The sequence below is a fragment of the Fictibacillus sp. S7 genome, assembly GCF_004127935.1.
GTDB classification, from domain to species: domain Bacteria; phylum Bacillota; class Bacilli; order Bacillales; family Fictibacillaceae; genus Fictibacillus_C; species Fictibacillus_C enclensis.
Genome location: NZ_QJKL01000001.1, coordinates 2,153,158 through 2,209,790, shown reverse-complemented (window position 1 = coordinate 2,209,790; position 56,633 = coordinate 2,153,158). Strand labels below are relative to the sequence as shown.

The following is a 56,633-nucleotide window of genomic DNA, read 5'->3' as shown; positions in this document are numbered from 1 at the left end:
TTTGGGGACGGCGCCACATCTGAGGGGGATTTTCATGAAGGGTTGAATTTCGCCAGTGTGTTTAACATTCCAGTAGTCTTTTTTAACCAAAATAACGGATTTGCCATATCGGTTCCGGTCGAAAAACAAATGAAATCCAAAACGATCGCCCAAAAGGCAGTCGGATATGATATCGAAGGCATCAGGCTGGATGGAAATGATGTGTTTGCGGTTTATTTCCATACGAAAGCTGCGGTGGAGAAGGCCCGCGCCGGCGGTGGTCCGACGCTGATTGAAGCTGTGACCTGGAGATATGGAGCTCATACAACAGCAGACGATCCGTCCAAATACAGAGACCAGAATGAGAGTAGTATCCGCCGTGAAACTACGGATCCTCTTGCTCGTCTTGAGAAGTTTATGCAGCAGGAAGGCATCTGGGAGTCTTCATGGCAAAAGGAGCTGGAACAAGACATCACTCTGGAAATTGAAGCTGCGGTAAATGAAATGGAGAACGAACAGCCGCCGCATCTAAATGATATGTTTGACCACGTTTTTGCCGAAAATCCATGGCCTATTGAGGATCAAAAAGAAGCATATGCACATGTGAGGGGGGAATAGCATGGCGACAGCAGCAGTTGGCACAAAGAAACTGACGCTTGTTCAGGCAGTTACCGATGGACTGAGAACGATGATGAGAGAAAGTGAAAACGTAATTGTTCTCGGTGAGGATGTCGGGCGAAATGGAGGAGTATTCCGGGCAACCGACGGATTGATGGAAGAGTTTGGGGATCAGCGCATTATCGATACGCCACTCGCTGAGTCTGGTATTATCGGAACCTCGATCGGCCTTGCCATGAACGGATTCCGACCGGTTGCCGAAATGCAGTTTCTTGGATTCATCTATCCGGCATTTAACCAAATTATGACGCATGCCTCGAGGATACGTTCCAGAACGCTCGGAGCATTTACCGTTCCCATGGTCATCCGTGCGCCATTTGGTGCCGGCGTACGAGCTCCGGAAATCCATTCGGATTCCGTTGAAGCCCTGTTTACGCACATGCCGGGCATCAAGGTTGTGGTGCCGTCCAATCCATACGACGCGAAGGGGCTTCTCATTGCGAGCATCGAGGACCCTGACCCGGTTCTTTTTCTGGAGCCGATGAGATGCTACAGAAGCTCAAAGATGGACGTTCCGGACAGCAAATATACCGTTGAAATTGGAAAAGGCCGTGTGATGAAGGAAGGGGAACAGGTAACCATTTTAACTTATGGGGCCATGGTTGACGCTTCTTTAAAAGCGGCGAATGAAGCTGAAAGCAAAGGGATCAGCGTGGAGGTTATCGATCTGCGTACATTGTATCCGCTGGATAAAGAATTGATTACCCAGAGTGTTCAGAAGACGGGGAGAACGGTCATTGTCCATGAAGCTCCCTCCACCGGCGGTCTGGGGGACACTCTCATTTCGCTCATCAATGACACGTCTTTCTTATATATGAAGGCGCCTATTGTGAGGGTTACCGGGTTCGACACACCTGTGCCGATGTTTGCACTGGAAGATCATTACCTTCCCAATGCACCAAGAATTACATCTGCAATTCATAAAGTGATCAACTTTTAGGAGGGCTTGTTTATGGTGGAAGTAAAGCTGCACGATATAGGTGAAGGTATGCATGAGGGTGAAATTCTGCACTTTTTTGTCAAAACGGGAGACGTGGTTTCCATTGACCAGCCTCTGGTTGAAGTCCAGACCGACAAGGTAACCGCAGAGCTCCCTTCCCCTGTGGCCGGAAAAGTAACCGACATTCTTGTAAAGGAAGGAGAAACCGTTACCGTTGGAACCGTCCTGCTCTGTCTTGAAAGTGAAGGAGCATCCGCTGTTCCCCAAACGCCGAAATCACAGGAACCTTTAATGGAAGCAGGAGCGGACAGCAGTTCTTCCAGTGGGCAAGCATCTCTGGCCATGCTCAACAAACGGGTGCTTGCCGCTCCCTATACCCGAAAAGTGGCAAGGGACCACGGTGTGGACATTGAGCAGATTACCGGAACAGGACCAGCAGGGCGGATCACGGAGGAAGATGTTCTTCGTTTCGTCAATGGAACCAAGACTTCCATAAGAAAAGAACAGCCGGATGCCCCAACGATAAACAAAGAATTACCTGCAGGTGAGACGGAAGAGATTCCGTTCAGGGGACGCAGGAAGCAAATCGCCAAAAAGATGACGCAATCCCTGTTTACGATCCCGCATGTGACACACTTTGAAGAAGTGGATATGACAAATGTACTGGAGCTGAAAAAGCAGCTTAAAATGCTGGATCCTGACAAAAGCAAAGGCTTTGCTATTTCTGTTGCCTCTTTTTTCATAAAAGCGATCCAGCTGGCTCTTGCCGATTTCCCGGTCTTTAACAGCAAATTGGATGAAGAAAAGGAAGTTATCAGGCTCGAAAAGCAGGTGAACATCGGAATTGCGACGGATGCAGAAGATGGACTGATTGTCCCTGTTATTAAAAATGTCGAACGCCGTTCCATAAAGGACATCAACCGTGACATGAAAAAGAAAATCACAAAAGCAAAAGAAGGAACGCTAACGAGGGAAGACCTTACAGGCGGGACGTTTACCATTTCCAACGTAGGACCGCTTGGCAGCATGGGGGCAACACCGATCATTAACGCTCCTGAGGTCGCTTTGATGGCGTTTCATAAAACAAAGAAAATGCCGGTCGTTATTCATGATGACATCCAAATCCGTTCGGTCATGAATGTGTCCATGTCCTTTGACCATCGTGTGGCCGACGGAGCAACGGCAGTACAATTTACAAACCGGTTCAAGGAACTGATTGAAAATCCTTCGGTTATGGTATTGGAGCTGATATAAGATGGTAGTAGGTGAATTTGTCCAAAACAGGCAGCTGATCATCGTGGGCGGAGGGCCCGGTGGCTACAACGCCGCCATCCGAGCTGCCCAGTTGGGGCTGGAAGTGACCCTTATTGAAAAAGAAGACTTGGGCGGTGTCTGCCTCAATACAGGATGCATCCCTTCCAAAGCTCTGACTCATGCCGCCGCGCAATATGCCTCCATGCCCCATCTAAAAGAAATGGGAATTCAGACAGAGGCAACGCGTTTTGAATGGTCGTCGTTTATCGAATATCAAAAGAAAATCGTTACCGGTTTGCAAAAAGGAGTTGAAGCTCTTTTTAAGGCGAACAAAATCGAAGTGATCAAAGGCACCGCAACGTTTATGTCCGAGAATCGAATTGGGGTGGATTCCGGCCATCACTATGAGATGTATCAGTATGAAAATGCTCTTGTGGCAACAGGGGCCAGGCCGGTAATGCCTTCCGGGATCAGCCGGGCTGAAGAGAAAATCATATACGCGGAGGAACTGAGAAACCTGAACGGGGTACCAGGACATCTCGTGGTATGCGGTTCGGATTATATCGCTATAGAGACGGCCATGGCTTTCCGTAATTTGGGGGCAGATGTATCCCTGATCTGCAGTGATGATACGTTTGGTCTTGATGAATCTATTGCCAGGGAGCTTCAGAGGGTATACAAAAAAGCGAAAATTAAACTTTTTAAAAATGCTGAGCTGCTCGAGGCAGAGGCAGGCGGGGAAGCGGTCACCATCACGCTTCAAAGCGTGAAGGAAAAGATAACCTTGGATGCCGATGTAATGGTTTTTACCGATAATTATCACCCGAACACAAATGAACTGGGTCTTGAATTTATCAAGGTTCATTTGGATGACGAGGGATATATCGTGGTCAATGAATATGGAGAAACCAGTGTCCCTGGAGTTTATGCTGCAGGAGATTGCACCATCGGTATGAGGCTTGCCAGCAAGGCGATTAAACAGGGTAAAGTGGCTGCCGAGCATATTGGCGGGTTGAGCTCTGCATACAGCCTGGCCCTTGTTCCTCAAGTCATTCACAGCACACCTCCCATAGCAACCGTTGGATGGACGGAAAAGGAAGCGAAAGAGCAGGGATTTGAGGTTAAGACCGGCCAGTTCGCCATGGGTGGCAATGGGTTTGCCAGCCTTAGCGGGCAAAGGGAGGGGCTGGCTAAAATGGTTATAGACGCCAAAACAGACCTGTTGCTTGGAGTTCACATGATGGGAGCTGGAGCTGCTGAAATGATCAGCACGGGAACGCTGGCATTGGAAATGGCAGCCCGAGATGAAGATCTTTCGTATCCTGTTTATGCCCATCCATCATTGAGCGAAACCTGGCTTGAAGCTGTTGAACAAGCAACCGGAAAAGCCATCCATCTGCCTCCGGCACGCAGAAAAGAAACGGCAACATCTTAAAATTTTGAACGGCACCCCGAATGTTTAGCTTTGCTAAATTCCAGGGTGCCGTTTCTTTTTAGAATGTTTCCGTTGAATGGAGCTTAGGGTCTGTACCATTATGCCCTGGGATACGGATAATAGATCATCATGATCAATTTGGCAGGGCTGTCACCATGGTTTTGATAACAGTGCGTAAAGTCGGCGGCGAAATGCAGATTTTCCCCCGTTGATAATGTGTAGGTATTTTCGTGAACAGTCAGAGCAAAGCTGCCTTCTTCGACTAACAGGTATTCTTCCACACCATCGGGGTGAGCTTCAGAACAATAATTGCAGCCGGGAAGAAGCTCCAATGAGTAGATTTCAAACGATTTCCCCGGTTCAACCGGGAACAGAGGACGGACGAGAAAGGTGCCACTGGCATCGGCAATCGGATTGATTTCGTTCGTGATGACCTTTTTTATGGAAGGCTGATCTTCTTCAACAAAGGAGCTGAATGATACCCCAAACCCATTCGCAATTTTCCACAACGTGCTTACTGTCGGGTTGGATTCTCCCCGCTCGATCTGGCTTAGCATCGGTTTGGATACGCCGGTTGCATGGGCGGCCTGGTCCAGGCTCCAGCTTCGCTGGCCTCGCAGGGCTTTTAATCTCTTACCTATAATTTCGGTTAAATTCATAGGAAAAAATGCTCCTTGTGAAATTGTTTTATATAACATACAATATGTACAATATAACATATAATTCTGAATAAGGTGAACAAAAGGAGTGTTCTTCATCATGATCCCGATTCCTGCTATTTCTGCTGCAAATCATGATTTCAAGAGAGGAATCCAGGCGGGACTGTCCATTGCCATCGGTTATTTGCCTATTGCTTTTACATATGGTCTGCTGGCAAAGTCGAGTGGATTGTCACTGCTTGAAACAGTTGGAATGAGCATCATTGTTTTTGCAGGAGCATCTCAATACATTGCTCTTTCCATGATTGCAGCGGGTACAGGTGCTTTTGAAATCATCATCACTGCCTTTATCATGAACATCCGCCACCTGCTGATGAGTGCTTCGTTAAACGAAAAAATGGAAGAGGATACGAAGTGGAGAAAAGCCGTGTACGGCTTCCTCATTACAGATGAGACCTTTTCTGTCGCAGCAACACGGACTGAAAGGAAACTTGCTTCTTCTTTTATGCTGGGACTTGGTTTAACGGCCTACGGAAGCTGGGTGATCAATTCGGGCATCGGATACTTGATCGGAGCAGGACTGCCGGAAACCATTCAGGCCGGAATGGCTGTTGCATTATATGCCATGTTTATCGGCCTTCTTGTTCCATCTGCCAAAAAATCCAGCAAGGTCATACTCCTGGCAGGTACAGCTGCTCTGTTGAATTCGCTGTTTTCATTGTATGAGCCACTGTCAGGAGGATGGGGCATTATTCTATCCACCATTATTTCAGCAGCCGGCATTGAATTTTTGATGAAGGAGGAAGCCCATGGAAACTAATTTGCTCTGGATGATTGCCGGTATGGGGGTGGTCACCTATCTTCCGCGTGTGCTGCCGCTTATTGCCCTGGATACGGCCATTATCCCCCAGAAATGGCAAAGCATCCTGAAGAATGTTCCATTTGCCATTCTTGGGGCCTTGATTTTTCCCGGAATTCTGCACATCAATGAAGGCAGCATGTGGTATGGCATTGTGGGAGCCGGTATAGCTTTGCTTTCTTCATGGCTGAACTGGAACATCATTCTCGTGGTCCTAAGTTCGGTGTTGGCCGTAAGCCTTTTCTCTTTTTGGGGATTATAACATAAAGATGATTAAGGTTTTCTTTCTTCAATCATTATGATAGTATGAATACCCAAACGATTGGAGGGGAATCGAATGTATCTTCATATGATTCGTTTTGCTTTAATCGGTTTGTTTTCAATGACGGCGGCTTCCCTCATGTTGTTTCAGTCTCTGGAAGTTTTTCATGCCTTCCTGGACATTTTTTCAGGTTTTTTTCATAGAGATTAAAGGGTAAAGAGCTATACTTAGCTCTTTTTTTTATGAAAAAGGGCACACTGAAAAAGGAAAGACGGAGATAAAGGATGATTGTTAAATGAAACTTATCGCAATAGACATGGATGGAACACTTGTCAGCAAACAACTGAAGGTTACCAAAGCAAACAAGGAAGCCATTCAAAGGGCTCGTGAAAAAGGGCATATGGTGGTTATTGCGACGGGAAGATCCTTTGATGAAGCACGCTATACACTTGGTGAAGCAGAGCTGCATCTTCCGTTGATTTGTGTGAACGGAGCAGAAATCCGTAATGAGAAATGGGAGAAAGTCACCAGTATCCCAATTCCGTTCAAGCAATATTTTAATGTGGAAAAGGCGCTGCGCGCAAACAACATTTATTATGAAGTCTATACCAGTGAGGGGACCTATACCGATAACCGTGAGAAGGCCTTCAAGGTAATGAAGGATATTGTACTGACCTCCAATCCGGATGCGACAGAAGATGATGTGCATAAAGCCGCATTGCGCCGTTTTAAGCTTGGCACGGTCAAGTATATCGATGATTACGACCTCCTGATGGAAAGAGAAGGCCTTGAAATTTATAAAGTGCTGGCATTTTCCAGCGAACCGGAAAAAGTGGCCAATTCGGTTGAACGATTGAAACAGATTGAACATCTGGCGGTCAGTTCTTCCGCCAACAACAACCTTGAAATTACTAATGCAGATGCACAAAAGGGATTTGCACTCGAAAAATTTGCGAAGCTGAATAACATCAGTCTTGAGGACACGATGGCAATAGGTGATAATTACAATGATGTTTCCATGCTTGAAAAGGCGGGCATCAGCGTTGCCATGGGCAATGCCTATGATGAAATCAAAACTATCGCCAAATTCGTGACCAAGACAAATGACGAAAGCGGCGTCGCCTATGCCATTGAAAATTATCTCGAAGAACGGAAAACAAGCCTGGCTTAACACGCCGGGTTTTTTTATGTAAGTAAATAATTAATATATATATTTACATGAAATTTACCAGGTTGTCAAAAGGGCTTAATACTCTCTTGGTACGCTTTTCTCAGATGGAAAAGAGGAAGGGGAGAGAAAATTGAATAAAAAAATGAAAACATTGCTGGGTGCTGCTGTTCTTGGGGCGAGCTTATTTGCAGGTACAACGACGGAAGCCGCAAAAAATCCGCATCATGACGTGCTTGATATCGCCCACAGGGGAGCGTCAGGATATGCGCCGGAGCATACGCTCACTTCTTATAAAATGGGTGACCGTATGCATGGGGATTACATAGAAATCGACCTTCAAATGACGAAAGACGGCAAGCTGATTGCCATGCATGATGAGACGGTAGACCGTACGACAGATGGAACAGGGAAAGTTAAAGATTTTACGCTGGAGCAGATTAAACAGCTGGATGCGGGCTCTTGGTTTAACGAAAAATACCCGCAGTATGCCAATCCGCGCTATGAAGGGTTACAGGTTCCAACGCTTGAGGAAATCTTTAAGACGTTTAAAAAAAATAAAAAATATTACATTGAAACCAAATCACCTGATGTTTACCCTGGCATGGAAGAGGAGCTTTTGCGTCTGGTAAGAAAGTATCACATCAACAAAGACACACTTCTTGTTCAATCTTTCAGTAAAGAAAGCCTGTTGAAAGTGCATGAGCTTGATCCATCCGTGAGACTGATCCAGTTGTTATCCTACAAGAAGCATGCTGTTCTGACGGATCAGGAAGCAGCAGACATGAAGAAATATGCAGTCGGGATCGGGCCGAACTTCAATTACCTGGACCAACCCTATGTGCAAACCGCGCGTCAAGCCGGCCTGGATGTGCATCCTTATACAGTAAATGAGGCAACGGATATGCAAAGGCTGATTGATTGGGGAGTTACCGGAATGTTTACGAACTTTCCGGATAAGCTTCACCGGCTTATAAAAGAAAACCGTCATCCTCATCATAAAGCAGAAGCTAAATAAAACGTGAAGCCGCTCAGACAATGAGCGGCTTTGTATTGTCTTTGGGAGCAATATACAGTGTTCCATCTTCCTGAAGCTGTGCGAGAAACACCGATTTGCTGGAGGAAATGCCGGCTTTATGAAGCTTGCTCTGTACCCATTTATCACTTAGTCCGTATTCCTTCAAATTCCCTCTCATCAGTTTCCCATCCACAATGAGTTCGGAAGGAAGAAAATAAGTGCCTGCCGGAGCGGAATCCGCTGTTTTTTTTATTACGCTGAGCTGGCCGTTAGGCTCAAAAATGGCATAGTCCACCCCTGTCATGGTAAATATTTCCTTATTTCTAAGCATCATGCACAAATCATCAATGCCCAGATTCAGCTGGTTTAATGTGTCTTGCATGATCAGTCCTTTTTTTATCACAATCGCAGGCTCGCTTTCCAATGCCAGTTTAGCCTTGGGTGAGCGCTTAACTAAAAATTCAATGCCCAGGATCAAGAGCACCCAAATGACCACAGCAACAATTCCGTTGGAAATGGAAACATCCTTATAATGAATGATCATCTCTCCGACGATGTTTCCAAAGGCGATGCTTGTTGCGTAATTGAAGTATGTAAGTTCACCCAACTGCTTTTTGCCGAGGACTTTTGTGAACAATAATAAGAAAGCCAGTCCCAATAGGGTTCTGTATGCCGTTTCTACCATTCCGTCCATGCGCTCACCTCTTTTTCACTAGTCTTATTTTGGCCGGAAAACAGCGATCACAAACACTGGAAAAGGATCAGTCCTGTTTTACTTCACTGCTTATTGCGAATACAATAGATGGGGAAAGGAGTGGAGAAGAGTTGAGAGATCTGATAGAAAATAGTGAGCTTTTAATCTTTGATCTGGACGGAACCTTATACGAGGACACGGACCATTTTGACTATTACTGTCGTTTGCTCCAGCAACGGGCAGACCGTGGGATTCAGGAGGAATTTTACGGGGCATACGAGAAAATGAAGAAGGGGCTTCATCCGGTGGCCGTTGGAAAAGTGTATGACCTGAAATTGGACATGGCACTTACAGTTGATCCTCTAACCCTGCAGGTAACCGCTGCTCATCACTGGGATGGCTCCCCCATGGAAGAAGAAACCTTGAAAAGGGAATATCCTGGTGAGTTACTCTATGATTTCGAACGGTTTATCGCCATTGGTGACGGATGGTGGCTGCCTTATGTCACTGCCATGCATTACGGCCTTACGCAGCAGGATACATGGGACGCCTATAACGCGACAAAACTCTATATGGTCAGTGATGAATTTTCATTATCTAAAACACCTGGTTTAAAAGAAAGCCTGGAACGCCTGAAAAAGGACAAGTACCTTGTCTTAATGACAAACAGTGAAGAAGATGATGTGCTAAGACTTCTCAAGGAGCTGGGTCTGGACGGACTTTTCCATGTCATTTATCCATCCACCCAAAAGCCGGTCAAAACAAAAGAAGTATTGTCGGAGATCCTGGCGAAATGGAAGATTATTCCGGAGAAAGCGGTTTCCATCGGTGATAACTTTATCAATGAGATTGCTCCTGCCCTGCTAATGGGCTTAAACGCAGTATACATACAGCCCAACGGCTACCAATTACAGCATGATAATTTAACGGTGGTTCCCACGCTGACGGATGCTTTTTAAAGAATGGACCACCTTAGCTCTTTTTTGTTCTATTTCGGACAAAGTTACCTAAACTAGGTAATAGGATGTCCGTAAGGAGGAGAGCGTGTGAAAAAGGCACTTTTGTTTGCCACAGGCTTTATTTTATATGGTGTGCTGATGTGGTATTACTTGTTGCATGGAGCTCATACTGAGCTGCCCATTCAGTACCGGGGATCGGCAGCTGATCCGACCATGTTTATGAACGGCCGTCAGTTGAAACTGAGCTATGATTTCTCCCGGCTTAAAGACTGGATTTACTTCGTATCCGTTCCATTGGAATGGTTGATTTACCTGCTTGTATTGGGATTTGGCCTTTCGAAAAAGATGCGAAGCGCCGTGAAGGGCATCACCCGGTTTTCACTCGTTCATACCGGGCTTTATGTTCTGTTGCTTTCTTTTGGAAGCTGGCTTTTGACGTTCCCGCTGCGATATTACAGCTATACTGTTTCCAGGGATTATCACATTTCAGTTCAGCTGTTCAAAGGCTGGATGAAGGACAGTCTCATCGATTTTTGGGTGGGATGGTTATTTACCTTTCTCACCGTTGTTGTCATCTATTTCTTTATCAGGAAAGCCAAAAAGAAATGGTGGCTGTATGCTTGGCTGATTTCCATTCCATTTACCATTTTCATGTACTTTATCCAGCCAGTTGTGATTGATCCGCTGTACAACAAATTCTATCCATTGAAGGACCAGGCGTTAAAAGAAAAGATCTTGACGCTTGCCGACCGGGCGGAGATACCCGCTTCAAATGTTTATGAAGTGAATATGTCAGAAAAGACAAACTCCCTGAACGCTTATGTGAATGGAATCGGCTCGAATTTGCGGATTGTGCTGTGGGATACCACACTTGATCGTTTGAATGATAAACAGGTTTTATTCGTCATGGCACATGAAATGGGACATTATGTGATGAACCACTTGTACCAGAATTTGATCGGAGCGATTATTCTTACGCTTTTCGGGTTATTTCTGGGAAGCAAGGTCTATACGTGGGCCCTGGCAAAATGGGGGAAACGATGGGGAATTAAAGGACCAGGGGATATTGCCGGACTCCCTGTTCTGCTTTTGATATTCAGTCTTCTCTCTTTTCTGGCCGGACCAGTGGAAAATGCCGTTTCCCGTAAAGCCGAAAAAGATGCAGACCGGTACGCCATTGAAATGACTAAAGATCCAGAAGCGGCTGTAGGAGCTTTTCAGAAGCTGACGATTTCCGGACTCAGCGAGGTGAATCCGCCAAAGCTGGTGAAATTCTTTTTATACGGGCATCCCACCATGCTCGAGAGAATCACCTTCCTTGATTCCTACAAGGACAAATATCAGCCAAAAGAACTTCAAAATGCAAAGCAGCAAAAGCAGCAGTAAAAAAGGCGGGGCACATAGCCCCGCCTTTTATTTGTCTTTTTCAAGGCTGTAGTTTGGAAGGACGAGAACCTCAACCCGCCGGTTTTTCGCTCTGCCTTCAGCTGTTTTGTTGCTCGCTCTCGGACGATATTCGCCATATCCGCTGGCACTGAGCGTTTTAGGGGAAAGATTGGGGTTGGTGCGCAAAATCTGCATAAAATTAATGGCACGCATCGCGCTCAGTTCCCAATTGGACGTATACTGCGCATTCTTGATTGGAACGTTATCGGTATGCCCTGCGATAATAATGTTTCGCGGCGGATTCGTCACAAGCAGTTTGGATAAATCTTTCCCAATGCCTACTGATTCCGGTTTGACTTCCGCGCTTCCCGAATCAAACAGCGCATTATCTAAAATGGTAATTAACAGCCCGTTTTCCGTCAGTTTGGTCTGCAGGCTTTTTGACAGGTCCTTGTCTTCGATAAAATTGTCAATGTGTTTTTTTACCTCTTGAAGGGATTCCAGTTCCTTCTTCGCTTTTTCCATGCGTTCTTTTTCCTGAAGGGACAGTTGAACCAGCTTCTCTTTGTCCGGCAATGGATCTGTTTCCGGAGATGAAATGGGCGCTTGTTCATCCATCATGCCGGTTCCTCCTGTAAATTCGTCATTGAATGCACTTGCCATCTGCTTGAATTTGGAGGCATCGACCTCACTCATGGCGAACAGAACGATGAACAGTGCCAGAAGAAGGGTCAGCATGTCTGAATAGGGAACCAGCCAGGATTCATCCACATGATCATCGTGCTTCTTCCTCTTCCTTCTAGCCATTATTTACACCTTCCTTAACCTTCTCTCGTTCACTGGATGGCACATACGTTAATAATTTTTCTTCCAGGATTTTTGGAGAGGTTCCATCTTGTATGGAAAGGATGCCTTCAATCATGATTTCCTTGAGGAAGATCTCGTGCTGTGATTTTCGCTTCAGTTTATTTGCAAAAGGATGCCATAAAACATATCCCGTAAAAATACCAAACAGGGTGGCAATGAACGCGGCGGATATAGCATGGCCAAGCGCTTCAATATCGTCCATGTGGCTCAGGGCGGCGACAAGACCCACCACAGCTCCCAGCACTCCCAGTGTCGGCGCGTACGTTCCTGCCTGTGTAAAAATGGCTGCGTTGCTTAAATGCCGGTCCTCCATGGTCTCGAGATCTTTCAATAAAACATCTTTTATAAATTCAGGAGATTGTCCATCCACAATCATTTTAACTCCCTGCTTTAAGAAAGAATCATCAATTTCTTCCGACATCGGCTCTAGAGCAAGCAGACCTTCTTTTCTTGCAATCGTCGCCCACTGGATAAAGAGACGGATCAATTCTTCTATGGGAACGACCTTTTGGTCTGTAAACAATAATTTAAAAAGGCCGGGAAGCTTTTTTACTTCATGTACCGGAAAGGCAATCAATATGGCTGCTGCCGTCCCTGCAAAAATAATCAGTAATGCCGCAGGATTGAACAGGGAAGAAAGTGCAACCCCTTTTAGAACCATCCCGGCTCCTATGGCAATAATGCCCGTGATGATGCCGATAACTGATGTTTTGTCCATTTCTGTTTCATCCTCGTTTTTTGCTATTTTCGTATATTATGTATATCGGCTGATTCAAACGGATATTTATAGGTCAATAGTGGGAGACAGGTGAAAGAATTTACGAAAAAAGTCATCCAAATGTCAATTTCGTACGTTAGCTTTATAACTACTTTCCGATGGGATAAGACAAAGAGAAACTCAATCGGTATAATAGCAGTAAAACCAACCTAAGGAGAATAGTATGTCAAAGCTTACTGATTTTGAACTTTATACCAAAGTTCAAAATGGGGATAAATCAGCCCTGGAGCAGATTTACGATCGATATGAAAAACTGCTGTTTTCCTTTGCCTTCCGAATGACCCAGAGTAAGGATACCGCCGAAGATGGGGTACAGGAAGTGTTTGTTAAACTTTGGAGAAAAAAAGGGGTCTGGGCTTTTTCATGAAAACAAAACCATTATTGATGATTTTAGTACTGACTGCACTGATCGGGATTGGTGTCTGGACGTCACAGAAGGAATCCCACAGCGTCCATGAAAATCCAAAGCCGACAGAAAGCTTTCAACCGGTGAACGGAAACGGACAGACAGGCCTGAAGCCCGGCAATACCCTTCCAGATGCTGCTTTGACTTCGTTGGAAGGGAAAACCGTTTCGTTAAAAGAGTTTCGGGGGAAAAAAGTCATTTTGAACTTTTGGGCTACATGGTGTCCTCCTTGCCGTAAAGAAATGCCGGATATGCAGAAAATGTACAGCCGCCATAAAGATGATCAACTGGAGATTGTGGCAATCAATCTAAGGTATACGGAAAAAAGTACGGAGGCAGTCTCCGATTATGTAGAGCATCGAAAAGCCTCCTTTCCGGTTCTGCTTGATCGGGAGGGGAAAGTCAGTAAAAAATTTCAGGCTGTTTCGCTTCCTACCAGTTATTTGATTGATTCCAACGGAGTGGTCCAAAAAAAAATTATTGGCGCGTTATCACCTAGTCTTATGTCAGAGTTTATTAAACGCTCCAAATAACCCCCTTTTCACGGGGGTTTTAGTCTTTTTATCCTAAAATTTTACATTGAAAAATTAGGCAATTCGAATACTAGGAGTTTTTGACTTTTTAGCGAAATAGTAAAAGGGGAATAGAGGCTATATCAATCCAACTATGGAGGAAAAGGGGTATAACCATGGTTGAACGATCATTGGTGAAAATGATGAAACTGCAGAGGACGCAAGAAAAACCTCTAAGGGAGGATATGCAGATTACTACCTTGGAAATGGATTCAGTCCACTATTTTCGACTAAAACGAACAACTGCCGGAAACTATACAATCACCTTCTCGGAAGGCGTGATAGCCGATGAATTGGGTTTTCACTTTATGGGATCGGGGGAAATGGCCACCGGTCAGCCGGCAGAACAATTGAAGCCCTATTTTGAAAAAGCATTTGGCGGGGTGCCGTGTTTTTACAGGACCGGTAATGCAAAAAGAACCCTGTATACCTCGCTTACCCCTGTCTTTTCCAATGGGAAAGTAATCGAAGTAGCAGGTGCTACTGCAGATTATTCCGGAAACAATTATCCCGTTGCAGAGCGAAGGGAATCGTCGCAAAAATATAAAGAAATATTTAATCATAGTATCCATCCTACCCTGCTGTTGGATGATAACCGTGTCATTCTTGATGCCAATCCTGCCGCCCGCCGGCTGCTCGGAATCAGTCCTTATGATGTAGAACGGAGCAGGATAGATGCGTTTATCGTCGGGGAGCCTGGATTTGATGTAACCCTCAATTGGGATTTGTTCTTGCTTGACCCTGCGTACAGGTGGGAGTTTAACCGGGGTACTGCACATAAAAGGCTGATTGAGTTTACGGGGAAAAAAGATATTCTTCCCGGGATCCATTTGGGGATTTTACAGGATGTTACCGAGCGAAGGCAAACCCAGGAACGGCTGCGCAAAGCAGAAACATTAAATGTAGTCGGGGAAATGGCTGCAGGTGTTGCCCATGAGATCCGTAATCCTTTAACAAGCCTGAAGGGTTTTGTACAGCTCATGCAAAACGAGGGACAGGCTCATGAGGTGTATTATTCCATTATTCTGAACGAAGTGGATAGAATTGACCATATTATTAAAGAATTTCTGCTCCTCGCCAAAACGGACCGCCAGGAGGTACAGAAAATCAGCCTGGTCAATACGCTGAAGGAAACGGTCTCTCTCCTGGAAACACAGGCGATCTTAAAAAACATCACGCTCGATCTTGTGTGCGAAGAAGATCTTCCGGATAGTCATTGTGATCCGTTTCAGATGAAACAAGTATTTATCAACCTGATTAAAAATGCGATTGAAGCAAGTAATGCTGGTGGAAAGATTTCAATTACAGCCAAACGCAAAGATAGCAAGTATATTCACTTCACATTCACCGATAACGGAACAGGTATGCCCAACAAAGTGTTAAACCGAATTGGAAAACCTTTTTATACGACGAAAGAAGATGGGACCGGCCTCGGACTGATGGTCAGTTATAAAATTATTGAAAACCATAAAGGTACCGTGGATGTATCAAGTGAAGTGGGAAAAGGGACGACCTTTGAAATATCCTTACCTTTATCTCCCTAAATGAGCCACATTGAGAGTTGACTTTAACCATACTGCTTTAGCAGGTGTTTCGTTGGCTTTTTTGTTCCGATTGTTCTATCTGTAAGCAAAAAAAGAGACAGCCCTTAAGGCCTGCCCCTTTCAAAATCATTATTATCCAGTAAATTCTTGTACGAACATTTTACCGTATTTTCCACCGTCCACAATTCCGATGCCGACTTTAGTGTAGTCGGATTTAAGGATGTTTTCACGGTGACCTTGAGAGTTCATAAGTGCAGTATGAGCTCCATCTACTGAAGAGTTTCCAGCAATGTTTTCACCTGCTGTTTGGTATTGGATACCAAATTGTTTCATCATATCAAATGGAGATCCGTATTTAGGTGAATTGTGATCGAAATAGTTATTATCGATCATGTCCTGTGCTTTTACACGGGCCATTTTAGTTAGTTCCATGTCCACTTGAAGTGGTTTTACTCCTGCTTTTTCACGCTCTTGGTTTACTTTTTCAACCATTTGTTTTTCATCAGCTGTAAGCTGTCCTGCTGCAGCGTCAGATTTTGGCGCTTCACTTGTTTTTTGCTGCTCTTGTTTTGGAGCTGCCTGTGTTTTTTCTTGAGCTGGAGCTTGTTTTTGCTCAACGTTTTGAGCTTGTACATCGAATCCTTGTTCCTTTAGAGATTCGATTAATTTATTGATATCAGCATTGGATTGACCCTGCTGTACCTGTACGTTTTGTGATTGCGGGCAATCAGCCGCATGTGAAATCCCTGCGTTCGCACCAAAAAGAGATGCACCTAGAATTGAAGCTACTACTACCTTTTTCATGGATGAATTCCTCCCGTTTTTGTATAGTGATGTTAGCTACAACACAGGTTTCGGGTATAGGTGACCATGATTGGGGGTTTGGAAACAACTCCCAGTTTAACAGCCGGATTTTTTGGGCAAGACCCTCATCCAGTAAGATCTCATACACATCGGGATTGGAGAACTGCTTCCAATCGGGAAAACCGATGCGCTCATCAAACCTTCTTAACAAGAGCGCAAATAAATTCCCATGGGTCACAAGAACGGTACATTGATCCGGAGAGGCTTGGATGTCTCGTATTAACTCACTAACACGGTCGGTTGCGCGCTGGCTGGATTCGCCACCTTCAAGTACTGCTTCAAAGTTGGTAAACGAATATTCAAGGTGATCGAGCCAGTCTGGCAGATCCATTTGAGACAGTATTCGTTCTCCCAGGCGCTCATCTGTTTCGATGGGCAGGTTTTTGAAGTGTGCAAGGGGCTCGATGGTATCCACAGTACGGACAAAGGGGCTTGAAATGATCCGGTCAAAGGGTTTCATCATTAAAAGGGCTTTTAACTTTTGTGATTGGGCTATTCCTTCTTATGTAAGGACAGCGTTTCTTTCCTGACCTGATGCCTTACAATGCCGGACAACGATAACTCGTTTCATGGCTGTTCCTCTTTCTACTATGTATTGTTCATAACTGTGTATGTTTCGAGGCCGCTAAACCAAAATCCTTTAACGAATACTGTAACAGGAGAATTTTTCCGTTATCGTTCGATCCAGATGAAAGGAGCAAAGAGTGTGTATCCCGAACTTAAGCAATTCAATCAAATGAGCAAGGATTATGAGCAACGTATAAAAGAGGCCCATGATCGTTGGAAAGTGATTAACAGACAAAAGGAGACAGCTTCAAGAGAATATGAGCATTTGCTTGGGCAATACGGCCGAAGAAATTCAAGAGTAGATATCGAAACTCTCCATGAAAGCAAGGATGAGTATCTTCGTCTCCTGGCAAAAGAAAGAGAAGCAATGGAACTTCTCGATGAATTGAAAGAAAGCAAAAATGACAGGATGAGGGAATTTGTTGATACGCTGTTGCAGGCAAGAGACCGGGAAGTTGCTGCGGCAACAAGGACCATGAAAAAGAAAATTGACGAAATGCAGCGATTAAAAGCTGAATATTTAATGATTGTGCAGCAAATTCATCAGATTCACCAATACGTGAATGGCATTGAAGAATCCACACTCCAGGCTTTTCAAACCATCGGAACCCGGTATAACCAGAAATCGGATTTCTCCATTTACCCCGCTCTGTCGAGAATGGAGATTACACACCGGGAAATTCAGCAGGTGTTTACAAAAGGAGATTTGCCGGCTGAACTGTCCAAATTTACAGACCTATACTCATCGTTTCATCTTCCCAAAAAATAAAAAAAGGCCATAATCGTTTTGATTATGGCAAAATGCCGAACGCATGATGAAGAATTGGGGTGGGGAAGTGCTGTTTTGCCGGTGAGACATCTGGCCGGCAGAGAGAGTGATATTCTCTACATGATTACATTATGCTCGTATGCCGGCTGAAGTCTGGACAAGTGCCATGATGAAAAAGCCCATTTTTCTGCTTCGTATTTCGCCTTCCACCAGCTGCCTCTCTTCAGCAACCTTTTTTTCTACTCACTTCGCCATATATTTTCCAGTAATCATCACCTTTTGTCTTTATAATGGGCCATTCAGCCTAGGACATCCAAATTTTCAAAAAAATAAATTTCCAATGTTTAGATTTTTTAGTATAATGTTATTAGATCATAAAGTTGGGGGACTCTATTCAATGAAAATAGAAGGACTAAAGGCATATGTAGAAAAGCTGGAAGTGGCTCATTATATCCTGTCAAAAAGTTTGCATCCGGAAACAACAGGTGATGGAGATTTGACACGGACCCAATACATCCTTATGAGAATGCTTTCGGAAAGGGACCGTTGGACGGTTACGGAGTTGGCGGAGGTCCTTGAAGTAAAGCCAAGTGCTGTGACTGTAGCCGTAGACCGACTGTATAAAAAAAATTATGTGCAGCGCTATCGCAGTGAAGCAGACCGCAGGATTGTATATCTTGAATTATCTGAAACCGGCAGTGGGATATTAAAAGAAGCGGAAGAGCGCCGGCTTGAAAGCATGGAAAATCTGCTGAGCAGAATTTCCAGGGACGACCTAGAAGCACTGATTACGATTTATGATAAATTCGGAAATGACACTAAGCAGCATAAAGCCTTGACCTTGGCCCCTTAAAGCGACGGGAATTTTTCCCGTTGTTTTTTTTGTGTCAAAACCTCCTTTGTGTATCATACTCCCCGTAAAGTTGAAAATACTAAGGTTATTCCAGCTTAAGGAGGTAGTGCTGTTATGCTGAGAAGAGAAGGGATGATCCCGACTGTACTGGGAATCATTGTGAGTTTGGCCTCTTTTTCGTTTGGCGCATCCACCCGAAAATATTCCGGTCTTTCAAAGGTTCTGCTTGGCTTTGGATTGGCGCACATTGTGCTTGGGGTCATTGATTTATTTGAACATGATCGGGACGAATGGTAAGAGGGGGAGTTCTTTCTCCTTCTTTCTGTTTAAAGAAAGGTTTTATAGGGAATTTTTCATATAAATCCATTAGCAGTAGGAGAATGTACCATGAAACGGATTATTGAATTTATTTTTGTGCTTATAATGGTCGCTGCACTATATGTCATTATTTTTTCTGACCTGGGCTTTTTTTGGAAATGGGGCTTCGCTGCCCTGTATGCTTCCATCATCCTGATTACATTATATTCCCTGGTTTTGGAAAACAGGACAGCGCAGCATACTCTGGTTTGGATCTATGCCCTGATTTTCTTGCCGCTTTTAGGCTATATCTTTTATCTTTATTCCGGTCAGCTTTACTTAAAAGGACACCTGTTTCGCACAAAGCGCAAACATGACCGGGAAGAGCTTCAGCTGTTGGCGAAAAGGGAGCAAAAACCCGACTTCTCTGATTTTAATGATCATCAGGCATGCTTTGCCCGGTTCTCCCACAACGTCACAATGACCTTTCAAAATACAGCTACCCAAACAAACATTTTAAAAAATGGAGACCAAACATTTCCTGAAATTAAGAAACGGCTTTCAGAAGCGAAACGCTATATACATATTGAGTATTACATTTTCAGATCGGACCGCCTGGGAAAGGAAATCATAGATATTCTGATTGAAAAAGCAAAAGAAGGCGTGGAGGTCCGTTTTCTGTATGATGCTGTTGGAAGCTTATCCCTGTCTGCTGCCGAAGTAGACCGGATGAAGCAGGCAGGCATTCATGTGTATTCCTTCCTTCCTATTAAGTACGGATTTTTCAACCAAAAATTCAATTTTCGAAATCACCGTAAAATCATTGTGATTGATGGTGCTGTCGGCTTTGTTGGTGGCCTGAATGTCGGGATTGAGTATTTGGGTGAAGATGAGCGGATGGGCTTTTGGAGAGATACCCACATGGTAATGGAAGGGGAAGCGGTGCAAACCCTGCATGCCATATTTTTGCTCGACTGGGATTACGTAAGTGACGAATACCTTTTGGAAACCGAAGAATATTTAACCCCGACACCAGTGAAGGGGGATGGTGCCGTTCAGGTGGTCCCAAGCGGTCCGGATACCCAGGAAGGCATCATGAGTGATCTATACTATTCCATGATTTCCTGTGCCACCAAATCGATATGGATTGCCACACCCTATTTTGTACCGACAGAGTCCATTCGCACTGCGCTCAGGATTGCATCGAGAAAAGGGGTTCAGGTAAGGATTATGGTACCGGAAATCAATGACGGGTTTCTTACCCAATATGCCACCAGGTCCTACTTTCCGGAATTGCTGCGCAGCGGGATCGAAATATATTCCTATAAAAAAGGATTTTTGCACCAAAAAGTAATCATTGTCGATGGAGACCTTGCCTCCATCGGAACGGCGAACATGGACATGAGGAGTTTTCATCTGAATTTTGAAGTCAACGTGTTTCTCACTGGGACCTCGTCCATCGAGGAGCTTGTGGAACATTATGAAGAAGATATAAAGGACAGTGAAAAAATCAGACCCGTAGGTTTTTATAAAAGGAGCGTATGGGAAAGGACGAAGGAATCAACTGCCAGGTTGTTTTCCGGAGTTCTGTAAAAGTCGCACCCCCAGGTTCTCCAAATCTGTACTATCCTTGTCCCCAAGTGAATAACCTTTATCATGCTGTGTGATAAGAGGTGATCTAATGGATTGGATTGAAGCAGTGGTGTTGGGGATCATACAGGGATTAACCGAATTTTTGCCGATTAGCTCCACAGGCCATTTGCTGCTGGGCAGGCATTTCTTTCGGTTGGATGAAGCAGGCTTGTTTCTGGACAGCATGCTTCACATTGGAACACTAATCGCGGTTATGACGATTTATTGGAAAGAAATAAAGGAACTGATTCGTCAGCCTTTTAGCCGGCTGTCACTTCTTCTCGTTGCGGGAACCGTTCCCACTGTCATTATCGGCCTTTCATTTAAGGATTACTTTGAGGAAATCTCAAGAACCGGAATTACGGTTGGCTGGGAATTTCTCGCCACCGGCTGTATTCTTTGGCTTGCCGATTCCATGAAATCCAGGGGTTATAAGGAATTGGAAGACATCACACTAATGGATGCGGTTCTGATCGGAAGCTTTCAAGGTGCGGCCATATTGCCCGCCGTTTCAAGGTCAGGCCTGACCATCGCAGCTGCGCTTTTCAGGAAGATTGACAGGGGGACAGCTGCCTATTTTTCGTTTCTGCTGTCCATTCCGGCCATTGCCGGCGGGTGTCTTCTGCAGATAAAAGATGTGCTCGGGGGCCAGGCAGAAAAGCTCTCCTTTTTTTCCTTGTTTCTCGGTACGGTGATGTCGGCGGTTTTTGGGTATTTGGCGGTTAAGTGGATGATCGCCCTTGTAAAAAAGGGATCGTTAAAAGGCTTTGCCATCTATGTCTGGCTGCTTGGATTCACCATCATTGGCATGCAGGCGGCGGGTCTTTTTTAACCTTTTATGAAGGAAGGAAAGAAAGGATTGACATTTGATTCCTGCAGGATTACATTATAACTATTCAAAATTACATAACCTTTAGATCGCTTAATTTTAAGATTTTGTATAAGCTTAAAAGCGGGGGAACCAATCATTTGGGGTGAATCTTTTTAATAAAGAGGGGATACTTCCGATTCCTAATCCGTCAGCTAACCTCGTAAGCGTTAAACAAGGAAGAAAGGGACAGTTTGAATAGTGACTGACCATTTTTTTGATGGTCTTTTTTATTTGCCAACTAATGGGATATTTGACGTACAAGGAGAGAAAAAAATGGACAAGCAGTTTGCGGTCATTGGATTGGGCCGTTTTGGCGGAAGCATATGCAGGGAATTTGCAAAAATGGGCTATGAAGTCATGGCGGTGGACAAGGATATCGAACGGGTCAATGAGTTCGCCAATATTGCCACCCAGGCTGTTCAGGCAAACTCGACGGATGAAAAGGCATTGAAAGCGCTCGGTATCTGTAATTTTAACCATGTCATCGTATCAATCGGTGAAGACATCCAATCCAGTATTATGACGACCCTTCTCTTAAAAGAAGAGGGTGTTAAAAAGGTATGGGTCAAGGCAACAAATGATTATCACCATAAAGTCCTTGATAAGCTTGGAGCAGACCGGATTATTCATCCGGAAAGGGATATGGCCCTTCGTGTGGCCCAGTTGATCACCTCCGAAAAAATTATCGATTTTATTGAACTTTCTCATGAACACAGCATTATCGAAGTAGGGGTAACAGACAAGCTGGCTGGTAAAACGTTAACCGAGCTTGATATCCGTGCCAAATATGGGTGCAATATCGTGGCTATTAAAAAAGGCAATGATATTCTTGTTTCTCCGATAGCAAATGTGGTGCTGAGACAAGGGGACATGCTTGTGGTGATTGGCCAAAACAGAGATCTCAATACATTTGAAAATGAAGGGGTGTAACGTTCAGTGGCTCTGAAGGTTGAAAAACGGAGAGCTTTTCTGTATGAACCAATCCAGCTCAATCCTCCCCAAATCCTTGCCCTTCTTTTCCTGGTGCTTGTGCTGGCCGGAGCCTTGCTGCTTAAGCTGCCCATTGCATCTGAAAAAGGGGTCAGCTGGATTGATGCGTTCTTTACGGCGGTATCTGCCGCTACAGTAACAGGCCTGGTGACGGTTGATCCCGGCTCTACTTTTACCCTGTTTGGCGAGATTGTCATTCTCTTCCTGATCCAGGTGGGAGGGCTCGGAATCATGTCATTTGCCGTTCTCGTTGTCCTTATGCTTGGTAAACGGATTGGCATTAAACAGCGTCTCATCATGCAGGAAGCCTTAAATCAGCCATCCATTGGCGGAGTGATCCGTCTGGTCAGAAATCTTCTCATCTTTTCCCTGTCGATTGAGGCCATTGCGGTGATTCTCCTTTCTTTTCGATGGGTACCGGATCTTGGCTGGGGCAAAGGAATTTACTACAGTATTTTTCACACCGTAGCCGCCTATAACAACGCAGGATTTGGCCTGTGGCCCGACAATTTGGTGAGGTATGTGGGCGATCCGACGGTCAATCTTGTTATTACCTTATTGATCATTACCGGTGGGATTGGTTTTACAGTACTGGTTGACCTTTGGTACAGCAAAAAGTGGAAAGATTTATCGCTCCACTCTCGTATCATGATTTGGAGCACGCTGTTTGTCAACGTGGTTTCCATTCTCGTGTTTTACGCGTTTGAATATAATAATCCGCACACCTTGGGTCATTTATCATTGGGGGAGAAGATATGGGCTGCCTATTTTCAGGGAATCTCACCCCGAACGGCAGGGTTCAATACAATTGATATCGCTGGCATGAGGCAGGATTCCCTGCTCTTTATGATTATGCTGATGTTTATTGGAGCAGGAAGCGCTTCTACAGGTGGTGGAATCAAGCTGACGACGTTTATAGTGATTATTTTTGCAGTACTTACGTTTTTGCGGGGAAAAAATGAAGTTACCGTTCTGAAGCGGACCATAAGAACAGGAATTATCCTTCGTGCCCTTGCCATTGCCACCATTAGCATGCTGCTTGTGTTTACGGGGGTCATGCTGTTGGCCATGACGGAGAAAGCTCCATTTTTAACGATTCTGTTTGAAGTGGTATCGGCATTTGGTACAGTGGGGCTTACCATGGGGTTTACCTTTAAATTGACCTTGATTGGAAAGATTATTATTATTTGCGTGATGTTCCTGGGGAAAATCGGGCCGCTTACACTCGCGTTTTCAATTGCAAGACCCGATAAGTCGAATATCCGCTATCCGGATGGAGATCTGTTTACAGGATAAAAGAACGTGTGCGGTAAGTACGCACACGTTCTTTTTTACTTATTTATTATTTAGGTTGCTTGTTCGGCGGGCGTAAAGGAAATAGATGATTAAACCTATAGAAATCCAAATCACAAATGAAATCCATGTGATGGCCGGAAGACTGATCATCAAGTACAGACAGAAGATGACGGTCAGGACTGGCAGGACTGGAACAAATGGGGCCTTAAACGAACGTTTAAGATCAGGATGGGTTTTCCTTAATATCAAAACAGCAACAGCAATGAGTGCAAAAGCAGACAATGTCCCCATGTTCACGAGGTGGGCAAGGGTAGTCAAATCGATAAATCCTGCAATCCCTGCTGCTACAAATCCAGTCAGCCATGTATTTTTAAATGGTGTTTTAAACCTTTCATGGATTTTCGAAAGAACGGGAGGCAGCAAACCGTCACGGCTCATTGCATAGGAAATGCGGACCTGAGCAAAAAGCATGACGAGAAGCACTGTGGTAATTCCTGTTATGGCACCTACTGATACAAGACCGGCAATGGAATCCTGTCCCACATAATGCAGAGCAAAAGAAACCGGGTCTGCCACATTTAGTTTGGCAAATGGCACCATTCCCGTTAAGATGAGGGACACAATAATATAAAGTACTGTACAGATTGCAAGCGACCAGATGATTCCCAGCGGCAGATCGCGTTGCGGACGCTTGACCTCTTCTGCCGCGGTCGCAACCGCATCAAAACCAATATAAGCAAAGAATACGGTAGCGGCTCCGGCAACGATACCCTGAAAGCCAAACGGCATAAATGGTGACCAGTTGTCCGGTTTGACATAGCCGATTCCAGCCACGATGAAGAGCACAATTACAGCCAGCTTGATGAAAACCATAATGTTGTTTACACGGGCACTTTCGCGAATGCCCCTGCTCAACAAGGTTGTAATGATCAAAATAATAATAACAGCGGGAAGATTGATTATACCGCCTTTTCCTGTTCCGGGAGCGGAAGCCAGTGCTGCAGGCAAGTGAAGACCAAATCCTGCGATCAGTGACTGAAAGTAGGCGGACCAACCGGTGGCAACGGCTGAAGTCGCCAGCAAGTATTCAAGCATAAGGTCCCAGCCGATCAAAAAGGCAAATACTTCACCAAGGGTTGCGTACGTGTAGGTGTAAACACTGCCTGCAATGGGGACCGTTGAAGCAAATTCCGCATAACAGAAAGCAGCAAACGCACAGGCGAGTCCAGAAATAATGAACGAAAGAATCAGGGCAGGGCCTGCATGTTCGGCAGCAACCACTCCTGTTAATACAAAGATCCCGGTTCCGATGATAGCGCCAATACCCAACAAGGTAAGATCAAATGCTCCGAGTGAACGGCTTAGCCCTTTTTGCTGGCTTTGTGCCAGCATCTCGGAAATGGATTTTTTTCGAAGTATATTCATAGATGCCTCCATTTTTAAAATAAATAGAAAATATAGAAAATTTATATTTTCAAACTATTTGTAGTATATTGTCGAAGAGCTTGCTTGTCAACAATTATTAAGTGAGAAAAGTTACCATCTTATGTTAACTGCCGAGAAGCTGGGAGAGGAGGTCACTGTATCTCTTCTTTTCGTCCTTTGTGCTCACAGATCCGTATTTCATCAAGGTTTCTCGTATCATTTCCCCTTGTTTTTTCTCGCTCCAGCAGACATAAGCCTGATATCCGGAAGCCTGAAGGTACGAATTGAGCATATTGTGGTCAGGGCCGAAAAAGAAAGCCAGATGATCAATAAACATCCGGATCCTGTTCAGATCGACCGGTGCAATATGCGTATCCAGGTGATATTTGTAAGGATTAAACTCATCACGCTGAAAAGATATGCCATAGCATTCATCCTCAAGCAATAGTCCGGGTGCCGTTGGAAGAATAAGAAAAGGTATATCCTGCTCATCATACCCGATAAAAAAATCAGTGCTGGTTTCATTTTTTACAGGCTGCCGTTTCATGGTGGCTCGTACGATTTCTTTTTGTACGGTTATCAACACTATCACTCTCTTTCATGAATTGTTACCTACAGCTTGTCCGCTAGATTGCTAGTTTATACATTGGGTTGTGCTGATTCGCTAAAGTGATAAGTTGTTGAAAGGGAATTGACGAACAATTCAGAAACGAATACACTGAGGATAGTACTCAGCCATTAGTGGAAAGATCGAAAGAAGTGGTAGGATGTCACTTGCAGAACAAAAGCGAATCGGTAAGATTGCCATGCTTTATGTGTTGGATGAAGCCCGGCAGGAAAGCGTGGAAGAACTGGGTTGGATTCATTGCAGCGGCAAGGTAGGCTCAATGGAATCCAATAAAATTGTTGCAGCGATTGAAACAGCAGCCAAGAAGAATGAAGTGATCAACGGCAGCGTCTACCGGGAGGCTCATGCACTCTACCATGCGATTATGGAAGCGCTTCATGGTGTAACACGAGGCCAGGTTCAGTTGGGAACTGTTCTTCGCACCGTCGGTCTGCGTTTTTCCGTGGTCAGAGGCCAACCATATGAGCAGCCCGAAGAAGGAGAATGGATTGCTGTAGCTTTATATGGAACCATTGGCGCCCCCGTTAAGGGACTTGAACATGAAGCCATTGGACTCGGTATTAACCACATATAACAAAAGATAACAAAAGCCCATAGTGATTAGTGATCAGGGGGCTGTATTTTAAGACAACAGGTGTGCCTGTTTCTTTAAATGCAGCCTCTTTTTGTTTGCACTTCATTAAAGGGGAAAAGGAGCAGAATCGTCATGGTCATTTTGACAGGAAATACGCTGACACTTGAGGAAACAAAACGAATCATGAAAGACGGTGAACAGGTTGCTGCCTGTAAAAAAAGTATGGAGAGGGTAGGTAAGAGCCGGAGTGCTGTTGAGCGGATTGTGGATCAGGGAGAAGTAATTTATGGCATCACCACCGGTTTTGGAAAGCTGAGCGATGTCTATATTGCGCCTGAAGATACAGAAAAGCTGCAAATGAATTTAATCAGAAGTCATGCTTGCGGGGTAGGTGAACCGTTTCCGGAAGAGGTCAGCCGCCTTATGCTCGTCTTGCGTGCTAATGCCTTGCTTAAGGGTTACTCCGGCGTCAGACGAGTTGTGGTTGAAACGTTGCTGAAGCTCGTAAACCATCGGATTCATCCGGTTATCCCCCAGCAGGGCTCTCTCGGAGCAAGCGGCGATTTAGCTCCGCTCTCCCATCTGGCTCTTGTATTGATCGGGGAAGGGGAGGTGTGGTATCACGGGAAGCGAATCGCTGCGATGGAAGCCTTGCTTCAGGAGGAAATCCTGCCGCTTACTCTTACGGCAAAAGAGGGGTTGGCATTGATCAACGGGACGCAGGCCATGACTGCCCAGGGGGTGGCAGCCTATCTGGAGGCGGAACAACTGGCCAGCCAGGCGGAATCCATTGCGGCAATGACGATGGAGGGGTTAACGGCCATTACAGATGCGTTTGATAAAGAAATCCATCTCGCCCGGGGCTACAAGGAACAATGTGAGGTTGCAGAGCGGATCCTCTCCTACTTAGAAGGAAGCGGGCTGACGACCAGACAGGGAGAAGCAAGGGTACAGGATGCGTATTCCATCCGTTGTATTCCTCAAGTGCATGGAGCTTCCTGGCAGGCGCTGGGCTATGTAAAGGAAAAACTTGAAATCGAAATCAATGCAGCGACAGACAATCCCCTCATTTTTGATGAAGGACGGAAAGTTATTTCCGGCGGCAATTTTCATGGCCAGCCAGTAGCACTGGCGATGGATTTTCTCAGTATAGCTATGGCTGAATTTGCCAACATTTCGGAACGGCGCATTGAGCGGATGGTGAATCCGCAGCTGAGTGATCTCCCCGCCTTTTTAAGTCCGAACCCTGGAATTGAGTCGGGAGCAATGATTATGCAATATTGTGCGGCTTCTCTTGTGTCAGAGAACAAAACGCTGGCTCATCCTGCCAGTGTCGATTCCATTCCCTCGTCCGCCAATCAGGAAGACCATGTCAGCATGGGAACGATCGGCGCCAGGCATGCTTACCAGATCATCACAAATGTGAGAAGGGTGCTTGCCATCGAACTCATTTGTGCTCTTCAGGCGGTAAGGTTCAGAGGAATTGACCGGATGGCACCTAGAACAAGAAAAATTTATGAACAGGCCAGTTCAATCTGCCCGCCGATCACATCGGACCGTATGTTTTCAAATGATATTGAAAGAATGAACGAATGGCTCAAACACAATCGCTGGGATAGCCTCATTAATGTGTCCGGTGAAAATCCAAAAGAAATGCAACGATAAAAGGGGGAAACGTAACATGTCAGATACTATTCAACGAATTTCTGCTCCACGCGGAAAAAAACTTCATACAAAGGGATGGGTACAGGAAGCTGCACTAAGGATGCTAATGAACAACCTTGATGCAGAAGTAGCAGAAAAGCCGGAGGAACTTGTCGTATACGGAGGAATCGGAAAAGCGGCTAGAAATTGGGAGAGCTATGAAAAAATCGTGGCTACTTTAAAAGAGCTGGAAAATGATGAAACCCTACTGATTCAATCTGGCAAACCGGTTGCCGTCTTCAAGTCTCATAGTGAGGCCCCAAGAGTACTTCTTGCCAACTCGAACCTCGTTCCCGCATGGGCCAACTGGGAAACGTTTCGTGAGCTTGATGGAAAAGGGCTGATGATGTACGGCCAGATGACCGCGGGAAGCTGGATCTATATTGGCACACAAGGGATACTTCAAGGCACCTATGAAACTTTTGGGGAAGCGGCTCGCAAGCATTTTCATGGTTCGCTCGAAGGGACACTTACCGTTACAGCAGGACTCGGGGGTATGGGAGGAGCACAGCCGCTGGCCGTTACGATGAATGGCGGTGTGGTTATTGCCATTGAATGTGATCTTTCCCGCATTCAACGCAGAATTGATACGAAATATTGCGATGTGCTTGCTCTCGATCTTGATGAAGCATTAATGATGGCCAAACACGCAATGGCTGAAAAGCGTCCGCTTTCCATTGGTTTGTTAGGCAATGCTGCAGAATTATTGCCTCAGCTTGTAAAACGAAATGAAATTCCTCAGCTCGTGACTGACCAAACGTCAGCACATGACCCATTAAACGGCTATCTTCCTGCAGGAATGACCATGGAAGAGGGGGCACGGCTTCGCAAGGAAGATCCTCAGGGGTACATCCAAAAAGCAAAAGAGAGCATGGCCGTTCATGTTCAAGCCATGCTGGACCTGCAGGAAAAAGGAGCTGTCACGTTTGATTATGGCAACAACATAAGACAGGTTGCATTTGATGAAGGCATAAAAGATGCCTTTGCTTTTCCGGGCTTTGTTCCTGCTTTCATCCGGCCATTGTTCTGTGAAGGAAAAGGGCCATTTCGGTGGGTGGCATTGTCAGGTGATCCTGAAGATATCTATAAAACGGACGAAGTCATTCTCAGAGAATTTGCAGATAACGAACATTTAAGCCACTGGATCAAAATGGCCCGGGAAAAAGTTCAATTCCAAGGATTGCCTTCACGAATATGCTGGCTCGGATATGGAGAACGGGCAAAGTTTGGCCGTATCATCAATGAAATGGTGGCAAAAGGAGAGCTTTCCGCTCCAATTGTCATCGGCCGTGATCATCTGGATTGTGGTTCGGTGGCTTCTCCAAACCGGGAAACAGAAAGCATGCTGGATGGCAGTGATGCCGTAGCCGACTGGCCAATCCTGAATGCGCTCATTAACTCGGTCAACGGAGCAAGCTGGGTTTCCCTTCATCATGGCGGAGGAGTAGGAATGGGCTACTCTTTGCACAGTGGGATGGTGATTGTGGCCGACGGTACTCCTGAGGCAGGCGAAAGATTGGAAAGAGTGCTTACCTCAGATCCGGGTATGGGCGTGGTCCGGCACGCGGATGCAGGATATGAGTCGGCGAAGAAGACCGCCAAAGAAAAAGGAATTCATATGCCAATGTTGCAGGAATAGGAGGGAAAAAATGCTGGATACACTACTCACACCCATCGGACAGCTGCTGATGATTACGGGTTCAAAAGGCCCAAAACGGGGAAGTGACATGGCCGTTCTTCCTGTGATTGAGCATGCTGCCCTCGGGATAAAGGATGGAAGAATTGCGTTTATCGGAAGTGCCGAAGAGGCAAATGGGCTAGAGGCAAAAGAAAGAATAGACTGCAGTGGAAAAGTCGTTTCTCCCGGCTTGGTAGATCCCCATACTCATCTTGTTTTTGGCGGATCACGGGAACACGAAATGGCATTAAAACAGCAGGGGTTGTCCTACCTTGAAATACTGAGCCGGGGAGGCGGTATTTTTTCCACTGTAAAAGCAACGAAAGCAGAAAGTGAGGAATCCCTTTTTCAAAAGGGGCTGTTCCATCTTGACCGGAGCCTGAATCTTGGCATCACCACCATGGAAGCGAAAAGTGGCTATGGACTGGACAGGGAAACGGAGCTAAAACAGCTAAGGGTCGTTAAACAATTAAATGAGGCGCATGAAATGGACATCGTCTCAACATTTTTGGGTGCACACGCCCTGCCCCCGGAATGTAAAGCGGAGCCTGATGCATTTTTAAACAGCATGCTTGACCTCTTGCCGGAAATTAAAGCGGAGGGGCTTGCAGAATTTGCAGATATTTTTTGCGAGACAGGCGTCTTTACGGTTGAACAATCCCGTAACTTTCTGGCATCTGCCAAAGAGATGGGGTTTGGAGTCAAAATACATGCCGATGAGATTGACCCTCTTGGCGGAACGGAAATGGCGTGTGAAATTGGGGCGGTTACGGCAGATCATCTTGTTGGTGTTTCCGAAAAAGGGATTTCCCTGCTTGGGACAGCGCCGACTATTGCCGTCTTGCTGCCGGGGACTACATTTTATCTTGGCAAAGACAGCTATGCTCCTGCCAGAAGCATTATTGAAGCGGGCGGAGCTGTCGCCTTGTCAACCGATTTCAATCCGGGAAGTTCACCTACTGAAAATCTGCAGTTTATCATGAATCTGGCCGCTTTGCGCCTTAAAATGAAACCGGAAGAAATCTGGAATGCGGTAACGGTAAATGCAGCGCATGCAATTGGAAGAGGAGAAGAAGCCGGTGCAATCGAGATTGGAAGATGGGCAGATATTGTGTTATGGGATGCTCCCAACTATCATTATCTTCCCTACCACTATGGTGTAAACCACGTAAACACTGTATGGAAAAAAGGCAGGAAAGCTGGGGAAAGGAAGCCTTCTTATGCCTGATATCCGTTATCTTTTGCCCGCCAGTGAACCTAAATTCAAGGATAGTGGAATAACGAAAGCAGGTGAATTGCTAAAAGCCTGGAACGGCAGTCCGGCAACCGGGATCGGACTGATTGGAGCTCCTTTATCCAAGACCTCGATATCCCATTCGGGGGCTGCCATGGCACCGGAAGCCATTCGAAAAATGCTGCATTCCTTTACGACCTATAGTATAGAAAAAGACAAAGATCTCAAGTCAATGGCTATTACCGATTTTGGGGACATCACTCCCCATGTAACAGATCTGAAAGAAACACAGAACAGGTTTGTAAAAGTGATACAAGAAGTGCTTGAACGCAATCCGGATATCATTCCTGTAATCCTGGGCGGCGACCATTCGATCAGTGCGTCGAGTATCAGAGCCTTTAAGAAGGTTAAAGGGCCGGTTGGGATTATTCAGTTTGATGCGCATCATGATCTCCGAAATCTTGAAGATGGGGGACCTTCCAATGGTACCCCCTTCCGCCAATTAATAGAAGGGAACGATATTAAAGGAGAACATCTTATTCAAATCGGAATCCGGGATTTTTCAAATGGCAGAATGTATACAAACTATGCCAAAGAAAATGGCATTAAGATCTATTCCATGAACGATGTCAACCGTTTGGGAGCAAGGAGGATTTTGGAGGAGAGTGTTCGTACTCTAAAATCCAAGGTTTCTTCCATTTATGTTTCTGTGGATATGGATGTACTGGACCAGGCGTTTGCTCCGGGTTGTCCGGCGATCGGACCCGGAGGAATGACCAGTGAAGATCTTATTCAGGGGGTACAATATCTCTCCACCTGCCCGGATGTTAAGGGGATGGATATTGTCGAGGTGGATCCAACCCTTGATTTCAGGGATATGACCAGCCGTCTTGCGGCTTACCTGATCCTTCAGTTTCTTCTGAATCGCCCTTGATATAAGAAGAAAACCATCCAGAAGAATGACGCTGGATGGTTTTTTATGATTTCCCCTCTTTTTTCAGCATCCGGTTCAGCTTGGACCAGCGGAGCTCGATAAGCGGCTGAGCAAGTGCAATGACAGGCTTGCTGGCCAGGAACATGGTAATGATCACTGCGAGGACAAGGAGCATGACATAATAATTGTTGTCCTCAATCTTTGAAAAAAGATCGGTTGTAAACAGATATTTTAATACAAACCCGTGCAGCAGATAGATATATAACGTCCGTTCTCCGAATTCGGTAAAGAAAAATCTCCGTTTCGGTATAATCGCCAAAAAGCTGAACGTTGATAAAAACATGACCGCATACAAGCCGAGTCTGATCACACCGCCATACCATTCATTATGCCCCAATATATCTGCATAGGAAGATGAGGACAGGAGCCAGTCTTTGGCTTGATCCGGAATAAAGAAATGATAGGCCAAAAACATGAGTACGAGAAAAACTCCCGAAGCGATGCGTATGGATGGCTTTAGAATTTGTTTGAAATCCCTTTTGGTCAAATAGTGTCCCAATAGAAACACCGGGAAAAAGACAAAGGTTCGCAGAAGGCTCAGGTACGTCCCAATTTCTGTAATGTACCCAACCGCAATTCCGATGCCGGTCGCCAGCAGCAAGGGATATTTCATTTTCACAAAAACCTTTAACAGGACGTTCCAAAACACAAGGCTTAATAGAAACCAAAGCGCCCAATGCGGATCGAAAAAGTTAAGCTTCATTTCACTTTTATTGTAGAGATCATAGTAAAAAAAAGAATAGATTAATTGGAAGACGATGTATGGAATAAGAATCTTCCTGAAGATTTTGGAAAGATATCCGTCTTTGCGTACTCCTTTGGTGAAAAATCCGGAGATTAAAATAAATGCCGGCATATGGAAGGTATAGATGAAATTATAGATAGTGTAAAGCCAGTCACTTTGGCTTTTAATCGGAGAAATAAAGTGTCCAAACACCACTAAAAAAATTAAAATAAATCGTGCATTGTCAAAATAATAGTCTCGTTCTTTTACTTGGGTCGCCATAATTCCTCCAACTTTTACAAGACGTGCAAATATAGTTATTCGTTTCTTTTTTATGAGCAGGGTCCGTTTTTTTGTATCTCTTTCTATAATTCCCATAAATGACTGGTAATCTAACCTATAAATAAAAAAAGTACAAACGGGGGGTTTGTACTTTTACCATATCATCCTTTTCTTAAAAAGGGCTTAAAAATCAATTTTAATCTTAATAAATCCTGCGCTGCGCAGTGCTTCATAGATGATCACAAGAGCCGGCCCGACAATTAATCCGATGAAGCCAAGGAGCTGGAAGCCAAGGTAGAGGCTGATCAATGCGGCAAGCGCTGAAATTCCAAGGCTGGAACCAAGGATCTTGGGCTCGATAATACGGCGGATTACGGTAAGAACAACAAACATGATGATTAAGCCAATCGCAAGGAAGTCATCACCTACAATAAAATTGTAGATCGCCCAGGGGACAATAAACGATCCGGTACCCAGTATGGGAAGGATATCGACAAGAATGATGAATAAAGCAATCAGAACGGCATATTTGACATCCAGAATCAAAAGGCCGATTAATGCAAGCACATAGGTGATAAAGCTTAAGATCAACTGGGCACGGATAAATCCTACGGTTGCTCGGGACAGCTGGGTAAAGACGAGCTCGACCTTTTCCCGCGCAGAGGTTGTAAACAAATTGAGAAAGTTGGCAAAAAGCCTCGGCAAGTCCAGTGAAATTAAAAATAAAGCTACCAGATAAATAATAAGGTAAAGCAGCAGCTGGGGTATGGCAGCCGCAACTGCAATGATGCCGTTAGTCAGTTTGGTTGCAAAGCTTCCGGCATAATCCTTAAATCCGTCCAAAGCATTCTGAACAGTTGAAAGGGCTTCAGGAGGAAGGGAGGCATAGAGCCTTTCTACTTTATATAAATCATTTTCAATCAGACTGAATACTTTTACTGCATACTTCGGAACCATCGTAAGGAAATCAATCGTCTGAACAACAAGTGTGGTTGTCAGCCAGTAGGTGAAAATGCCGAATCCGGCAAGAAATAAAATAAACGCAATCGTTACGGACAGCAGCCTTTTAATTTTAAAGTGGTTTATGAAAAGTTTAATCGCCGGTTCAAGCACCAAAGCGGTCACAAGCGCTAGAATCAATGGAATGCTGTATGGAATAAGAAAAATGGCTGCTGCCAGCAGCACAATAATAATAATTACATTCTTTAGACGCATTTCTGTACATCATCCTCTATGTATAATAACTTTCTCTCTAATTAAATGATTATATGGAACGGGTAAAAAGTCAATCTGTAATATTGGTAATCTCATGAATTTTGCAAGTTTTTCCTTTGATGCATGGTAACCAGGATGGCATTGAGCTGTCCTCCAAGAATAAGAATCATGGCGGACAGGTAGAACCAGATCATAAGCGTCAGCAAAGCACCAAGGTTTCCATAAATCTGACGGTAATCAAACAACGTCACATAGTAGGAAAATCCAAGGGAGATCAGCTGCCACCCAATGGTTGAAAAGAAAGCACCGGGAAGAACATGTTTTAATTTCAAACGGACATTCGGGGCGATAAGGTATAGGGAAATAAACATAACCATGAGGATCACAAAGCCCAATGTCCATCGGGTCGTTGCCCAGATATGGAAAGCTGGATGATTGTATCCAAGGTGATTGGCTAAAAAATGGCCAATCGAGCTTCCAAAAACGGGTAGCAGTAAAGATGAAACGATCGCAATAACCAGGCCAATGGTCAAAAGGATACCCAGCAGCAGTTCCCTGATAAACGGACGGTTCTCTTCCACATGATATGCTTGATTGAACACGCGGATAATGGCGAGAATGCCGATCGAGGACAGCCAGAGGGTAACCAATAGACTGATTGAAAAAATATCCCCGCGGCTTTGATCAAGTACCGATATCAAATTGTATTCCAGCAGGTTAAAGGCCTGAACAGGAGCAAACGGCCGGATAAGCTCCAGTACGGAGGACGACGAAATCGGCAGAAAGCCCAGTATAGAGAAAACCAAAAACGAAAACGGAAATAAAGAAACCAAAAAATAATAAGCAAGCTGTGCCGACAAATCGAACACTTTATCTTCAAAAAAACGCAATTTCAATTCCTTCAGAAATACAATCATAACAAACTCCTTTTGCCTCACTAGCCCCAGTATTCCCCTTGTTTCAGCAATAGAGACGTGGACGTCAAATTTTTTCACCGCCCGAAAATGATTGAAACCTTATGCGTAACGAACCGTATACTTTAACATGCCAAAATTCTTAAAAAGCAGAATTGAGAGGTGAAGGACAAGGTTGTGATAGGGAAATGGACGATGCATGTCTCCCGGCTTTTTAAGAAAGGATAGTAAAGAATTTGAAATTATTTTATGTGTTTTTCACATCATAAGGTGTTTGAGCTGGAAATCAAGGAGGATATTTACTGATGGATTTTTTATCAACCGAATTTCTGTCTGCGCTCTTATCCATTGTCATTATTGACCTGGTACTGGCAGGCGACAATGCGATTGTCATAGGACTTGCAGCGAGAAATTTGAAAAAAGAACAGCAAAAGAAGGTTATCATCTGGGGAACGGTCGGAGCTGTCGTGATTCGTGCTGTGGCAACAATGGCCGTTGTATGGCTGCTTAAAGTACCTGGCTTGCTATTGGCAGGTGGCCTGATCTTAATCTACATTGCCTATAAGCTAATGGTGGAGGAAAAAGACCACGACATTAAAGCACAGGACAGTATTTTGGCAGCCATCCGGACCATTATTATAGCGGATGCGGTTATGGGGCTTGATAATGTACTCGCTGTGGCAGGAGCAGCTCATGGAGACTTTTTGCTCGTTGTTCTTGGTTTATTGATTTCTGTTCCAATCGTCGTTTGGGGCAGTACATTGTTCTTAAAACTGATCGACAAATTTCCATTCATTATTACCATAGGGGCGGCTATTCTCGCCTGGACAGCCGCGAAGATGATCGTTGGTGAGCCGTTCCTGAAAGAATATTTCAGCAATCCGGTCATAAAGTACGGTTTTGAAATTATTATCATTGCAGCTGTGGTCCTCATCGGCTGGCTGAAGAAACGTTCGGCCAGCAGGAAAAAGGCAGAACCGGCGAATCAATCCGAGAGCGGTGTCTAAACGAAACGAAAAAAGCTGAAGCAGGCGTTGTTCTGCTTCAGCTTTTTTTGCTGAATTCATTTAAAACACATCTTTTTTGGTAAACACGGCAAAGGAAACAACGAGGCCTCCTATTGCCCATACCAATAGGACGATCAGTGAAAAGCCGAGGGACATTCCTTCTATTGGTGTGGCCATTCCGCTAATGTAGTCGGTGAGGCTGAGATTAACCATAAACAAATATTTCGCACTTTCCCATGATGATACCATGTTGGAAAGAATCGCTCCGGCGATAAGTGCAGCCAGCATGATTCCCATGACAGCCGCTGTGCTCCTGAGCAGAACCGAAAGCATGAAGGTTAAGGTTCCGACGACAAGGCACACAAACCAAACTAAACCAAATTCCATAAGGATATACTGCCATTGGGGTATGAGGTGAACGTTATTCGTAACTAATTCCTCTCCGCTTGTGCTAAAGCCGGTGAGCAGCGGCATGCCCCATCCCCCATAACCGAACACCACGCCTGATATGGCATAGGATAACACCGCGGATGCCGTTACAATAAAGGAGACGGATAAGATCAGAGCTAAATATTTGCTTAATAATATTCGCCATCGCTTGACTGGCCGGGTAAGCAGCAGCTTGATGGTTCCGCCACTTGCTTCCGATGAAACGAGATCGGCAGCTACAACCATGACCAGAAGCGGAAGCAGCAAATCAATGGAGTTTTCAACAAACACCCTCATGAATGTTGGAGCACCGGGAGCTTGCGGATTAATATTGTGATCCAGATAGTATTGCTGCTGAGCCAAACGGATCTTCAGGTATTTTCTCCAGTCATCCTGCATCCTGCTCGAGCTTAGCCGATTTTGTGTATCCACAATTTCCTGTTGAAGCTGTGTTCTCCAATCCACGTTCCCCAGTTTTTCCCGTGTTGTTTTTACTTCCTGATACTGTGCGTACGTGAAGAGAGGCACAAGAGCCGCGATAATGAGGATGATAACGAACAAACGCTTTTTTCTGAAAAGCTTAAGCAACTCGTTATGGACAAGTTTATTCAATATGCTCGCCTCCTGTCAGTTCCAGGAAAAGATCTTCGAGGGCAGGCAGCTTAGTTCGCATCTCTTTCACTTCCACTCCTGCAGTGACGAGCATCCGATTCCATTTCCCGATTTGATTTTCATCATATAAGGTAATAAGATTTTCTTGCAACCGTGTGACATTCGTGACTTCCCTGAGCAGGGATTCTGCTTTTTCCAGCGGTTCAGCCTTCCAGACCACCCGTTCTTGTTCTGCCAGCAATGCATGAACCGAATCCACACGGATGATGCTTCCTTTTGAAATAATTGCAACACGGTCGCACATCAGCTGAATTTCACTAAGCAGATGGGAAGAAACCATGACACATAATTTTTCTTTTTCCGCGAGGAAGCGAATGAATTCTCTCATCTCGCGAATCCCGGCAGGGTCCAATCCGTTGGTTGGTTCATCAAGGATCAACAGTTTGGGGTTTCCCAGCAAGGCCTGGGCAATCCCCAGCCTTTGCCTCATGCCAAGGGAATAGGTGCCGACTCTGTCATGAATCCGGTTTCCCATATCCACAAGTTCAACTACTTCATGAAGCCGTTTCTGCGGAATGGAGGGATCCATCCGGGCAAAATGTTCAAGGTTTTCCCAGCCGGTCAAATAAGGATAAAGTTCCGGATTTTCTACGATGCAGCCCAAGTCTTTCATGGCATCGCCAAAATGGGTCTGAACGTTTTTGCCTCCGATCAGGACAGTGCCTGAAGAGGGCTTAATCAATCCGACGATCATACGGATGGTTGTCGTTTTCCCGGCTCCGTTGGGACCTAAAAATCCAAAAACTTCTCCAGGGTACAAGTCAAAGGAGATGCCTTTAATGATATCTTTTTTACCGATTGTCTTTCGCAAGTTTTTTACGGATAGAGCAGGTGATTGGCTCATTTTTGGTCCTCCTCGCTAAAACGGATGAGGGAAGCTGTGCGCTCTCCGATTAATTGATATCCTTGTTTGTTGGGGTGAAAATGATCACTGTACAAATAATCATTCACATTCAGTTCGAAAAGGTCAAAAGTAGGTACATAAATGATATTTGGCTGAGCAGCTGCGGCGTTGGCTGAATCATAATTCCACTTTCTGACGATGCTGGAGGTCGTTTTCGAATCCTGCATGTCACTGAAGGGATTATAAAGCCCAACATGATAGATAATACCGTTTTTGTTCAGCGAGCGGATTTCTTTATAAATAGCTTTTAAGTTTGAAAGATAAACATCTTCTGTTTTATTGATATTTTTCGATTTCAGCTCTTCGAGCGCTTGTCCTCCGCGGAATAAATCATTGCCGCCAATGGTCAGCAGAATCACATCTGCATTTTTTATTTGTCGCTGAATTTGTGGCTGCTGGATTTGCTTAAGAAGCTGGACAGAGGTCTGTCCCTTTATGGCGGAATTGGTCAACTCGATTTCCTTTTTTGTTGTCTTTGCCAATTCTTCCTTGAGGTAACCAATGTATCCCTTGCCATCAGGATCTCCTGTTCCTCTTGTCAATGAGTCACCAATGGCCGCAATTTGCAGGGTTTTCCCTGATGATTTTTGCTTCTGTTGTTGAGCGGTATCCGGCTTCAGCGATTCTGCCTGCCGGTTTTTGTTATCCGCGAAAAACTGATCCTGAAGGACCCAGGCAAGACCCGCCAGCCAGACCAATGCGGATAAAATGGAAAGAGCTGTGACGAGAGATAGACCTTTTTTTCTCACAAGACCATCCTTTCATATCCTGATTAGTAAAAGCATAGCAGACAATGGAAAAATCTCTTACTATTTTGCATAGGAATTCCTTCATTTATTTCAAATGTTTTCAAATCTGACACATTAGGAATTTTGGTTTTTTATTGATATTTGCTGGTAAAGAAAGAGACAATATAGAAAAACGGCGGAAAGGCAACAAGGTGATCATAAATATGAAGAAAAAAATGAGAAGCATGGTGGCCGGTTTGATTATAATCGGCGGTTGTGCAATCTATATGTATAGCAGCCTGATGCCGCCTCTTAAAATACAAACTAAAAGAACCTCAGCGGTTCAAACGTGGATGGACGCAGAAAATACGGGCCGCTTTCCTTTGAAAATAGAAGCTTTTTATATTAATAATAATGAAGTTCCACCCGAGGTCTCTATGAAGATGAATACTTCTTGGGTTCCTGTTCGCGGGCAAAAGATTTTTGCAGGACAAAAAAAGAAAATACGTATTCTGCATGACTTTCCGGCTAAGCAAATCGTGATTGTTTATCAATATGCCGGCATTCCTTTCACCCGGACGTTCTTTGTAAAAGATGTCGCGCAATATAAAAAGAAGCTGTTTTTTAAAGAATTTATTTAATTTTTGTTGAGATACGATGAAAAAAGAAGGAATTTTGTAAAAAAACTCATGTGTTGAAGGTGAAGCAAGCAAAAAGCGTTAATATCAGACAAAAATGATTATTCTGAATATTTTAATTATGCTTAGAATACAGTATTATAAACGTAACAAACGAAGGGAGTAGATTCCAATGAAGAATGAAAGCGAAGCATGCTAAAGAAGCTTTAAGGAGCTTATGCATGTGGGTCTTCAGAGTAGTCTATTTAATAACACCTAATCTGTTAAAGGCGTGATTCCAATGAAAATTGTTAGCGAAGCATGTCAGAATCGTATCCAACATAAAACCAGCCCGTGAAAACTGGTTTTGCGATATGTGGACATGTGGGAAACCAGTGACGGGTACGCATTAATTCAGAGGACGTGGTTCCAATGACAACGGTAAGCGAAACATGCTAGAATCATGGCGCAAAGGAAAATAGTCCGTGAAAACTATTTTCGCATCATGTGGGCATGTGGGAATCCAAAGAAGGAAAATAAACTGAAAGATGCAAGTCTGCAAGTAATGCAAGGCATGTGTTTTAAGTAAAGAAAGGAAAATCAATAAGTGAATAGCAAGTACATTAAATGAGGCGCACGTTTATGTTCATTCACATAAACAGCGCCTTATTTTTGTTTCTTCCTATTCGTCATCATAACACGGAGATTTTCGGGGAACGCTATGAACATTATTTCACTTGTGTTTGAGGCATGTAGCGGCAGGGAATCTTAGCAGGGAAATGGAGGGGTGTGGATGAGTAAAGGTACTGAAAACGAAGCTTCAGAAACAACGAAGCCAAAGAAACCGGAGCGGCAATATTATTTTCCTGCTCAAATTGTAGAAAGTTTTATTACAAAGGGAAAGGAATCCCTGCAAACGACGTATATGGCCCAGTTCATTCTTTCGGTTCTGGCGGGAGCGTTCATCGCATTTGGAGCACTCGGTTCAGTACTGCTTACAATAGAAGTAGACAGCCAGGGGGTAATGAATCTGCTTGCAGGGGTCGGCTTTACCATCGGCTATGCCATGGTTTTTTTATCCGGCTCAATCCTTTTTACCGAAGTAAACATTCTCCTTCCCAGTTATATCATGCAAAGCAATTACTGGATCAGCAAAAAACTGCTCTATTTTTGGCTGATCTGTTACATAGGAAACTTCCTTGGTGCTTTATTTGTCGGCTTCCTGCTCAATTTTTCAGGATCGCTGCATGGGGAATTTTACGATCATCTGCTAACCTTTATGGAAAAGAAAATGGAATTTACGCATCGTGGCACATGGGGCTGGTTTCAGGTCCTTTTCTCAGGCATCCTCGCCAATTGGCTCATTGGAGCGGCCGCGGTTCTTGCTACTGCGGCAAGGGATGTTGTAGGGAAAATACTTGGTATTATGCTGCCTGTCATTATCTTTGAGGCCGGCAACTTTCAACACGCGGTAGCAAATATGGGTTATTTCAGTATATCCGTTCTTGAAGGCTTTGATATCAGCTGGTACAAATTTATCCTTTTAAATTTATTTCCGGCTACCATTGGGAATTTAGTCGGCGGCGCCATTCTCGTATCTCTGCTCTTGTCTTACGCTTATAAAGAACAAATTGATGAAGGGGTATTGAAGGAAGAGGAAGAGGCAATCGATGAAATCGAACATAAGGATAAAAAGGGTCAGCACTCATAATGTGATTATGTATGTTCAGCAGGTGAATGCGTGTTATTTTCGGATAAATAGGGTAAATAGTAATCACTAACAAGTATGAGGAGGCCCATCATGAGCTTAACAAAACAGCAAATCAACAAACTCGAACAATCATTGCTGGGGATGAAGAAACAGCTTGAGGAACAGCAGGAGTTAAGGGAGAGCCAGGAAAGCCTGCAGGAGTCTACAGGGGAAATCAGCTCAGTTGACAGCCACTTTGGTGATATGGGGAGTGAGTTATATGACCGCGAAATGGCAATGGCGCTTGATGAAAATCAAGAGGAAATTCTTGAAGACATTAACGAAGCGCTCCAGCGTATCGAAGAGGGTACCTATGGGAAATGCGTTGACACGGGAGAAGAAATACCTTACGAAAGATTAAAAGCTCTTCCTTATGCCAAACGGACTGTTGAAGCGCAGGCGGTAGCGGACAAGGAAGGAAAAATCAGTGACCAGTACGAAATTGAAGAACCCTCGTTTGTCCGTAATGGAGAAAAGAATCTTGAAGACAGCCGGATGAGAACGGTAGACGAAATTATGGACACACATGGAAATGCATCAAACAAAGGAGAGGACGCCTGAGCCGCTCCTTATTTTTTACCCAATAAAAAAGCAGCAGTCCCTCTAGCGGGGTTCTGCTGCTTTTTTGTTTTTGGCGTACTTCTTGCTGCTGGCATATTCCAGTATGGGTTTAAAATAAAAGATTAAATTAAACAAAATGTTTCCGAGCAGGATGCCGGCAAAAGCATCGAGAATAACGTGCTGTTTAACAAAAAGGGTGGAAAAAATGATCAGATATCCGATCAATGCCACTGAAGCAACAAAAACGGGTGTCTTTGTTTTACAATGGCGGGAGGCAATTACCATGAGGTAGCTGCTCAGCACATGAATGCTTGGAAAACAATTGTACGGTTCATCTGCCGAATAAATATAACGGATCATGGACGTGAAAATGCTGTTTCCATCCAGAGGAGGCCTTGGAACAGTGGTCTGAAAAAAGAAGTAAATAACATAACAAATGACCATTCCGGTGGTAAGGCTCAACAAAGTCTTATAGTAGAGAGACCGGTCATAAACAAAAAAGTAAAACAGCAAGCCAAAGATGAAAATATACCAAAAGACATAGGGAATAATAAATGCTTCAATAAAAGGGATCTGCTGGTCAAACGATGTGATAAGGCTCCTGGCTCCACGGTCTCCATTATTAAGCAACTCATAAAAAGAGTGCAAAAGCGGAATAGAGAGCATTAAGCACAAAGGAAAGAAATGCATTTTTAATTTACTCAAAGTCACTACTCCTTTAGCCGTGATAAAAAGTACTTACAATGTATTACCCTATTTTACCCGAATGAACACTATAAACCGAACACAGGTGATTACCACATTATACCATATTTTCAGTAATGCCGGCGTTTCCAAAAGAGAAATGGACATTCCAAAAACAGGATACGACCCACATGAGATCATGCGGGTTCTTGTTCATCATAGCGTAAAAATAAGCCTATAGCACCCCTTTAAAGGAAGGTATTTTAGAAATGAATGCTAAAAGTCACTAAATGTTCCAATATATGATGGGACATTTTATAAACACTACTTTTTAAGGGGCGAAAAGACCTACTATAAAAGATGGGTAGAGCAAATGGCGGAAATCCCCCTCCATATTTTAACTAGTATTGGAAAAATTTGAGGAATTCTTTAGGTTTAATGTCACGAAAAATCGGGAATTATCTCTTTTTGTAATATTAATGTAATCTTCCTAAAACACGGATGTCATATTTTGTTGGTAGAATCTAAGTAAGTTAGCAAGAAGAAAATACCAACATTGGTAATACAGATTCTAGGGGGATACATGCTTTGAAAAAATTGGTAGCGGCAGCGGCACTAGTAGGAATGATGGCTTTCAATCCGATCGTAGGTAAAGCAGCGCTTGGCGATCACACATTAAAACAAGGTATGACCAGTAAAGACGTACAACAATTACAGACCGTCCTAAAGAAAAAAGGATACTTTACATATAAAAAGACAACGACTTACTATGGTACATATACGAAATCAGCAGTTCAAAAGTTTCAAAAAGCAAAACGGTTAAAAGCGGATGGCATTGCCGGCTCAAACACATTTAAAGCACTGGGCGTAAAAAAAGCAGTAAAGAAAAGTTCTTCAAGCAGCTCAGCAAGTGTAATAACTGTGGCAAAGAAATATAAGGGTGTTCCATACCGATGGGGCGGAACGACACCAAAAGGTTTTGACTGCAGCGGCTATATCAATTATGTGTTTGAAAAAGCCAAGAGAGTAGACTTGCCACGCACGGTTTCAGGTATTTATTTGAAAGGGACACGTGTAAGCAAGCCAAAAGCCGGCGATGTGGTGTTTTTCCATACGTATAAGAGCGGAGCATCCCATGCAGGAATTTATATTGGCAATAACGAGTTCATTCACAGCTCATCTTCGAAGGGTGTAAGTATTGCTTCTATGAAAAATCCATACTGGGCTCCTAAATATCTTGGAGCAAAGAAAATATAACAGGAAAACAGGCATATTAAATATGTCTGTTTTTTTATTTATTCTTTGTCATACTGTTTCACTTTTCTGAATACTATAGTATAATTTAAGATATATTGTAGGGCCTTAATGCAGTTTACCTTCCTGTGAAAGGAGTGTTAGGCATGTATTTAGGTGAAACTGTCAAAATTGATCGATTTGACGGAGAATATTTTGAGGTGAGCCAGCACTGGCTGATGGATATTGTGTGGAACAAATATCACATGCCGCTAAGGGACTTTTTGGCTTCCTATGACAGAAGAGACAGCGACTATATACTATCACTTGCGAATCACAACACGCTGGAGTTTGAATTAAAATATGATGAAAACCACTTGTTTCTGTAAGTGGTTTTTTTTGTTTTTGCCCAGTGTCATCCTCTTTACCCGTTTCATATCATATGAAAGATGTGAGGCAAGGAGGAAGAAAAATGGCGAAAAAACCAGCGAAGAAAACGGCAAAAAAGACATCCAAGTATGATCAGGCGGTCAACAAGTACGCACATACAGTAAAAATGGTCACAAGCTCGACCTGTATTTCATGCAAGACGCAGTGTGCGAGAGGGCTGTCATATATCGAAAAAATGAGCCATCCGGGAGCAGTGGGCCATGGAGTCCCTTGCCATCTGACAAAAGGAAAAGGAACCAAATAAGATGGAATGGCATGGGTCCCGCTTCATATCATTATGAGCCAGTTTCCTCATGGGTGAAGCGGTGCCTCTTTTTTATATGTGGATGATAATGGCAAAAAAAGGTGTTTACACAACCGGTAACAAGGGAAAAGTTCAGAATAGTGTGAAGTTCTTTGGCTCTGGCCCATAAAGTAATAGAAAACATACACTTATACCCGAAAAGTCAGGTGATAAAGATGAGCAGAGAGTGCAGAGAAAAACTGAGTTTAAATGGAATTTGGAAATGTGTGCAGGATGAAGATGACCAGCTGGAAGGAAATATTCGAAATAAGCCGGTTTACCATGCTGAAGAGTTAACATGGACAGACATTCTTGTTCCTGCTCATTGGCAGAAAGCAGGTTATGAAGATTTTCAGGGGGTGATGTGGTATAAGGCGACATTCCGGGCACCACCCAAAAAGTCCGATAAAATGTTTTATATTTGTTTTGACGCGGTAGATTATTATTCGGAAGTTTGGTTGAACGGTGTGTACTTGGGAACGCATGAAGGAGACTTTGATGCATTTGAATTCAATGTTTCCGATTTTCTCCATAATGGCGAGGAAAACATTCTGGTCGTTAAAGTGACCTCAGAATTGGATACGAGACCGGAGAGGAAAAAGATTGCCAAGGGCGGGCTTTATCATTGGGACTGTCTTCCAGTGAACCAGGAAGGGCTTACCGATTGCCCCGAGGTCCCTTCTTCTGTGAACGCTCACTATCCGAATCCACTCATCAACCCGGGCGGTATTTGGAAGGATGTTTATCTGGAGGAACGAGGCAAGGTACATATTGAGCATATCCAGATTACACCCTACTTGAAGGATGACTATAAGAAAGCCACCATCTACCTGGACGTTGAATTAAACAACAACAACAGCAAGGAAGCAAGGATTGATGTGGAGGTCTCCTTTTTGCCTCATAATTTCAGGGGGAAAATATACAGATGGAAACGGCAAAGTTATTTCCAGAGGCCGGGAACAAGCAGTTACTCAATGACCGACCAGCTGTCCCAGCCAAAATTGTGGTGGACATGGGAGCTTGGTTTTCCCCATCTTTATAAAGCTGTGATTGAGGTTTGGGCAAACGGGGTATTGGTTGATAAAAAGATTCAAATATTTGGGATTAAAGAAATCAAAATGGACGAAAATTGGATCTTTTATCTCAATGGAACGAGAGTTTTTATCAGAGGCAACAATTACTTGTCCGACCAGTTCCTTTCCCTGATGACCAAGGAATCCTACCAGCTCGATGTCCAGATGATGCTGGACGCCAATATGAACACCACCCGTTTGTTTGCGCATGCTGAACAGGAAGAGTTTTACCAGCTGTGCAATGAAAAGGGGATTATGGTGTTTCAGGACCTGCCCTTTCAGTGGGGCTATGAATCGACAGGTCTTTTTATAAAAAGAGCAGAGGATGTCGCCAGGCGTTTTATACGAATGCTGTATAACCATCCGTCCATCATTCTTTGGTCATGCCATAGTGAATCCCGCTATCATGATTACAATAAGCTGGATAATATGCTGCTGCGCGTGGTTAAGGAACTCGACAGCCTGCGCCCTGTAATAAAAAACTCAGTCCTTGTCTCTGATGAAGATCTTCCACACTATTTTGAGACACTTGACGATTTTACAACTTATATCGGTACACATTTAAGTGTTCACTGGGTTGGATGGTATTGGGGGAAAATTGAGGACGCAGAATTCTATAATCCGATGTTTGTAACAGAATACGGCACTCAGTCCATTCCAAATGAAGATTCCTTAAAGAAATTTATGAATCAGGAGTCTCTCTGGCCGGTTAACTGGGAGATCTACCGCACATGGGGATTCCAGACGAACATTTACCAGACCATGATGGGATCTGTGATGACCCAGTCGCTTCAGGATCTTATCAACATCACCCAGGATTACCAGGTGCAGTTTTACAAGGAACATACGGAGGCATTAAGAAGGAAGAAATACAATCAGGTAGGCGGACTGCTTCAGTTTCACTTTGTAAATACCGGACCTTCCATTGACTGGTCCATTATCGACTATTACCGCCAGCCGAAGAAAGCATACTTTGCCATGGCAAAGGCTTTTGAACCGCTCCATCTGTCGTTCAACGGAGATATTACGGAAGGTGAACTTGGACGCACAGCCACGGTTATACCATGGATCATCAATGATTATAATGTAGCTTTTGAAAATTATGAAGTGACCTACAAAGTGTTCCTGGAAGATGGAACGCTGGTGGATCAGCAAAAATTTTCCGTTCCATTGATTGAGAAAGATTCCGTCCAGTCGTTTGAATCGTTAACCCTTCCAGTTGCGAAAGGGGAGACGGTTACCGTAACAGGCCAACTGAAGGACATGAACGGTACATTGATTATGGAAAATGACAAAGTGATCCGGTCGCTTCCATCTGAAGATGAGGTGCAGGATCCATTTAAATCACCCATACGTTTATAAAATGAGGAGGCAATTCTATGAAAAAGGGAATATTGCTGCTGTTTTGCCTTATATTTGCATTTTCGATGGCTGGCTGTTCCAACGACAAGCAGGGAGCGTCCGGATCGGAGAAAGGCGGGGAGGTGCAGCTTAAGATGTGGGCGCACCAGGGCCAGCCCAAGGAAGTCGACTTTTATAAAAAGAGGATTGACGAGTTTAACAAAGAACACAAAGGTAAAATTAATGTAAAGCTTGATATTATCCCAAGCGGTACAGGTCATGCGTATGAAGATAAAATCAATGCAGCTGCCACCTCCAATGGACTGCCGGATGTTCTCGATATGGATGGTCCCTTTGTCGGAAACTATGCAGCTACCGGTATTCTTTCACCAATCGATGATTATGTGGAGAAGAGTGACAAACAGGATTTTGCCAAATCCATCATCCAGCAAGGTACATATGACGGCAAGCTTTATGCACTTGGAGCGATGGAATCCTCCATTGTAGTTTTTTATAACAAAAAACTATTAAAAGAAGCGGGTATTCAGGCTCCTGAAACACTCGACAAAGCATGGACGTGGGACCAGTTCATGGAAGCCTCCAAAAAGCTGACAAAAGGTGATGTGCGCGGACTTACCATGCACATGGATCTTGGGGTCGGTGAGTGGCTTACGTACATGGGTTCTGTATTCGTATGGTCCAATGACGGGCTCTTGCTAAACAAGGACAGAACGAAAGCAGAAGGCTATTTAAACGGGCCGGAATCGGTAGAAGCGTTGAATTATGTGAAAGGTTTATTTAAATCAAAGGTTGTAAGTGTTTCCAACGGACCTGCAGATTTTGAAGAAGGAAAAGCCGCTATGATGATCGGCGGAGTATGGTTGATTCCTGGTTTTGAAGACTATAAAAATCTGGATTGGGGGATGACCTATTTCCCTTACAGCAAGAAGAAAGTGTCTCCTTCAGGCTCTTGGGCATTTGGTGTTTCCAGCCAATCTCAGCATCCAAAGGAAGCGGCGGAAGTTGTAAAATGGATGAGCAATAAGGATTCCGTCGTTGAAATCTCAAAGATTACCGGAATGCCCCCGGCGAGAGAATCCGCATTTAAGGAAATTAAAGAGTATGACAAACTTCCGAAAAAGGTAATCAAAGACCAGGTATTGAATACGGCAAAAGCCCGTCCGGCCACTCCAGCCTATCCAGTGCTGAGCGCCAAGTTTGCTGAAGCGTTCCAAGCAGCTGCGCTGGGACAGGATGTAAAGCCAGAACTGGATAAAGCAGCAAAGGACACTGACCGTGAGCTTCAGCGCTTTAAAAAATAAGAAGGGAAAGGAGTGATGATGTCACTCCTTTTCATATATTTTTACGCGGAAAGGAGAAAAGGATGGAACCAATTACCCAAAAAACAAACGTAAACAATCCGTTGCCCACAGTGAGCCCGAAGCAAAGAAAAAGAAAAAATTTGTTTACCAGCTATGGCTTTGTAGCTCCTGCCATAATCCTGCTCTTTGTTTTTTTAATTCTTCCAGCTATTCTTGCGTTATATTTCAGCTTTACAAACTATTATCTTCTAACCCCGGAACAAACGAAATTTGTCGCATTTGAAAATTACAAGCGGCTTGCAGAGGATAGCCTCTTCCTGAAATCACTGGGCAATACAGCCCTTTTCGTAGTGATTGTCGTTCCTGTACAAACGCTTGTTGCACTAGCCCTTGCGCTTTTGGTCAATCAAAAATTAATGGGTATAAAATTTTTCAGGATGGCCTTTTTTGCACCTGTTGTGACATCGATGGTTATCGTATCCATCCTCTGGACCTTTATTTATAATCCTGACAATGGCTTGGCAAACTCCATTTTAAATATTGTCGGTCTGGGGCCGTTTCAATTTCTGACGGATAAAGACCAGGCAATGTACTCTATTATTTTTATGAGTATCTGGCAGGGTGCTGGCTATCAAATGATGATTTTTCTTGCGGGACTTCAGGATATTCCGGATCATCAATATGAAGCAGCATCCATCGACGGAGCAAATGCATGGCAAAAGCTGATTCATATTACTATTCCGGGAATCCGCAATATTCTTGCCTTTATTGCCATCGTTACAATGATTGCGGCAACAAAACTTTTTATACAGCCATTCGTAATGACGCAGGGAGGGCCGCTTGATTCTACGAAAACGCTTGTTTATATGGTGTACGAAACCGGCTTTAAATTCCGGGATGTTGGTTATTCCTCCGCTATTGCCATTTTATTCTTTGTGATCGTATTGATTATTTCCATACTGCAGCGAAGGTTCATTAAAGAAAATACAGAATAGGAGGAGAATGTATGAAAAAGAATCGAATCATTGCACAAATCGGTTTGTATGTTGTTCTCATTTTGTTGGCCATTCTCTTTTTATTTCCTCTTGTTTGGATGGTGGTTTCGTCATTTAAAACCGAGCCGGAAATTTTTGCGGATTTGAAATCATTTAGAGCCTTTGTTCCTTATACATTCTCATTGGACAACTATACGGGGGTATTTGAACGAATTCCCTTCATCCGCTATTTGCTGACAAGTACGCTGTATGTATCCGTGATTGTTCTTCTCGGCTTGTTTGTGAACTCGCTTGCCGCTTACGCATTTGCCCGAATGCAGTTCAAGGGAAGAGATCTTTTGTTTTCAGCAGTGGTAGCTTTAATTATCATTCCGTTTGAAAGCATTTTGCTTCCGCTATATTTGATCATTGATGAGTTTGACTGGCTCAATACGTATCAGGCGCTCATTATTCCGTTCATTGCCAATGCATTTAATATTTTTATGTTCCGGCAATTCTTCTTGAACCTGCCGAAGGAGCTTGAGGAATCGGCAAGGATGGACGGAGCATCGACCCTGAGAATCTTTTTTCAGATTGTGATTCCGTTATCGAAACCCGTATTTATTACGGTGGCTCTGCTGACCTTCATTACCCACTGGGGAGACTTTATGTGGCCTTTGATTGCCACTACGGACGACAGTGTCAGACCGCTGCAGGTCGGGATGCAATTCTTTTTCCACCAGCCGCCTGTAAAGTATGGACATGTTATGGCAGCCCTCACGATGGCTACCATACCGCTGTTGATCATTTTTGTATTCTTCCAAAAGTATTATGTACAGGGAATTGCTTCTGCCGGTATGAAAAATTAATTCTGAATGGCTATGAAACATTCAACTCATAAAAAACGGGTATACCAGATGGCGGTATACCCGTTTTTTTTTATCCTTTGGTTCCCGAGGTGATGTTGGAGCCTTCAATAAAGTACCGTTGAAAAAAGAAGAAGATGAGAATCACAGGTAGCAGGACAAGTACCGATGCTGACATCAAATAATGCCATTGGGTCTGCACCGTACCCTTGAAAGTCTGCAGTCCGATTTGAAGTGTATATAGCTTCTCATCATTAATGTAGAGCAATGGTCCAAGGAAATCATTCCATGCGCCATTAAAAGAAAGAATGGCCACAGTAATGACCGCGGGCTTCATGAGCGGCATCGCAAGCTTCCACCAGATCTGAAAATGGTTTGCGCCGTCAATTTTGGCTGCTTCAATCATCTCATCAGGAATGGTCTTGAAAAACTGGCGCAGCAGAAAAATGAAAAATGCATTTCCGAAAAATGCGGGAACAATCAATGGTAAATACGTATTGATCCAGTGCAACTTTGAAAATAGCATATATTGGGGAATCATCATAACAAACCCCGGAATCAGCATGGTGGATAGAACAAGTGTAAACAGAAGATTCTTTCCTCTGAACCGGATTTTAGCAAAACCGTAAGCTACAAAAGAGTTCACTACGACGTTTCCAATCACTACACATACTGTAATAAAAATGGTATTGAGGGCCCACCGGGTGAAGGGGGCCGTTTGCCAGGCTTTCACATAATTGCTCCATTGAAAGGATTCCGGCATAAATGAGGGAGGATATTGGGCAATCTCTCCAGGAGTTTTCAAAGACGTAGAGATCATCCACCAAACGGGTGACAGGATAACGATACTGCCGAGAATCAGAAGAAAGAGAACAAAAGATTTCTTCATTTTTCTTCTAAATGACATGGTTTCATAGAACTTTGGTGCGTGCTGCCTCGTACTCATTTTTCATCCCCTCCGCCATAATGAACCCAGTGTTTTCCGAATTTCAGGTTGATGACTGTTAAAACCAGTACAATGACGAACAGGAACCATGCCATCGCTGAAGCATATCCCATGTCAAAGACTTCAAATGCTTTGTTCCACATATGCAAATTATAGAACAGGAGGGAATTCACAGGACCTCCATCCCCATTTTCCGTCATGACGTACGCTTCCTGAAAGATTTGGAATCCTCCAATCAGGCTTGTTACAATATCAAAAAAGATCACGGGTGTGATCATGGGAAGCGTAATATGGAAAAACTTTCGAAAAGCACTCGCTCCATCAATATCTGCTGCTTCGTACATGGCTTTTGAAACACCTTGGAGGCTGGCAAGATACAAGAGCATACCGCCGCCAACGCTCCACATCTTCATGACGATCAATGCAGGTTTTGTCCACTCGGGATCAAACAGCCATGCAGGGCCCTTGATGCCGAACCAGCTCAGTGCAGTGTTGACTAAACCTGTTGATGGGCTGAGAAGCTGCATCCATAGTAAATAAACAGCGACTCCCGATAGAACGGCAGGGAGATAATAAATAGTCCGGAACACTTTGATTCCGGGAATTTTTTGATTAAGAAGCACTGCCAAAAGGATAGCACCGGCCGTTGTCAATGGTACGGAAAAGGCTACGAAATATAAGGTGTTCCAAAGAGAGGTCCAAAACAATCCATCATTAAAAAACATATTATGATAATTTTGTGTTCCCACAAAATCCATTTTCGATGTGATATTGTAATTGGTAAAACTGACATACAAAGAAAAAAGAAGCGGCCCCAATGTTAGTGCCACAAACCCGATCAGCCATGGGGAAATAAATAAAAATCCTGATAATTCCTCACGTTTTCTTAAGGATTTTATCCTGTACTTTTTTACAGGTTCTGCAATGTCCTTTTGGGCAGCCTGTTTTCTTTTTTTTGCAGACTCATACGCTGTTTCCATCACAACATCCCGCCCTTCATTTAATTTTTTGCCAGCTGTTTGGCTGCGAATCCGCGTTTGGTTGAATAAACGGCCTGTCTTTGTGGCGACAGGCCGCTTCTTTTTCAAAAGTAAAAGAGTACCTTATTTCTTTAGTGATTGTTCTACCTTTGACTGTGCTTTTTTCAGCGCATTTTCCGGTTTTTCTTTTCCTAAAAGAACGGCATCAATTAACGGATTGATTTTGTTTTGATAATCAGGAGCATCTGCCGGAACCGGATTCATTGTCGTTACTTGTAAATTATCAACGGCCTCCTTATAAACCATTTTGTCGTTGCCGCTTAATTTAGAAAGGGCATCTTCAGAAGCTTTCTTGTTTGCTACATTGTCAAAATTTTTGGACGCCCAATAGGTTTGTGCTTGTTCTCCTGTCAAATATTTGATGAATTCAAAGGATTCTTTTGGATGTTTGGCTCCCTTCGGAATTTCAGCAACAAATCCGCCACCGTCGCTCCAATGCTTGGCATCTGCGGTTTTCGCAGGCATTGGCGCCACCCCGAAATCCATATCTTTTCCAAAATCCCTGATCTGTGTATAGAAGGTGGCAACGTCCACCCACATACCGACTTTTCCGGCAATGAAAGGATTGGATTGTTCGCTTCCGAATTCGGCTTTGAAGGCATTTACATTTTCCTGGCCGATCCGGTCATTCCAGCTCTTAAGCCACTTTAGTCCTTCCAATTTTTCAGGTGTGTTGATTTGTACCTCATTGTCTTTAGACAGGAATCCTTTTCCGTTGTCGGCATTCATGAGCCAGCTTGGAGGCCCGAATGATCCCCATAACGGATAAAAACCGATTCTCTCATACCGGTCACCGCTTTTTTTATCGAGCTTTTTGGCATAAGCTTCAAGCTCGTCCCATGTCTTCGGAGGTTTATTTGGATCAAGGCCGGCTTCTTTAAACGCCTTTTTGTTATAAAAAAGAAGTCGTGTATCAGTGTTGAATGGCACGGCGTACGGATCATTTTTATACAGGACGGTATCCCACAGTCGTGGATAAAAATTTCCTTTAAAAGAGTCATCTTTTATATATTCAGATAAATTGGTAGATTGATTGTTTTTTGCGCGGTGCTGTACGGAATTAATGTCGTTAATGATGACATCGGGAGGATTACCGGCAGAAATGGCCGCCAGGTTTTTTGTCCAGATATCACCAAATGGCAGGAATGTGTGTTTTACATAAATATCATCCTGTGATTTATTAAAATCATTAATGATTTTTTCAATAACAGGACGTCTTGTTTCGGACCCCCAGAATGTCCAAAAATTCAACGTGACTTTCCCTTTTTGAGCAGAACTGTCGCCGGAGCTTTCTTCTTGCGGCCCCCCCGCACTCCCCGAGCAGCCGGCAAGCATGCCCAGCAAAATCAAAACAGAGATAAATAAGACAGAAACCCTTTTCATGTAGTACCTCCTAGTAAATAAGTAACAGCTTCTATTCACAAAAAGCCGACCTTTTTAATTACCCAAATACTTTTGGACTGAAACCGATTTCAACAATTTTTTTGAAAAAGTCTGTTTTTTTGATAAAAAGTTTGTTTATTTACTTGTTTTTATAGGGAAGAATGGAGAATTTGGGAAAATAGACGATTAAATACTGAGTTATTTTCATAACTTAATCATCAATTTTCCCAATACACACCCCTCTTTTGTACTGATACAATTAGATTAATACAAGATTCGACAAAAACTGGTATGCCATTTGTACCACAGAAATGGATGTGGACACATGAAAAAGAGAGTGCTGGTTTATCTCTATCCCCAATTCAGGGAAGTAGAAATTGTGGTGGCGTTATCTGCCCTCAGCCGACATTACGAAATTTTAAGTTTTTCATTGCCCCACGGGGGAATTACGAGTGAGTGCGGATTGCTTGTACATCCGACCATTAAATTGAAAAACATAAATCCTTTGGAATACGACCTGCTGCTGCTCCCTGGCGGAAGACAGGCAGCAAGCCAGTCAGATCCTCGCCTTATCAGGCTGATAAAGGGCTTCGACAGAGATGGAGTCCGTATTGCTGCTATTGGCTCAGGAGTGTTAATTGCCGGAAAAGCAGGGATACTGGAAAATAAAAGCTATTCAGCCCCTCATCTGGAGGAGGAAAACAGAAAAGTGAAGGAGTGGCTGACGGGGCGTGCCGTGAACCGGCAGGTAGTTGAAGACAAAAATATAATAACGGCAAAGAACAATGCATATATTGATTTTGGGCTGCTGATCGGGGACCGGCTGGGGTGCTTTTCCAGTATTGACGATTATAATCTGTATAAAGGCACATTGTAGAACGAAAGTCCATGGGATTCCGGATCTGCCCATGCTAAAATAAGGATTATCAAATAAAGGAGCTGTACATTGTGTCAACTCTTCTTATTACAATTTTGATTTCCGTTATTATTATTTTGTTTGTTCTTGTCGTATTTGTTTTGGCTATTTCAAGAGGACATGCGTATAAACACACAGTCGACAGCCTGGACGATAATCCCTATCTAAAAAAAAGAGAAAACTCGGGAGACGCCTGACCCGTCTGCCGCAAAGTGAGCACTGCTGAAGGATTCAGCGGTGTTTTTTTGTTGGAATATTTTTCACGATGAGTAGAAGGAATTGAAATTGGTACTGGAAAGTTTGCGGGCAAGAAGAGATAATAAATATGTGAGCGCATACACGATGTGTTTTTCTTTACAAAAAAGAAGGATAAAGGAGAAATTATGTTAAAAGTAATTAAACCTGCTTCACCCTTTGATTTCTCTAAAATGCTCCGAAGGGTGAAGAGTCATGGGAAAAATAACATTGTGAATGCTGATTTGGAGAGCCAGTCGTACAAACGGATGGTTCATGTTGGAAACCGGCCGGTATTACTTAATGTAAAGGCCAGCGGCAGCGTGGATGAGGCAGAACTTCTGATTGATCAGCCGGATGATCTGAACCAGGAGGAAAAGGCCGAACTGGATGTTATCGTCACACGCATGTTTTCAACGGACATTGATCTTAAGCAATTTTATACCCAATTTTCAGGACACAGGCAGATTGCGCCTCTTATCACGTCATTTTACGGCTTGCGTCTGGTGACGGATCCGGACCTGTTCGAATCGATGGTGAAAATCATCGTTGGACAACAGGTGAATCTCACGTTTGCCGGTGTTCTGATCGATCGTCTCATTGATCTTGCCGGTGAGCATCTGGAAGTGAGCGGTGAACCTTTCTCTATTTTTCCGGCGGTGGAGAAGATGGCAGCTCTTGATTATCAGGAGCTGAGAGAACTTCAGTTCAGCCAAAGAAAAGCAGAATATATTATTGATTTTGCCAGGATGATTGCAGACGGAAAACTAGATGTTGATGCCCTCTGGGGGATGAGCGATGAAGAGGTAATGGAAACGCTGTTGCCGATCAGGGGAGTTGGACGTTGGACCATTGAGTGCCTTCTCATATTTGCCATGGGGAGGACGGATGTGCTCCCGGCTGCCGATATTGGTTTAAGAAACGGAGTTCGTAGTGCATGGGGGCTGGATTACCAGCCAACAGAAGAAGATGTCAGAAGACTCGCGGAGGACTGGCACCCGTGGAGTACGTATATTACCTATTATCTGTGGGAAAGCCTTGCGGCTGAGCCCGTTGTAAAAGATTTGCAGATTTAGATAGCTAGGAGGAAGGTATCGTGAACATTGCTTTTTTTCTTTTGCCGAAAGAACAGGTTGCTTTTTTGAAAACAAATTCAACCGTCCGTCAGGCGCTGGAAAAACTCGAACACCATCGATACACGGCAGTCCCGGTGCTTGACGATAAAGGAAGATATTCTGAAACTGTCACTGAGGGGGATCTTTTGTGGACGATCAAAAATACACCCGGACTGAACTTCGAAACAAGCCACCGGTTTTCCATATCGGGTATAAAAAAAGAGCGGCTGATCAAGTCGGTGTACATTAACGCTCAAATGGAAGATCTCCTGAGTTTGATAGCGACCCAAAATTTTGTTCCAGTGGTGGATGATAATGATGTATTCATCGGCATCGTCCGCCGCAGCGACATTATTGAATATTGCTCAAATCAGCTATTTGCGATAAAAGGGAGTTAACGAGTATGGAAACAGTCTCTGTACTGCCTGTGTTTTCAGAACTTTCCACCACGCGATATCAATTGAGAGAAATCAAAGTGGAGGATGCACAGGATCTGCATGAAGTATATTCTGATTCCGAGGTAGTAAAGTACTGGGGAGCGATTCCGTTTGAATCCATCGAACAGACCGCTTCACTCATCCAGGATTTTCAGAACGGGTTCAGTTCTGGGGCAACCATCCGCTGGGGAATCGCCGAAAAAACAAGTGGAAGAGTAATTGGAACCTGCGGTTTTCACAATTGGGCAAAAAAGAAACGGCGAGCGGAAGTCGGATATGAAATACGGCGCAGTGAATGGCGGAAGGGTGTCATGTCGGAGGTATTAGGTGTCATATTGCCTTATGGCTTTCATACAATGGAGCTTAACCGTATTGGCGCGCTTATCCATCCCGATAATCTCGGTTCTGCTAAACTGGCAGAAAAATTAGGCTTTCAGGCGGAAGGGCAATTAAGGGACTATCAGTTCGTGGATGGGGAATTTCAGGATTTGGTGATGTACAGCTTGCTGAAAAAAGATACGAAATGGTGAGCCTTATTATTTACATCAAAAAAAGATGGCGGGAAAACGCCATCTTTTTTTGATGCTTTATGATTACAGCCAGATAATTGCAGCCAAAACGGCAGCAAGGATGAAACGGTAATAGGCAAATGGTGTCAGCTTTACTTTAGCAATCAAACGAATAAAGAACAGGATAGCA

At 44.0% G+C, this 56,633-nt stretch carries 60 protein-coding genes, 1 pseudogene and 1 riboswitch (2 of these 62 only partly in view); of the genes and pseudogenes, 42 read left to right on the top strand and 19 right to left on the bottom strand.

The genetic code is table 11. From position 1 onward, the window contains the following. The 4 genes in view from pdhA to lpdA are tightly spaced (at most 12 nt apart) and all read left to right on the top strand, a layout consistent with a single transcriptional unit that may run on beyond the window. Positions 1 to 597, top strand: the 3' portion of a protein-coding gene (gene pdhA / locus DMO16_RS11300) for a pyruvate dehydrogenase (acetyl-transferring) E1 component subunit alpha (protein WP_061967328.1). It extends 465 nt beyond the left edge of the window; 597 of the gene's 1,062 nt are visible here — the last part of the coding sequence; its start codon lies off the left edge, out of view; it ends in the stop codon at positions 595 to 597. Between the two features lies 1 nt (position 598). After that, positions 599 to 1,597 (top strand): alpha-ketoacid dehydrogenase subunit beta, encoded by a 999-nt coding sequence (locus DMO16_RS11295; protein ID WP_129477519.1) that lies wholly within the window; start codon positions 599 to 601, stop codon positions 1,595 to 1,597. Between the two features lie 12 nt (positions 1,598 to 1,609). After that, on the top strand, positions 1,610 to 2,851 hold the full coding sequence (locus tag DMO16_RS11290; RefSeq protein ID WP_129477517.1) for a dihydrolipoamide acetyltransferase family protein: 1,242 nt from the start codon (positions 1,610 to 1,612) through the stop codon (positions 2,849 to 2,851). A 1-nt stretch (position 2,852) separates the two neighbouring features. Then, on the top strand, positions 2,853 to 4,286 hold the full coding sequence (gene lpdA, locus DMO16_RS11285) for a dihydrolipoyl dehydrogenase (protein WP_129477515.1): 1,434 nt from the start codon (positions 2,853 to 2,855) through the stop codon (positions 4,284 to 4,286). A gap of 98 nt (positions 4,287 to 4,384) precedes the next feature. Here lpdA and DMO16_RS11280 read toward each other — a convergent pair whose 3' ends face one another. Further along, positions 4,385 to 4,945 (bottom strand): helix-turn-helix domain-containing protein, encoded by a 561-nt coding sequence (locus DMO16_RS11280; RefSeq protein WP_129477513.1) that lies wholly within the window; start codon positions 4,943 to 4,945, stop codon positions 4,385 to 4,387. Between the two features lie 100 nt (positions 4,946 to 5,045). On the opposite strand from DMO16_RS11280, the gene DMO16_RS11275 reads away from it, so the two are divergent. The 4 genes from DMO16_RS11275 to DMO16_RS11260 all read left to right on the top strand — a co-directional run bounded on the left by DMO16_RS11275 (position 5,046) and on the right by DMO16_RS11260 (position 8,252). Continuing rightward, on the top strand, positions 5,046 to 5,765 hold the full coding sequence (locus DMO16_RS11275; protein ID WP_061967337.1) for an AzlC family ABC transporter permease: 720 nt from the start codon (positions 5,046 to 5,048) through the stop codon (positions 5,763 to 5,765). Further along, a complete protein-coding gene (locus tag DMO16_RS11270; protein ID WP_129477511.1) occupies positions 5,755 to 6,066 on the top strand; it encodes an AzlD domain-containing protein in 312 nt (103 codons plus the stop codon). The genes DMO16_RS11275 and DMO16_RS11270 overlap by 11 nt, the downstream gene beginning before the upstream one ends. 295 nt (positions 6,067 to 6,361) lie before the next feature. Continuing rightward, positions 6,362 to 7,237, top strand: coding sequence for a Cof-type HAD-IIB family hydrolase (locus DMO16_RS11265; RefSeq protein WP_129477509.1), 876 nt, complete (start codon positions 6,362 to 6,364; stop codon positions 7,235 to 7,237). Positions 7,238 to 7,379: 142 nt separating this feature from the next. Beyond that, the gene (locus DMO16_RS11260; RefSeq protein ID WP_206738096.1) at positions 7,380 to 8,252 is read left to right on the top strand and encodes a glycerophosphodiester phosphodiesterase; all 873 of its coding nucleotides are present in this window, start codon (positions 7,380 to 7,382) and stop codon (positions 8,250 to 8,252) included. Between the two features lie 13 nt (positions 8,253 to 8,265). Here the strand turns inward: DMO16_RS11260 and DMO16_RS11255 are convergent, their stop codons facing one another. Further along, on the bottom strand, positions 8,266 to 8,946 hold the full coding sequence (locus DMO16_RS11255; protein WP_129477505.1) for a YetF domain-containing protein: 681 nt from the start codon (positions 8,944 to 8,946) through the stop codon (positions 8,266 to 8,268). A gap of 131 nt (positions 8,947 to 9,077) precedes the next feature. Here DMO16_RS11255 and DMO16_RS11250 point away from each other — a divergent pair, with 131 nt between their 5' ends. Both DMO16_RS11250 and DMO16_RS11245 read left to right on the top strand, forming a co-directional pair. After that, positions 9,078 to 9,905 (top strand): HAD family hydrolase, encoded by an 828-nt coding sequence (locus tag DMO16_RS11250; RefSeq protein ID WP_129477503.1) that lies wholly within the window; start codon positions 9,078 to 9,080, stop codon positions 9,903 to 9,905. A gap of 87 nt (positions 9,906 to 9,992) precedes the next feature. Further along, on the top strand, positions 9,993 to 11,291 hold the full coding sequence (locus tag DMO16_RS11245; protein WP_241840544.1) for a M48 family metallopeptidase: 1,299 nt from the start codon (positions 9,993 to 9,995) through the stop codon (positions 11,289 to 11,291). 27 nt (positions 11,292 to 11,318) lie between these two features. Here the strand turns inward: DMO16_RS11245 and motB are convergent, their stop codons facing one another. Both motB and motA read right to left on the bottom strand, forming a co-directional pair. Next, positions 11,319 to 12,098, bottom strand: a complete 780-nt coding sequence (gene motB / locus DMO16_RS11240; RefSeq protein WP_129477501.1) for a flagellar motor protein MotB — start codon at positions 12,096 to 12,098, stop codon at positions 11,319 to 11,321. After that, positions 12,091 to 12,876: a flagellar motor stator protein MotA gene (motA, locus tag DMO16_RS11235; protein WP_129477499.1), complete on the bottom strand. Its 786-nt coding sequence runs from the start codon at positions 12,874 to 12,876 to the stop codon at positions 12,091 to 12,093. The genes motB and motA overlap by 8 nt, the downstream gene beginning before the upstream one ends. A gap of 223 nt (positions 12,877 to 13,099) precedes the next feature. On the opposite strand from motA, the gene DMO16_RS11230 reads away from it, so the two are divergent. The 3 genes from DMO16_RS11230 to DMO16_RS11220 all read left to right on the top strand — a co-directional run bounded on the left by DMO16_RS11230 (position 13,100) and on the right by DMO16_RS11220 (position 15,458). Continuing rightward, complete coding sequence (locus DMO16_RS11230) at positions 13,100 to 13,303, top strand: RNA polymerase sigma factor (protein ID WP_129477496.1); 204 nt, start codon at positions 13,100 to 13,102, stop codon at positions 13,301 to 13,303. Continuing rightward, positions 13,300 to 13,875, top strand: coding sequence for a TlpA disulfide reductase family protein (locus tag DMO16_RS11225; RefSeq protein ID WP_061967357.1), 576 nt, complete (start codon positions 13,300 to 13,302; stop codon positions 13,873 to 13,875). The genes DMO16_RS11230 and DMO16_RS11225 overlap by 4 nt, the downstream gene beginning before the upstream one ends. A gap of 224 nt (positions 13,876 to 14,099) precedes the next feature. Then, positions 14,100 to 15,458, top strand: coding sequence for an ATP-binding protein (locus DMO16_RS11220; protein ID WP_206738095.1), 1,359 nt, complete (start codon positions 14,100 to 14,102; stop codon positions 15,456 to 15,458). A 132-nt stretch (positions 15,459 to 15,590) separates the two neighbouring features. On the opposite strand, the gene DMO16_RS11215 is transcribed toward DMO16_RS11220, so the two are convergent. Then, the gene (locus DMO16_RS11215) at positions 15,591 to 16,262 is read right to left on the bottom strand and encodes a CAP domain-containing protein (RefSeq protein WP_129477491.1); all 672 of its coding nucleotides are present in this window, start codon (positions 16,260 to 16,262) and stop codon (positions 15,591 to 15,593) included. An 88-nt stretch (positions 16,263 to 16,350) separates the two neighbouring features. Next, positions 16,351 to 16,893, bottom strand: a pseudogene (locus tag DMO16_RS11210) (histidine phosphatase family protein); the annotation flags it as partial. Between the two features lie 117 nt (positions 16,894 to 17,010). On the opposite strand from DMO16_RS11210, the gene DMO16_RS11205 reads away from it, so the two are divergent. From DMO16_RS11205 to DMO16_RS11175, 8 genes are all read left to right on the top strand, one after another. Further along, complete coding sequence (locus tag DMO16_RS11205) at positions 17,011 to 17,658, top strand: hypothetical protein (RefSeq protein WP_206738094.1); 648 nt, start codon at positions 17,011 to 17,013, stop codon at positions 17,656 to 17,658. A 24-nt stretch (positions 17,659 to 17,682) separates the two neighbouring features. Beyond that, positions 17,683 to 17,808, top strand: a complete 126-nt coding sequence (locus DMO16_RS25175) for a hypothetical protein (RefSeq protein WP_277873756.1) — start codon at positions 17,683 to 17,685, stop codon at positions 17,806 to 17,808. Between the two features lie 247 nt (positions 17,809 to 18,055). Beyond that, positions 18,056 to 18,511, top strand: a complete 456-nt coding sequence (locus DMO16_RS24285) for a MarR family transcriptional regulator (RefSeq protein WP_061967367.1) — start codon at positions 18,056 to 18,058, stop codon at positions 18,509 to 18,511. A 114-nt stretch (positions 18,512 to 18,625) separates the two neighbouring features. Then, a complete protein-coding gene (locus tag DMO16_RS11195; RefSeq protein WP_129477485.1) occupies positions 18,626 to 18,808 on the top strand; it encodes an asparagine synthase in 183 nt (60 codons plus the stop codon). 90 nt (positions 18,809 to 18,898) lie between these two features. Beyond that, complete coding sequence (cls, locus tag DMO16_RS11190; RefSeq protein WP_061967371.1) at positions 18,899 to 20,401, top strand: cardiolipin synthase; 1,503 nt, start codon at positions 18,899 to 18,901, stop codon at positions 20,399 to 20,401. Positions 20,402 to 20,489: 88 nt separating this feature from the next. Beyond that, on the top strand, positions 20,490 to 21,272 hold the full coding sequence (locus DMO16_RS11185; RefSeq protein ID WP_061967374.1) for an undecaprenyl-diphosphate phosphatase: 783 nt from the start codon (positions 20,490 to 20,492) through the stop codon (positions 21,270 to 21,272). Between the two features lie 77 nt (positions 21,273 to 21,349). Next, positions 21,350 to 21,493, top strand: a riboswitch (cyclic di-AMP (ydaO/yuaA leader). Positions 21,494 to 21,584: 91 nt separating this feature from the next. After that, positions 21,585 to 22,241 carry a potassium channel family protein gene (locus DMO16_RS11180; RefSeq protein WP_061967377.1) on the top strand — a complete coding sequence of 219 codons (657 nt, stop codon included), beginning with the start codon at positions 21,585 to 21,587 and terminating at the stop codon, positions 22,239 to 22,241. Between the two features lie 12 nt (positions 22,242 to 22,253). Continuing rightward, positions 22,254 to 23,597 carry a TrkH family potassium uptake protein gene (locus tag DMO16_RS11175; RefSeq protein ID WP_129480372.1) on the top strand — a complete coding sequence of 448 codons (1,344 nt, stop codon included), beginning with the start codon at positions 22,254 to 22,256 and terminating at the stop codon, positions 23,595 to 23,597. A 39-nt stretch (positions 23,598 to 23,636) separates the two neighbouring features. On the opposite strand, the gene DMO16_RS11170 is transcribed toward DMO16_RS11175, so the two are convergent. Both DMO16_RS11170 and DMO16_RS11165 read right to left on the bottom strand, forming a co-directional pair. After that, positions 23,637 to 25,022, bottom strand: coding sequence for an amino acid permease (locus tag DMO16_RS11170; RefSeq protein WP_129477483.1), 1,386 nt, complete (start codon positions 25,020 to 25,022; stop codon positions 23,637 to 23,639). A gap of 124 nt (positions 25,023 to 25,146) precedes the next feature. Then, complete coding sequence (locus DMO16_RS11165) at positions 25,147 to 25,614, bottom strand: hypothetical protein (RefSeq protein WP_206738093.1); 468 nt, start codon at positions 25,612 to 25,614, stop codon at positions 25,147 to 25,149. Between the two features lie 175 nt (positions 25,615 to 25,789). Here DMO16_RS11165 and hutP point away from each other — a divergent pair, with 175 nt between their 5' ends. From hutP to hutG, 5 genes are all read left to right on the top strand, one after another. After that, positions 25,790 to 26,224, top strand: coding sequence for a hut operon transcriptional regulator HutP (gene hutP, locus DMO16_RS11160; protein WP_129477481.1), 435 nt, complete (start codon positions 25,790 to 25,792; stop codon positions 26,222 to 26,224). A gap of 132 nt (positions 26,225 to 26,356) precedes the next feature. Next, positions 26,357 to 27,889 (top strand): histidine ammonia-lyase, encoded by a 1,533-nt coding sequence (gene hutH / locus DMO16_RS11155; protein WP_206738092.1) that lies wholly within the window; start codon positions 26,357 to 26,359, stop codon positions 27,887 to 27,889. A 16-nt stretch (positions 27,890 to 27,905) separates the two neighbouring features. Further along, positions 27,906 to 29,567: a urocanate hydratase gene (gene hutU, locus DMO16_RS11150; RefSeq protein WP_129477477.1), complete on the top strand. Its 1,662-nt coding sequence runs from the start codon at positions 27,906 to 27,908 to the stop codon at positions 29,565 to 29,567. 10 nt (positions 29,568 to 29,577) lie between these two features. Continuing rightward, positions 29,578 to 30,834, top strand: a complete 1,257-nt coding sequence (gene hutI, locus DMO16_RS11145) for an imidazolonepropionase (protein ID WP_129477475.1) — start codon at positions 29,578 to 29,580, stop codon at positions 30,832 to 30,834. Continuing rightward, a complete protein-coding gene (gene hutG / locus DMO16_RS11140; RefSeq protein WP_129477473.1) occupies positions 30,827 to 31,774 on the top strand; it encodes a formimidoylglutamase in 948 nt (315 codons plus the stop codon). The genes hutI and hutG overlap by 8 nt, the downstream gene beginning before the upstream one ends. A gap of 43 nt (positions 31,775 to 31,817) precedes the next feature. On the opposite strand, the gene DMO16_RS11135 is transcribed toward hutG, so the two are convergent. The 3 genes from DMO16_RS11135 to DMO16_RS11125 all read right to left on the bottom strand — a co-directional run bounded on the left by DMO16_RS11135 (position 31,818) and on the right by DMO16_RS11125 (position 34,972). Further along, positions 31,818 to 32,840, bottom strand: a complete 1,023-nt coding sequence (locus tag DMO16_RS11135; RefSeq protein ID WP_061967396.1) for an acyltransferase family protein — start codon at positions 32,838 to 32,840, stop codon at positions 31,818 to 31,820. Between the two features lie 183 nt (positions 32,841 to 33,023). Then, a complete protein-coding gene (gene ytvI / locus DMO16_RS11130) occupies positions 33,024 to 34,055 on the bottom strand; it encodes a sporulation integral membrane protein YtvI (protein WP_129477471.1) in 1,032 nt (343 codons plus the stop codon). 92 nt (positions 34,056 to 34,147) lie between these two features. After that, positions 34,148 to 34,972, bottom strand: a complete 825-nt coding sequence (locus tag DMO16_RS11125) for a YihY/virulence factor BrkB family protein (protein ID WP_061967400.1) — start codon at positions 34,970 to 34,972, stop codon at positions 34,148 to 34,150. 302 nt (positions 34,973 to 35,274) lie between these two features. On the opposite strand from DMO16_RS11125, the gene DMO16_RS11120 reads away from it, so the two are divergent. Continuing rightward, on the top strand, positions 35,275 to 35,976 hold the full coding sequence (locus DMO16_RS11120; RefSeq protein ID WP_061967402.1) for a TerC family protein: 702 nt from the start codon (positions 35,275 to 35,277) through the stop codon (positions 35,974 to 35,976). Positions 35,977 to 36,036: 60 nt separating this feature from the next. Here DMO16_RS11120 and DMO16_RS11115 read toward each other — a convergent pair whose 3' ends face one another. Genes DMO16_RS11115 through DMO16_RS11105 form a run of 3 tightly spaced genes read right to left on the bottom strand, consistent with a single transcriptional unit; the run spans position 36,037 to position 38,730 of the window. Then, positions 36,037 to 37,017 carry an ABC transporter permease gene (locus DMO16_RS11115; RefSeq protein ID WP_061967405.1) on the bottom strand — a complete coding sequence of 327 codons (981 nt, stop codon included), beginning with the start codon at positions 37,015 to 37,017 and terminating at the stop codon, positions 36,037 to 36,039. Beyond that, positions 37,010 to 37,921 (bottom strand): ABC transporter ATP-binding protein, encoded by a 912-nt coding sequence (locus DMO16_RS11110; protein WP_061967408.1) that lies wholly within the window; start codon positions 37,919 to 37,921, stop codon positions 37,010 to 37,012. Before DMO16_RS11110 ends, DMO16_RS11115 begins: the two co-directional genes overlap by 8 nt. Further along, positions 37,918 to 38,730: a GDSL-type esterase/lipase family protein gene (locus DMO16_RS11105; RefSeq protein WP_129477469.1), complete on the bottom strand. Its 813-nt coding sequence runs from the start codon at positions 38,728 to 38,730 to the stop codon at positions 37,918 to 37,920. The genes DMO16_RS11110 and DMO16_RS11105 overlap by 4 nt, the downstream gene beginning before the upstream one ends. A gap of 227 nt (positions 38,731 to 38,957) precedes the next feature. Between DMO16_RS11105 and DMO16_RS11100 the strand changes: the two genes are divergently transcribed. From DMO16_RS11100 to DMO16_RS11090, 3 genes are all read left to right on the top strand, one after another. Beyond that, positions 38,958 to 39,350 carry a hypothetical protein gene (locus DMO16_RS11100; RefSeq protein ID WP_129477467.1) on the top strand — a complete coding sequence of 131 codons (393 nt, stop codon included), beginning with the start codon at positions 38,958 to 38,960 and terminating at the stop codon, positions 39,348 to 39,350. Positions 39,351 to 40,119: 769 nt separating this feature from the next. Beyond that, on the top strand, positions 40,120 to 41,037 hold the full coding sequence (locus tag DMO16_RS11095; RefSeq protein WP_074440431.1) for a formate/nitrite transporter family protein: 918 nt from the start codon (positions 40,120 to 40,122) through the stop codon (positions 41,035 to 41,037). A gap of 90 nt (positions 41,038 to 41,127) precedes the next feature. After that, the gene (locus DMO16_RS11090) at positions 41,128 to 41,637 is read left to right on the top strand and encodes a TraR/DksA C4-type zinc finger protein (protein WP_129477465.1); all 510 of its coding nucleotides are present in this window, start codon (positions 41,128 to 41,130) and stop codon (positions 41,635 to 41,637) included. A 42-nt stretch (positions 41,638 to 41,679) separates the two neighbouring features. Here the strand turns inward: DMO16_RS11090 and DMO16_RS11085 are convergent, their stop codons facing one another. Further along, positions 41,680 to 42,342, bottom strand: coding sequence for a phosphatase PAP2 family protein (locus tag DMO16_RS11085; protein ID WP_129477463.1), 663 nt, complete (start codon positions 42,340 to 42,342; stop codon positions 41,680 to 41,682). Between the two features lie 567 nt (positions 42,343 to 42,909). On the opposite strand from DMO16_RS11085, the gene DMO16_RS11080 reads away from it, so the two are divergent. The 7 genes from DMO16_RS11080 (at position 42,910) to DMO16_RS11050 (ending at position 49,866) form a co-directional block, all read left to right on the top strand. Then, positions 42,910 to 43,578, top strand: a complete 669-nt coding sequence (locus DMO16_RS11080; protein WP_129477461.1) for an NlpC/P60 family protein — start codon at positions 42,910 to 42,912, stop codon at positions 43,576 to 43,578. A 143-nt stretch (positions 43,579 to 43,721) separates the two neighbouring features. Then, complete coding sequence (locus DMO16_RS11075) at positions 43,722 to 43,943, top strand: hypothetical protein (protein ID WP_061967420.1); 222 nt, start codon at positions 43,722 to 43,724, stop codon at positions 43,941 to 43,943. An 83-nt stretch (positions 43,944 to 44,026) separates the two neighbouring features. After that, a complete protein-coding gene (locus tag DMO16_RS11070) occupies positions 44,027 to 44,248 on the top strand; it encodes a hypothetical protein (RefSeq protein ID WP_061967422.1) in 222 nt (73 codons plus the stop codon). Between the two features lie 215 nt (positions 44,249 to 44,463). After that, the gene (locus tag DMO16_RS11065; RefSeq protein WP_129477459.1) at positions 44,464 to 46,722 is read left to right on the top strand and encodes a glycoside hydrolase family 2 protein; all 2,259 of its coding nucleotides are present in this window, start codon (positions 44,464 to 44,466) and stop codon (positions 46,720 to 46,722) included. Positions 46,723 to 46,739: 17 nt separating this feature from the next. After that, on the top strand, positions 46,740 to 48,023 hold the full coding sequence (locus DMO16_RS11060; protein ID WP_061967427.1) for an ABC transporter substrate-binding protein: 1,284 nt from the start codon (positions 46,740 to 46,742) through the stop codon (positions 48,021 to 48,023). Between the two features lie 62 nt (positions 48,024 to 48,085). Next, positions 48,086 to 49,018: a carbohydrate ABC transporter permease gene (locus tag DMO16_RS11055; protein WP_129477457.1), complete on the top strand. Its 933-nt coding sequence runs from the start codon at positions 48,086 to 48,088 to the stop codon at positions 49,016 to 49,018. A gap of 11 nt (positions 49,019 to 49,029) precedes the next feature. Then, a complete protein-coding gene (locus DMO16_RS11050; protein WP_061967431.1) occupies positions 49,030 to 49,866 on the top strand; it encodes a carbohydrate ABC transporter permease in 837 nt (278 codons plus the stop codon). 70 nt (positions 49,867 to 49,936) lie between these two features. Here DMO16_RS11050 and DMO16_RS11045 read toward each other — a convergent pair whose 3' ends face one another. From DMO16_RS11045 to DMO16_RS11035, 3 genes are read right to left on the bottom strand one after another with little or no spacing between them, the layout of a single operon-like run. After that, a complete protein-coding gene (locus DMO16_RS11045) occupies positions 49,937 to 50,809 on the bottom strand; it encodes a carbohydrate ABC transporter permease (RefSeq protein ID WP_129477455.1) in 873 nt (290 codons plus the stop codon). Further along, positions 50,806 to 51,897 (bottom strand): carbohydrate ABC transporter permease, encoded by a 1,092-nt coding sequence (locus tag DMO16_RS11040; protein WP_240482184.1) that lies wholly within the window; start codon positions 51,895 to 51,897, stop codon positions 50,806 to 50,808. Before DMO16_RS11040 ends, DMO16_RS11045 begins: the two co-directional genes overlap by 4 nt. Before the next feature lie 15 nt (positions 51,898 to 51,912). Beyond that, a complete protein-coding gene (locus DMO16_RS11035) occupies positions 51,913 to 53,232 on the bottom strand; it encodes an ABC transporter substrate-binding protein (protein WP_061967436.1) in 1,320 nt (439 codons plus the stop codon). Positions 53,233 to 53,557: 325 nt separating this feature from the next. On the opposite strand from DMO16_RS11035, the gene DMO16_RS11030 reads away from it, so the two are divergent. From DMO16_RS11030 to DMO16_RS11010, 5 genes are all read left to right on the top strand, one after another. After that, entirely contained in the window at positions 53,558 to 54,109 is a 552-nt protein-coding gene (locus tag DMO16_RS11030; protein ID WP_061967438.1) for a DJ-1/PfpI family protein, read from the top strand. A 71-nt stretch (positions 54,110 to 54,180) separates the two neighbouring features. Next, entirely contained in the window at positions 54,181 to 54,345 is a 165-nt protein-coding gene (ytzI, locus tag DMO16_RS11025) for a YtzI protein (protein ID WP_241840542.1), read from the top strand. A gap of 186 nt (positions 54,346 to 54,531) precedes the next feature. Next, positions 54,532 to 55,458, top strand: a complete 927-nt coding sequence (locus DMO16_RS11020) for a DNA-3-methyladenine glycosylase family protein (RefSeq protein ID WP_129477453.1) — start codon at positions 54,532 to 54,534, stop codon at positions 55,456 to 55,458. A 20-nt stretch (positions 55,459 to 55,478) separates the two neighbouring features. Beyond that, positions 55,479 to 55,895, top strand: a complete 417-nt coding sequence (locus DMO16_RS11015) for a CBS domain-containing protein (protein WP_061967445.1) — start codon at positions 55,479 to 55,481, stop codon at positions 55,893 to 55,895. A gap of 5 nt (positions 55,896 to 55,900) precedes the next feature. Beyond that, positions 55,901 to 56,464 (top strand): GNAT family N-acetyltransferase, encoded by a 564-nt coding sequence (locus DMO16_RS11010; protein ID WP_129477451.1) that lies wholly within the window; start codon positions 55,901 to 55,903, stop codon positions 56,462 to 56,464. A 63-nt stretch (positions 56,465 to 56,527) separates the two neighbouring features. On the opposite strand, the gene bacA is transcribed toward DMO16_RS11010, so the two are convergent. Continuing rightward, positions 56,528 to 56,633, bottom strand: partial view of an undecaprenyl-diphosphate phosphatase gene (gene bacA, locus DMO16_RS11005; protein ID WP_129477449.1) — the 3' end only. It continues 698 nt past the right edge of the window; 106 of the gene's 804 nt are visible here — the last part of the coding sequence; the start codon falls outside the window, past its right edge; it ends in the stop codon at positions 56,528 to 56,530.

Excerpts from the sequence above, each read along its gene's own strand:
- DMO16_RS11295 (WP_129477519.1), top strand. The coding sequence starts at position 599 with ATGGCGACAGCAGCAGTTGGCACAAAGAAACTGACGCTTGTTCAGGCA.
- DMO16_RS11290 (WP_129477517.1), top strand. The coding sequence starts at position 1,610 with ATGGTGGAAGTAAAGCTGCACGATATAGGTGAAGGTATGCATGAGGGT.
- lpdA (WP_129477515.1), top strand. The coding sequence starts at position 2,853 with ATGGTAGTAGGTGAATTTGTCCAAAACAGGCAGCTGATCATCGTGGGC.
- DMO16_RS11280 (WP_129477513.1), bottom strand. The coding sequence starts at position 4,945 with ATGAATTTAACCGAAATTATAGGTAAGAGATTAAAAGCCCTGCGAGGC.
- DMO16_RS11275 (WP_061967337.1), top strand. The coding sequence starts at position 5,046 with ATGATCCCGATTCCTGCTATTTCTGCTGCAAATCATGATTTCAAGAGA.
- DMO16_RS11270 (WP_129477511.1), top strand. The coding sequence starts at position 5,755 with ATGGAAACTAATTTGCTCTGGATGATTGCCGGTATGGGGGTGGTCACC.
- DMO16_RS11265 (WP_129477509.1), top strand. The coding sequence starts at position 6,362 with ATGAAACTTATCGCAATAGACATGGATGGAACACTTGTCAGCAAACAA.
- DMO16_RS11260 (WP_206738096.1), top strand. The coding sequence starts at position 7,380 with ATGAAAACATTGCTGGGTGCTGCTGTTCTTGGGGCGAGCTTATTTGCA.
- DMO16_RS11255 (WP_129477505.1), bottom strand. The coding sequence starts at position 8,946 with ATGGACGGAATGGTAGAAACGGCATACAGAACCCTATTGGGACTGGCT.
- motB (WP_129477501.1), bottom strand. The coding sequence starts at position 12,098 with ATGGCTAGAAGGAAGAGGAAGAAGCACGATGATCATGTGGATGAATCC.
- motA (WP_129477499.1), bottom strand. The coding sequence starts at position 12,876 with ATGGACAAAACATCAGTTATCGGCATCATCACGGGCATTATTGCCATA.
- DMO16_RS11230 (WP_129477496.1), top strand. The coding sequence starts at position 13,100 with ATGTCAAAGCTTACTGATTTTGAACTTTATACCAAAGTTCAAAATGGG.
- DMO16_RS11225 (WP_061967357.1), top strand. The coding sequence starts at position 13,300 with ATGAAAACAAAACCATTATTGATGATTTTAGTACTGACTGCACTGATC.
- DMO16_RS11220 (WP_206738095.1), top strand. The coding sequence starts at position 14,100 with ATGCAGATTACTACCTTGGAAATGGATTCAGTCCACTATTTTCGACTA.
- DMO16_RS11215 (WP_129477491.1), bottom strand. The coding sequence starts at position 16,262 with ATGAAAAAGGTAGTAGTAGCTTCAATTCTAGGTGCATCTCTTTTTGGT.
- DMO16_RS11205 (WP_206738094.1), top strand. The coding sequence starts at position 17,011 with ATGAAAGGAGCAAAGAGTGTGTATCCCGAACTTAAGCAATTCAATCAA.
- DMO16_RS25175 (WP_277873756.1), top strand. The coding sequence starts at position 17,683 with ATGGCAAAATGCCGAACGCATGATGAAGAATTGGGGTGGGGAAGTGCT.
- DMO16_RS24285 (WP_061967367.1), top strand. The coding sequence starts at position 18,056 with ATGAAAATAGAAGGACTAAAGGCATATGTAGAAAAGCTGGAAGTGGCT.
- DMO16_RS11195 (WP_129477485.1), top strand. The coding sequence starts at position 18,626 with ATGCTGAGAAGAGAAGGGATGATCCCGACTGTACTGGGAATCATTGTG.
- cls (WP_061967371.1), top strand. The coding sequence starts at position 18,899 with ATGAAACGGATTATTGAATTTATTTTTGTGCTTATAATGGTCGCTGCA.
- DMO16_RS11185 (WP_061967374.1), top strand. The coding sequence starts at position 20,490 with ATGGATTGGATTGAAGCAGTGGTGTTGGGGATCATACAGGGATTAACC.
- DMO16_RS11180 (WP_061967377.1), top strand. The coding sequence starts at position 21,585 with ATGGACAAGCAGTTTGCGGTCATTGGATTGGGCCGTTTTGGCGGAAGC.
- DMO16_RS11170 (WP_129477483.1), bottom strand. The coding sequence starts at position 25,022 with ATGAATATACTTCGAAAAAAATCCATTTCCGAGATGCTGGCACAAAGC.
- hutP (WP_129477481.1), top strand. The coding sequence starts at position 25,790 with ATGTCACTTGCAGAACAAAAGCGAATCGGTAAGATTGCCATGCTTTAT.
- hutH (WP_206738092.1), top strand. The coding sequence starts at position 26,357 with ATGGTCATTTTGACAGGAAATACGCTGACACTTGAGGAAACAAAACGA.
- hutU (WP_129477477.1), top strand. The coding sequence starts at position 27,906 with ATGTCAGATACTATTCAACGAATTTCTGCTCCACGCGGAAAAAAACTT.
- hutI (WP_129477475.1), top strand. The coding sequence starts at position 29,578 with ATGCTGGATACACTACTCACACCCATCGGACAGCTGCTGATGATTACG.
- hutG (WP_129477473.1), top strand. The coding sequence starts at position 30,827 with ATGCCTGATATCCGTTATCTTTTGCCCGCCAGTGAACCTAAATTCAAG.
- DMO16_RS11135 (WP_061967396.1), bottom strand. The coding sequence starts at position 32,840 with ATGGCGACCCAAGTAAAAGAACGAGACTATTATTTTGACAATGCACGA.
- ytvI (WP_129477471.1), bottom strand. The coding sequence starts at position 34,055 with ATGCGTCTAAAGAATGTAATTATTATTATTGTGCTGCTGGCAGCAGCC.
- DMO16_RS11125 (WP_061967400.1), bottom strand. The coding sequence starts at position 34,972 with ATGATTGTATTTCTGAAGGAATTGAAATTGCGTTTTTTTGAAGATAAA.
- DMO16_RS11120 (WP_061967402.1), top strand. The coding sequence starts at position 35,275 with ATGGATTTTTTATCAACCGAATTTCTGTCTGCGCTCTTATCCATTGTC.
- DMO16_RS11110 (WP_061967408.1), bottom strand. The coding sequence starts at position 37,921 with ATGAGCCAATCACCTGCTCTATCCGTAAAAAACTTGCGAAAGACAATC.
- DMO16_RS11095 (WP_074440431.1), top strand. The coding sequence starts at position 40,120 with ATGAGTAAAGGTACTGAAAACGAAGCTTCAGAAACAACGAAGCCAAAG.
- DMO16_RS11090 (WP_129477465.1), top strand. The coding sequence starts at position 41,128 with ATGAGCTTAACAAAACAGCAAATCAACAAACTCGAACAATCATTGCTG.
- DMO16_RS11075 (WP_061967420.1), top strand. The coding sequence starts at position 43,722 with ATGTATTTAGGTGAAACTGTCAAAATTGATCGATTTGACGGAGAATAT.
- DMO16_RS11070 (WP_061967422.1), top strand. The coding sequence starts at position 44,027 with ATGGCGAAAAAACCAGCGAAGAAAACGGCAAAAAAGACATCCAAGTAT.
- DMO16_RS11065 (WP_129477459.1), top strand. The coding sequence starts at position 44,464 with ATGAGCAGAGAGTGCAGAGAAAAACTGAGTTTAAATGGAATTTGGAAA.
- DMO16_RS11060 (WP_061967427.1), top strand. The coding sequence starts at position 46,740 with ATGAAAAAGGGAATATTGCTGCTGTTTTGCCTTATATTTGCATTTTCG.
- DMO16_RS11055 (WP_129477457.1), top strand. The coding sequence starts at position 48,086 with ATGGAACCAATTACCCAAAAAACAAACGTAAACAATCCGTTGCCCACA.
- DMO16_RS11050 (WP_061967431.1), top strand. The coding sequence starts at position 49,030 with ATGAAAAAGAATCGAATCATTGCACAAATCGGTTTGTATGTTGTTCTC.
- DMO16_RS11045 (WP_129477455.1), bottom strand. The coding sequence starts at position 50,809 with ATGAGTACGAGGCAGCACGCACCAAAGTTCTATGAAACCATGTCATTT.
- DMO16_RS11035 (WP_061967436.1), bottom strand. The coding sequence starts at position 53,232 with ATGAAAAGGGTTTCTGTCTTATTTATCTCTGTTTTGATTTTGCTGGGC.
- DMO16_RS11030 (WP_061967438.1), top strand. The coding sequence starts at position 53,558 with ATGAAAAAGAGAGTGCTGGTTTATCTCTATCCCCAATTCAGGGAAGTA.
- DMO16_RS11020 (WP_129477453.1), top strand. The coding sequence starts at position 54,532 with ATGTTAAAAGTAATTAAACCTGCTTCACCCTTTGATTTCTCTAAAATG.
- DMO16_RS11010 (WP_129477451.1), top strand. The coding sequence starts at position 55,901 with ATGGAAACAGTCTCTGTACTGCCTGTGTTTTCAGAACTTTCCACCACG.